Annotated in this window: 58 protein-coding genes (2 of these 58 only partly in view); 26 read left to right on the top strand and 32 right to left on the bottom strand. The window is 56.2% G+C overall.

What is annotated here, in order from left to right; all coding sequences use genetic code 11:
- Positions 1–554 carry the start of a type I secretion system permease/ATPase gene (locus DFP90_RS13885; protein WP_115937092.1) on the bottom strand. 1,609 nt of this gene lie to the left of the window's left edge, so the window shows 554 of its 2,163 coding nt (coding positions 1–554); the start codon lies at positions 552–554; its stop codon lies off the left edge, out of view.
- 329 nt (positions 555–883) lie between these two features.
- Between DFP90_RS13885 and glmU the strand changes: the two genes are divergently transcribed.
- From glmU to DFP90_RS13870, 3 genes are all read left to right on the top strand, one after another.
- Positions 884–2,233, top strand: coding sequence for a bifunctional UDP-N-acetylglucosamine diphosphorylase/glucosamine-1-phosphate N-acetyltransferase GlmU (glmU, locus tag DFP90_RS13880; RefSeq protein WP_115937224.1), 1,350 nt, complete (start codon positions 884–886; stop codon positions 2,231–2,233).
- A gap of 64 nt (positions 2,234–2,297) precedes the next feature.
- Positions 2,298–4,127, top strand: a complete 1,830-nt coding sequence (gene glmS / locus DFP90_RS13875) for a glutamine--fructose-6-phosphate transaminase (isomerizing) (protein ID WP_115937091.1) — start codon at positions 2,298–2,300, stop codon at positions 4,125–4,127.
- Positions 4,128–4,255: 128 nt separating this feature from the next.
- The gene (locus DFP90_RS13870; protein WP_147301012.1) at positions 4,256–5,215 is read left to right on the top strand and encodes a lysylphosphatidylglycerol synthase transmembrane domain-containing protein; all 960 of its coding nucleotides are present in this window, start codon (positions 4,256–4,258) and stop codon (positions 5,213–5,215) included.
- A gap of 6 nt (positions 5,216–5,221) precedes the next feature.
- On the opposite strand, the gene DFP90_RS13865 is transcribed toward DFP90_RS13870, so the two are convergent.
- Positions 5,222–6,022 carry a DeoR/GlpR family DNA-binding transcription regulator gene (locus tag DFP90_RS13865; protein WP_115937089.1) on the bottom strand — a complete coding sequence of 267 codons (801 nt, stop codon included), beginning with the start codon at positions 6,020–6,022 and terminating at the stop codon, positions 5,222–5,224.
- A 189-nt stretch (positions 6,023–6,211) separates the two neighbouring features.
- On the opposite strand from DFP90_RS13865, the gene betI reads away from it, so the two are divergent.
- The 4 genes from betI to DFP90_RS13850 all read left to right on the top strand — a co-directional run bounded on the left by betI (position 6,212) and on the right by DFP90_RS13850 (position 11,088).
- Positions 6,212–6,814, top strand: coding sequence for a choline-binding transcriptional repressor BetI (gene betI / locus DFP90_RS23210; protein WP_245957078.1), 603 nt, complete (start codon positions 6,212–6,214; stop codon positions 6,812–6,814).
- 6 nt (positions 6,815–6,820) lie between these two features.
- Positions 6,821–8,284, top strand: a complete 1,464-nt coding sequence (betB, locus tag DFP90_RS13860) for a betaine-aldehyde dehydrogenase (protein WP_245957077.1) — start codon at positions 6,821–6,823, stop codon at positions 8,282–8,284.
- 15 nt (positions 8,285–8,299) lie between these two features.
- On the top strand, positions 8,300–9,982 hold the full coding sequence (betA, locus tag DFP90_RS13855) for a choline dehydrogenase (protein WP_115937088.1): 1,683 nt from the start codon (positions 8,300–8,302) through the stop codon (positions 9,980–9,982).
- Positions 9,983–10,170: 188 nt separating this feature from the next.
- Complete coding sequence (locus DFP90_RS13850) at positions 10,171–11,088, top strand: sulfite exporter TauE/SafE family protein (RefSeq protein ID WP_115937223.1); 918 nt, start codon at positions 10,171–10,173, stop codon at positions 11,086–11,088.
- 18 nt (positions 11,089–11,106) lie between these two features.
- Here the strand turns inward: DFP90_RS13850 and DFP90_RS13845 are convergent, their stop codons facing one another.
- The 4 genes from DFP90_RS13845 to DFP90_RS13830 all read right to left on the bottom strand — a co-directional run bounded on the left by DFP90_RS13845 (position 11,107) and on the right by DFP90_RS13830 (position 15,317).
- Positions 11,107–12,882: an HD family phosphohydrolase gene (locus DFP90_RS13845; protein ID WP_342767803.1), complete on the bottom strand. Its 1,776-nt coding sequence runs from the start codon at positions 12,880–12,882 to the stop codon at positions 11,107–11,109.
- 66 nt (positions 12,883–12,948) lie between these two features.
- Positions 12,949–13,773, bottom strand: coding sequence for an MBL fold metallo-hydrolase (locus DFP90_RS13840; protein WP_115937087.1), 825 nt, complete (start codon positions 13,771–13,773; stop codon positions 12,949–12,951).
- 39 nt (positions 13,774–13,812) lie between these two features.
- Complete coding sequence (locus DFP90_RS13835; RefSeq protein ID WP_115937086.1) at positions 13,813–14,502, bottom strand: OmpA/MotB family protein; 690 nt, start codon at positions 14,500–14,502, stop codon at positions 13,813–13,815.
- 20 nt (positions 14,503–14,522) lie between these two features.
- Complete coding sequence (locus DFP90_RS13830) at positions 14,523–15,317, bottom strand: motility protein A (protein WP_115937085.1); 795 nt, start codon at positions 15,315–15,317, stop codon at positions 14,523–14,525.
- 117 nt (positions 15,318–15,434) lie between these two features.
- On the opposite strand from DFP90_RS13830, the gene DFP90_RS13825 reads away from it, so the two are divergent.
- Positions 15,435–16,730 carry a class I SAM-dependent RNA methyltransferase gene (locus tag DFP90_RS13825; RefSeq protein WP_115937084.1) on the top strand — a complete coding sequence of 432 codons (1,296 nt, stop codon included), beginning with the start codon at positions 15,435–15,437 and terminating at the stop codon, positions 16,728–16,730.
- On the opposite strand, the gene DFP90_RS13820 is transcribed toward DFP90_RS13825, so the two are convergent.
- Positions 16,727–18,070 (bottom strand): MATE family efflux transporter, encoded by a 1,344-nt coding sequence (locus DFP90_RS13820; RefSeq protein WP_245957076.1) that lies wholly within the window; start codon positions 18,068–18,070, stop codon positions 16,727–16,729. The genes DFP90_RS13825 and DFP90_RS13820 overlap by 4 nt on opposite strands.
- A 112-nt stretch (positions 18,071–18,182) precedes the next feature.
- On the opposite strand from DFP90_RS13820, the gene DFP90_RS13815 reads away from it, so the two are divergent.
- Positions 18,183–18,362 carry a hypothetical protein gene (locus DFP90_RS13815; RefSeq protein ID WP_115937082.1) on the top strand — a complete coding sequence of 60 codons (180 nt, stop codon included), beginning with the start codon at positions 18,183–18,185 and terminating at the stop codon, positions 18,360–18,362.
- A 15-nt stretch (positions 18,363–18,377) separates the two neighbouring features.
- On the opposite strand, the gene DFP90_RS13810 is transcribed toward DFP90_RS13815, so the two are convergent.
- A complete protein-coding gene (locus DFP90_RS13810) occupies positions 18,378–18,659 on the bottom strand; it encodes a DUF3572 domain-containing protein (RefSeq protein WP_115937081.1) in 282 nt (93 codons plus the stop codon).
- 44 nt (positions 18,660–18,703) lie between these two features.
- Here DFP90_RS13810 and DFP90_RS13805 point away from each other — a divergent pair, with 44 nt between their 5' ends.
- The 5 genes from DFP90_RS13805 to DFP90_RS13785 all read left to right on the top strand — a co-directional run bounded on the left by DFP90_RS13805 (position 18,704) and on the right by DFP90_RS13785 (position 23,033).
- Positions 18,704–19,468 carry a methyltransferase domain-containing protein gene (locus DFP90_RS13805; protein WP_115937080.1) on the top strand — a complete coding sequence of 255 codons (765 nt, stop codon included), beginning with the start codon at positions 18,704–18,706 and terminating at the stop codon, positions 19,466–19,468.
- Between the two features lie 8 nt (positions 19,469–19,476).
- Positions 19,477–20,472: an Ntn hydrolase family protein gene (locus DFP90_RS13800; protein WP_115937079.1), complete on the top strand. Its 996-nt coding sequence runs from the start codon at positions 19,477–19,479 to the stop codon at positions 20,470–20,472.
- A 97-nt stretch (positions 20,473–20,569) separates the two neighbouring features.
- A complete protein-coding gene (locus DFP90_RS13795) occupies positions 20,570–22,030 on the top strand; it encodes an NAD-dependent succinate-semialdehyde dehydrogenase (protein ID WP_218044676.1) in 1,461 nt (486 codons plus the stop codon).
- Positions 22,031–22,050: 20 nt separating this feature from the next.
- Complete coding sequence (locus DFP90_RS13790) at positions 22,051–22,707, top strand: hypothetical protein (RefSeq protein WP_147301011.1); 657 nt, start codon at positions 22,051–22,053, stop codon at positions 22,705–22,707.
- A complete protein-coding gene (locus DFP90_RS13785; RefSeq protein ID WP_115937076.1) occupies positions 22,707–23,033 on the top strand; it encodes an HNH endonuclease in 327 nt (108 codons plus the stop codon). Before DFP90_RS13790 ends, DFP90_RS13785 begins: the two co-directional genes overlap by 1 nt.
- 71 nt (positions 23,034–23,104) lie before the next feature.
- Here the strand turns inward: DFP90_RS13785 and DFP90_RS13780 are convergent, their stop codons facing one another.
- The gene (locus tag DFP90_RS13780) at positions 23,105–23,728 is read right to left on the bottom strand and encodes a LysE family translocator (RefSeq protein ID WP_115937075.1); all 624 of its coding nucleotides are present in this window, start codon (positions 23,726–23,728) and stop codon (positions 23,105–23,107) included.
- Between the two features lie 206 nt (positions 23,729–23,934).
- Here DFP90_RS13780 and DFP90_RS13775 point away from each other — a divergent pair, with 206 nt between their 5' ends.
- Complete coding sequence (locus DFP90_RS13775) at positions 23,935–25,044, top strand: caspase family protein (RefSeq protein ID WP_181905353.1); 1,110 nt, start codon at positions 23,935–23,937, stop codon at positions 25,042–25,044.
- Positions 25,045–25,059: 15 nt separating this feature from the next.
- Here the strand turns inward: DFP90_RS13775 and DFP90_RS13770 are convergent, their stop codons facing one another.
- On the bottom strand, positions 25,060–25,404 hold the full coding sequence (locus DFP90_RS13770; RefSeq protein ID WP_115937073.1) for an ArsC family reductase: 345 nt from the start codon (positions 25,402–25,404) through the stop codon (positions 25,060–25,062).
- 109 nt (positions 25,405–25,513) lie between these two features.
- Here DFP90_RS13770 and yaaA point away from each other — a divergent pair, with 109 nt between their 5' ends.
- Complete coding sequence (yaaA, locus tag DFP90_RS13765; RefSeq protein ID WP_115937072.1) at positions 25,514–26,293, top strand: peroxide stress protein YaaA; 780 nt, start codon at positions 25,514–25,516, stop codon at positions 26,291–26,293.
- 112 nt (positions 26,294–26,405) lie between these two features.
- Here yaaA and DFP90_RS13760 read toward each other — a convergent pair whose 3' ends face one another.
- Together DFP90_RS13760 and DFP90_RS13755 are read right to left on the bottom strand one after the other, a co-directional pair.
- On the bottom strand, positions 26,406–27,068 hold the full coding sequence (locus DFP90_RS13760; protein WP_115937071.1) for a DNA alkylation repair protein: 663 nt from the start codon (positions 27,066–27,068) through the stop codon (positions 26,406–26,408).
- Positions 27,065–27,949: an N-formylglutamate amidohydrolase gene (locus DFP90_RS13755; protein WP_245957075.1), complete on the bottom strand. Its 885-nt coding sequence runs from the start codon at positions 27,947–27,949 to the stop codon at positions 27,065–27,067. Before DFP90_RS13755 ends, DFP90_RS13760 begins: the two co-directional genes overlap by 4 nt.
- Before the next feature lie 224 nt (positions 27,950–28,173).
- Between DFP90_RS13755 and DFP90_RS13750 the strand changes: the two genes are divergently transcribed.
- The gene (locus DFP90_RS13750; RefSeq protein WP_115937070.1) at positions 28,174–28,638 is read left to right on the top strand and encodes a RidA family protein; all 465 of its coding nucleotides are present in this window, start codon (positions 28,174–28,176) and stop codon (positions 28,636–28,638) included.
- A 272-nt stretch (positions 28,639–28,910) separates the two neighbouring features.
- Positions 28,911–29,120, top strand: a complete 210-nt coding sequence (locus DFP90_RS13745; RefSeq protein ID WP_115937069.1) for a cold-shock protein — start codon at positions 28,911–28,913, stop codon at positions 29,118–29,120.
- Between the two features lie 113 nt (positions 29,121–29,233).
- On the opposite strand, the gene DFP90_RS13740 is transcribed toward DFP90_RS13745, so the two are convergent.
- From DFP90_RS13740 to DFP90_RS13730, 3 genes are all read right to left on the bottom strand, one after another.
- A complete protein-coding gene (locus DFP90_RS13740) occupies positions 29,234–29,533 on the bottom strand; it encodes a P-II family nitrogen regulator (protein WP_115937068.1) in 300 nt (99 codons plus the stop codon).
- A gap of 12 nt (positions 29,534–29,545) precedes the next feature.
- On the bottom strand, positions 29,546–30,529 hold the full coding sequence (locus DFP90_RS13735; RefSeq protein WP_115937067.1) for a sodium-dependent bicarbonate transport family permease: 984 nt from the start codon (positions 30,527–30,529) through the stop codon (positions 29,546–29,548).
- A gap of 87 nt (positions 30,530–30,616) precedes the next feature.
- Positions 30,617–32,227 (bottom strand): phytoene desaturase family protein, encoded by a 1,611-nt coding sequence (locus DFP90_RS13730; RefSeq protein WP_115937066.1) that lies wholly within the window; start codon positions 32,225–32,227, stop codon positions 30,617–30,619.
- 80 nt (positions 32,228–32,307) lie between these two features.
- Here DFP90_RS13730 and DFP90_RS13725 point away from each other — a divergent pair, with 80 nt between their 5' ends.
- From DFP90_RS13725 to DFP90_RS13715, 3 genes are all read left to right on the top strand, one after another.
- Entirely contained in the window at positions 32,308–33,504 is a 1,197-nt protein-coding gene (locus DFP90_RS13725) for a GNAT family N-acetyltransferase (RefSeq protein ID WP_342767802.1), read from the top strand.
- A gap of 113 nt (positions 33,505–33,617) precedes the next feature.
- Positions 33,618–34,019, top strand: coding sequence for a cupin domain-containing protein (locus tag DFP90_RS13720; RefSeq protein ID WP_218044675.1), 402 nt, complete (start codon positions 33,618–33,620; stop codon positions 34,017–34,019).
- A gap of 18 nt (positions 34,020–34,037) precedes the next feature.
- A complete protein-coding gene (locus DFP90_RS13715) occupies positions 34,038–34,319 on the top strand; it encodes a putative quinol monooxygenase (protein WP_115937064.1) in 282 nt (93 codons plus the stop codon).
- Positions 34,320–34,323: 4 nt separating this feature from the next.
- Here DFP90_RS13715 and DFP90_RS13710 read toward each other — a convergent pair whose 3' ends face one another.
- A complete protein-coding gene (locus DFP90_RS13710; protein WP_115937063.1) occupies positions 34,324–35,553 on the bottom strand; it encodes a cation:proton antiporter in 1,230 nt (409 codons plus the stop codon).
- A gap of 187 nt (positions 35,554–35,740) precedes the next feature.
- Between DFP90_RS13710 and DFP90_RS13705 the strand changes: the two genes are divergently transcribed.
- Entirely contained in the window at positions 35,741–36,514 is a 774-nt protein-coding gene (locus tag DFP90_RS13705) for a class II glutamine amidotransferase (protein WP_115937062.1), read from the top strand.
- 60 nt (positions 36,515–36,574) lie between these two features.
- Here DFP90_RS13705 and DFP90_RS13700 read toward each other — a convergent pair whose 3' ends face one another.
- From DFP90_RS13700 to amrS, 8 genes are all read right to left on the bottom strand, one after another.
- Entirely contained in the window at positions 36,575–37,279 is a 705-nt protein-coding gene (locus tag DFP90_RS13700; RefSeq protein ID WP_115937061.1) for an HAD family hydrolase, read from the bottom strand.
- A 38-nt stretch (positions 37,280–37,317) separates the two neighbouring features.
- Positions 37,318–38,535: a choline ABC transporter ATP-binding protein gene (gene choV / locus DFP90_RS13695; RefSeq protein ID WP_115937060.1), complete on the bottom strand. Its 1,218-nt coding sequence runs from the start codon at positions 38,533–38,535 to the stop codon at positions 37,318–37,320.
- 3 nt (positions 38,536–38,538) lie between these two features.
- Positions 38,539–39,381: a choline ABC transporter permease subunit gene (gene choW, locus DFP90_RS13690; protein ID WP_115937059.1), complete on the bottom strand. Its 843-nt coding sequence runs from the start codon at positions 39,379–39,381 to the stop codon at positions 38,539–38,541.
- Positions 39,382–39,507: 126 nt separating this feature from the next.
- The gene (locus DFP90_RS13685) at positions 39,508–40,461 is read right to left on the bottom strand and encodes a choline ABC transporter substrate-binding protein (protein WP_115937058.1); all 954 of its coding nucleotides are present in this window, start codon (positions 40,459–40,461) and stop codon (positions 39,508–39,510) included.
- A 220-nt stretch (positions 40,462–40,681) separates the two neighbouring features.
- A complete protein-coding gene (gene pgmG / locus DFP90_RS13680; protein ID WP_115937057.1) occupies positions 40,682–42,073 on the bottom strand; it encodes a phosphoglucomutase/phosphomannomutase PgmG in 1,392 nt (463 codons plus the stop codon).
- Between the two features lie 65 nt (positions 42,074–42,138).
- On the bottom strand, positions 42,139–43,440 hold the full coding sequence (locus DFP90_RS13675; protein WP_115937056.1) for a UDP-glucose dehydrogenase family protein: 1,302 nt from the start codon (positions 43,438–43,440) through the stop codon (positions 42,139–42,141).
- A gap of 71 nt (positions 43,441–43,511) precedes the next feature.
- A complete protein-coding gene (gene galU, locus DFP90_RS13670; RefSeq protein ID WP_115937055.1) occupies positions 43,512–44,387 on the bottom strand; it encodes a UTP--glucose-1-phosphate uridylyltransferase GalU in 876 nt (291 codons plus the stop codon).
- 174 nt (positions 44,388–44,561) lie between these two features.
- Entirely contained in the window at positions 44,562–45,692 is a 1,131-nt protein-coding gene (gene amrS / locus DFP90_RS13665) for an AmmeMemoRadiSam system radical SAM enzyme (protein ID WP_115937054.1), read from the bottom strand.
- 67 nt (positions 45,693–45,759) lie between these two features.
- Between amrS and amrB the strand changes: the two genes are divergently transcribed.
- Positions 45,760–47,196, top strand: coding sequence for an AmmeMemoRadiSam system protein B (gene amrB / locus DFP90_RS13660; protein WP_181905352.1), 1,437 nt, complete (start codon positions 45,760–45,762; stop codon positions 47,194–47,196).
- 78 nt (positions 47,197–47,274) lie between these two features.
- The gene (cysQ, locus tag DFP90_RS13655; protein ID WP_115937052.1) at positions 47,275–48,066 is read left to right on the top strand and encodes a 3'(2'),5'-bisphosphate nucleotidase CysQ; all 792 of its coding nucleotides are present in this window, start codon (positions 47,275–47,277) and stop codon (positions 48,064–48,066) included.
- Positions 48,067–48,119: 53 nt separating this feature from the next.
- On the opposite strand, the gene DFP90_RS13650 is transcribed toward cysQ, so the two are convergent.
- From DFP90_RS13650 to DFP90_RS22905, 6 genes are all read right to left on the bottom strand, one after another.
- Positions 48,120–48,752, bottom strand: a complete 633-nt coding sequence (locus tag DFP90_RS13650) for an outer membrane protein (protein WP_115937051.1) — start codon at positions 48,750–48,752, stop codon at positions 48,120–48,122.
- 511 nt (positions 48,753–49,263) lie between these two features.
- A complete protein-coding gene (locus DFP90_RS13645) occupies positions 49,264–50,100 on the bottom strand; it encodes a methylated-DNA--[protein]-cysteine S-methyltransferase (RefSeq protein WP_115937050.1) in 837 nt (278 codons plus the stop codon).
- A gap of 67 nt (positions 50,101–50,167) precedes the next feature.
- The gene (locus DFP90_RS13640) at positions 50,168–50,959 is read right to left on the bottom strand and encodes a PhzF family phenazine biosynthesis protein (RefSeq protein ID WP_115937049.1); all 792 of its coding nucleotides are present in this window, start codon (positions 50,957–50,959) and stop codon (positions 50,168–50,170) included.
- Positions 50,960–50,970: 11 nt separating this feature from the next.
- The gene (locus DFP90_RS13635; RefSeq protein ID WP_115937048.1) at positions 50,971–52,383 is read right to left on the bottom strand and encodes a pyridoxal phosphate-dependent decarboxylase family protein; all 1,413 of its coding nucleotides are present in this window, start codon (positions 52,381–52,383) and stop codon (positions 50,971–50,973) included.
- A 2-nt stretch (positions 52,384–52,385) separates the two neighbouring features.
- A complete protein-coding gene (locus tag DFP90_RS13630) occupies positions 52,386–53,348 on the bottom strand; it encodes a threonine dehydratase (RefSeq protein ID WP_115937047.1) in 963 nt (320 codons plus the stop codon).
- Positions 53,349–53,490: 142 nt separating this feature from the next.
- Positions 53,491–53,628, bottom strand: a complete 138-nt coding sequence (locus DFP90_RS22905; protein WP_181905351.1) for a DUF1127 domain-containing protein — start codon at positions 53,626–53,628, stop codon at positions 53,491–53,493.
- Positions 53,629–53,839: 211 nt separating this feature from the next.
- Between DFP90_RS22905 and DFP90_RS13620 the strand changes: the two genes are divergently transcribed.
- The gene (locus tag DFP90_RS13620) at positions 53,840–55,297 is read left to right on the top strand and encodes an aminotransferase-like domain-containing protein (protein WP_115937045.1); all 1,458 of its coding nucleotides are present in this window, start codon (positions 53,840–53,842) and stop codon (positions 55,295–55,297) included.
- 17 nt (positions 55,298–55,314) lie between these two features.
- Here DFP90_RS13620 and glmM read toward each other — a convergent pair whose 3' ends face one another.
- Both glmM and DFP90_RS22685 read right to left on the bottom strand, forming a co-directional pair.
- The gene (gene glmM, locus DFP90_RS13615; protein ID WP_115937219.1) at positions 55,315–56,658 is read right to left on the bottom strand and encodes a phosphoglucosamine mutase; all 1,344 of its coding nucleotides are present in this window, start codon (positions 56,656–56,658) and stop codon (positions 55,315–55,317) included.
- Between the two features lie 82 nt (positions 56,659–56,740).
- A complete protein-coding gene (locus DFP90_RS22685) occupies positions 56,741–56,977 on the bottom strand; it encodes a hypothetical protein (protein WP_147301010.1) in 237 nt (78 codons plus the stop codon).
- Between the two features lie 89 nt (positions 56,978–57,066).
- On the opposite strand from DFP90_RS22685, the gene DFP90_RS13610 reads away from it, so the two are divergent.
- A protein-coding gene (locus tag DFP90_RS13610; RefSeq protein WP_181905350.1) for a LysR substrate-binding domain-containing protein crosses the window boundary here: on the top strand, positions 57,067–57,122 show its 5' end (the start). Its footprint extends 865 nt past the window's final position; the window shows 56 of its 921 coding nt (coding positions 1–56); the start codon lies at positions 57,067–57,069; its stop codon lies beyond the right edge, outside the window.

Raw genomic sequence — 57,122 nt, 5'->3', positions numbered from 1 at the left:
TCTGACGCCTCCATCATCGGCTTATGGGTCGCCTTTTCGTTCAGGACCGCAAAGCCGAACATCACGACGGCACCGCCCGTCGCAATCATGCCAAAAACCGGATGCAGCAGGAAACACACCCCCAGAAAGATCGGCACCAGCGGCGCATCAAGCAGCGCATTGATCCCGCCTCCGCTCAGAAACGATCGGATGATAAAGAGATCCCTGGTCGCGTCACTATGATAGTTTTTCCGCTCCAGGGCTGCGGCTATCGCGGTTTCAAACGCGGTTTTCGAGAGAAATTCCTCAAACCAACTGCCGGTCCGGCTGAGCAGGCGGGAGCGCACAACCTCCATCAGCATCATAATAAAAAGCGCAAAAACCGCGATCGCCGTCAGATAGATCAGCGTGTCCATGCTGGAACTGGGCAGGACGCGATCAAACATCTGCATCATATAGATGGGGATCACGAACTGGAACATATTGATAAACAGGCCAAAAACAAACGCAATGACCAAAGTGCGCTTACAGCGGCCTATGGCATAGCGATAGGTGCTTTCAAGCTCAGTCCACATTAACCCACCCTCACGGAATCATCATCCAGTGTACCAACGCACATAACATTAGCAGCCTCAACTATACAATGTTATGGAGCCTGCACCAGAATAGCTTCAATTTTTCTAAAAATTAATCTATGAACCCATTGCCTCTTGTTTTCTTTTTTTCCGCCGGAAGGTCAATGGCGAACTGCAGCGAAGGAATACAGCCTTTCGGGGTTTTTAATAAACTGAAACAAAGTGCATTTATTTGAAATGCGATGTGACTTGGCGGAATGGCCAGGATATGGCAGTTTGCCTCCCCGGAAGGGCAGCATGACGAAGATCTTAGAGAAAGTGTGATAAAAATGACTGGTGAACCGCGGGCTGTGGTTGTTTTGGGTGCGGGCAAAGGCACAAGGATGAAATCCGCCCTGCCGAAAGTTCTACATAAAATTGCCGGACGAACGATGATTTCCCATGCCTTGGATGCGGCTTCAGTTCTCAAGCCCGAACGCACCGTCGTCGTGGTCGGCCCCGGCATGGACAATGTGGCGGCGGAAGTCGCACCATTCGACACCGCTATCCAGCATGGCCAGTCTGGTACCGCAGACGCGTTGAAAGCCGCCGTGCCAAGTCTGAAAGGCTTTGACCAGGGAACCGTCATTGTGCTGTTCGGCGACAGTCCATTCATTACCGCCGAAACCCTCGCAAATATGGTCGCCGCACGTGAAGCGGGCGCTTCCGCCGTTGTGCTCGGCTTTGAACCCGCTGACCCGACCGGCTATGGCCGCCTTGTGCTGGATGACGCCGACAACCTCACGGCCATTGTCGAACATAAAGAATGCACGCAAGACCAGCTCCGGATCGGCCTGTGCAATTCCGGTTTCATGGCATTGGATGCCGCCACCGCCTTGCCCCTGCTCAATGCGATCACCAATGACAATGCCAAGGGTGAATATTATCTAACGGATATTGTCAGCCTTTGCGTTGAAGCCGGTCACAAATGCTCCGTTATCAAGGCATCAGAAGACGAATTGCTGGGCGTGAACAGCCGTGCGGATTTGGCCCGTGCAGAAAAAATCTGGCAGGATAAACGCCGCCTTGAGGCCATGGATAACGGCGTGACCCTGACCTCGCCGGAAAGTGTGTTTTTTGCCTATGACACCCAGCTTGGTACCGATGTCATCATCGAACCCCATGTGGTGTTTGGCCCCAATGTCACCGTGGGCAACAATGTCACCATCAAGGCATTTTCCCATCTGGAAGGGGCCCAGGTTGGCGATGGTGCAGATATCGGCCCCTACGCCCGCCTGCGTGAAGGCAGTGTGATCGGTAAAGGTGCTCGTGTGGGCAACTTTGTCGAAACCAAGAAATGCACCCTTGGCGATGGCGCGAAAGCCAACCATCTCAGCTATTTGGGGGATGCGGAGATCGGCGCGCGTGCCAATATCGGCGCCGGCACCATCACCTGTAACTATGACGGTTTCCTAAAATCCAAGACTTGGGTCGGCGAAGCGGCCTTTATCGGCTCCAACACCTCTTTGGTGGCACCGGTATCGATCGGCGACGGCGCGATCACCGGCGCCGGCAGCGTCATCACCCGCGATGTGTCTCCCGATGCCATTGCGGTCGAGCGCGGGGAACAAAAAATGCGGCCGGGTGCCGCCACCGAATACCGGGCCGCGAAGAAGGCCCTCCGGGACGCCCAGTCCTGACCTGCAACCATACGATTGATTAAGAACTCATAGATCGGGCGTCCCGCCCAAGGGGAAAAACAATATGTGCGGCATTATTGGCATCATTGGCATCCAGGATGTTTCCGACCGACTGGTGGACGGGCTGAAGCGGTTGGAATATCGCGGTTATGACTCTGCCGGCATCGCCACCCTGGTGGACAGCGGCATCGACCGCCGCCGGGCTGAAGGCAAGCTGGTCAATCTGGAAAATGTGCTGAGCGACAGCCCATTGGCCGGCATCACCGGGATCGGTCATACCCGCTGGGCAACCCATGGGGTGCCGTCGGAAAACAACGCCCATCCGCATATGACCGACGAAACCGCGATCGTCCATAACGGCATCATCGAAAACTTCCAGGAATTGCGGGACGAATTGGCCAAGAAAGGCCGGACTTTCGATTCCGACACAGATACCGAAGTGGTTGCCCATCTGGTTCATGCCTACCTGGATGAGGGCCTCTCGCCGGAAGAAGCCGTCGCCAAAATGCTGCCAAAGGTCGAAGGCGCATTTGCCTTTGTGATGATCTTCCGCGGTCAGCATGACTTGATGATCGGCGCCCGGCGCGGCAGCCCGCTGGCCATCGGTTATGGCGAAGGTGAGATGTATTTCGGATCGGACGCCATGGCCCTGGCCCCGTTGACCCGCAAGATTTGCTATATGGAAGAAGGCGATTGGGCCGTACTGACCCGTGAGGGCGCCAAGGTCATGGACACCGCAGGCAATGTTGTCGACCGCCCAGTGGTCCAGACCGCGGTGAGCGGTGCCGTGATCGGCAAGGGCAATTACCGCCATTTCATGCTCAAAGAGATTTACGAACAGCCAACCGTGATCGGCGACACCCTTTCCACCATGCTGCATCCGGCCCAGCAAACCATCACGCTGCCGGACCTGCCGGTTGATCTGAAAGATGTACCCAAGGTCACCATCAATGCCTGCGGCACCGCCTTTTATGCGGGCATGGTCACCAAATACTGGCTGGAACAATTGGCCAGGGTACCGGTGGAGGTGGATATGGCCTCTGAATTCCGTTATCGCAACCCGCCGCTGCCGAAAGACGGCCTTGCCATGTTTGTCAGCCAATCAGGTGAAACCATGGACACCCTTGAAGCGCTGCGCCTGTGCAAACGGGAAGGCCAGCATATTCTTTCCGTTCTAAACATGCCCGAAAGCACCATGGACCGCGAAAGTGACGCTGTGCTGATGACCCATGCGGGTCCTGAGATCGGCGTTGCTTCCACCAAGGCATTCACCACCCAGTTGACCGTGTTGGCATGCTTTGCCATAGGCATGGCCAAGGCCCGGGGCCATTTGACCCGGGAACGCGAGGCTCAGCTGGCAAGCGCACTTGCCGAAGTGCCGGGCCGGGTGGCGGAGATTCTCAACCATGATGATCATATCGCCGAAATCGCCCAAAAAGTGGCCGAAGCACGCGATGTTCTCTATCTGGGCCGCGGCCCCAGTTTCCCGATTGCCCTGGAAGGGGCATTGAAGCTGAAGGAGATTTCCTACATCCATGCGGAAGGCTATGCGTCAGGCGAAATGAAGCATGGTCCGATCGCCCTGCTGGATGAGGATGTGCCCGTGGTGGTTATCGCCCCCAGCGACGAGCTTTATGAAAAAACGGCGTCCAACGTCCAGGAAGCAATAGCGCGTGGTGCCAAGGTCATCTTCATTTCCGACAAGGAAGGCATCGAGAAGATGAAACGCCACTCGAACCCGATGGCAACCATCGAGCTTCCCAAGGTGGATCCTTTTGTCGCGCCGATCCTTTATACCATTCCGGTGCAGTTGTTGAGTTATCATACAGCTGTCCTGAAAGGCACGGATGTTGACCAGCCCCGCAATTTGGCAAAATCTGTGACGGTGGAATAATTGGCTTCAGGCTGTTTTCAGCTTACCTCAGTGTACTTGACTTTGCGCACATGCATCTTTAACGACGCTGAGATAAGGGACAACAGCCTGACCCTAATGCTTCGGCATCATCACGGAAATCTGGTTACGTGACTTCATTCGCTGACACACAAAGAAAAAGATCCAAAATATTGCGGATCGGCCTTCAGGCTCTGTTCTCCATTGCCTCAATGGCCTTGCTCATCTGGTTTCTGGCCAATGATGATTTTTACGAAAAAGTCACCAAAATCCATTGGTCGACCATTGTCGGCGCCTTTGCCCTGACCATGTTCCAAGCCGCGGCGACGGCTCTGCGTTGGGATTTGATCCTGAAGAATTACAGTATCCATTTCCCACTTGTGACCGTTTTCCGTGTCCAGTTGGCCTCGCTGTTTGCTTCGCTCTTCCTGCCCAGCAGTGTCGGCACCGGAGTTGGGAAACTTATCTTACTGGTAAAGGCCGCCTCTCCGGTCAAAATTTTGGAAAGTGTTATTCTCGACAAAGTTTTTGCCCTGCTGGCGCTGGCGCTGCTGTGCACCATCTCCATCGGGTATATCTTCATTACCCATCCGGAAAGCACTGCCATCTTCTATCAGCAATGGATCATCGCTGTGATTCTTGTCGGCCTGGTTCTGGGGGTTATCCTGTGGCGTAAAGGTCAGCGCTATCTCAGCGGCATGGCCCGGATTTTCAACGTAATCCCGACACTCAGCCTGCCCGCATTGCTGCATATCTCTTTGATCAGCCTGCTGGCACCTTTGCTCACCATCTGTGTCTACATTCTGGTGGCCAGTCATCTGGCTCCTGAACTGCAACCCTGGAAATTCCTGCTATTGCTGCCAACCGTCATGATGGTTTCCGCCCTGCCAATTTCCTTTAATGGCTGGGGCGTGCGCGAAGCGGCATCCGTGGTGGTTTTCGGTTTAATTGGCATGGATGAACCCCAGGCCCTGGCCATTTCCGTCCAGGTCGGTGTCCTGTCGATCATTCCGTCCCTGGTGGGGGCTTTCTGCTGGTACAAACTGCCGGCCCGCCCAGATGGCAGCAGTGGCAATCCGGCCACAGATTAACCTCCCTTATTCCAATTCCAGGTCGTTCTCCAACCCGATCTCCCGGACCGCTTCACGCAGTTCAACCCCGGCGTCATCGAGCATGCGTCGCCAGTTTCCCTCCGGAAGGGCATCGGTATAGAGGATGTTGATGTCACTGAGATGCCCCAACCGCACCATGGCACGCCGGCCGAATTTTGACCGGTCAGCGCATAAAATGACCCGTCGGGAGTTCCGGATGATCGCCTGTGCGACACGCACTTCCCGATAATCGAAATCCAGCAAACTGCCATCGGTATCGATACCGGAAATGCCGATAATGCCAACATCGACCTTGAATTGGTCCATGAAGTCGATGGTGGCCTCCCCGATAACACCGAGGTCTCGGGCGCGCACAACACCGCCCGCAATGATCACCTCAAATTCAGGATTAGTGGCGCAGATTGTCGCCACATTCAGATTGTTGGTGATAACGCGCAGGTTCCGATGATCATTGAGCGCCTTGGCAACCTGTTCGGTTGTTGTACCGATATTGATGAAAAGAGAAGATCCGTCATCAATATCGCGCGCTACCAGTTGGCCGATCTCGCGCTTGCCTTCATGGCCGATTTTTTGCCGCATGCCATAAGACAGATTTTCCGTGCTCGTCGCCCAGCCAGCCCCGCCATGATAGCGCTCCAACGTGCCTTCATTGGCCATTTCATTGATGTCGCGCCGGATCGTCTGGGGCGTGACATTGAACTTCTTCGCCAACGCCTCAATCGTTACATAACCGCTTTGCTGGACAAGTTTACGGATGTCTTCCCGTCTTTGATTGATCTTTGCCATGGCCCTGCTGTTTTTTTTCGAAATTTGTTTCGAAACTATAAACAGTATTGATCAATAAGGAAAATATTGTGTGCCTGACGGTCTGATAATTTCTTCTTCAATTCTTATTGGGGCTTAGAGCGGTTTTTTATTGATTGACCGTTCAATAAAAAAAACCTATTTTGGCCAGATATAACAGGGGAGCCGCAAATGCCAAAAGTAGGAATGGAACCGATACGGCGTCGACAATTGATCGAGGCAACAATCGAGTCCATTAACGAAATGGGCTTTGGCGACACCACCGTCAAACAAATCAGCGCCCGTGCCGGTGTGTCAACCGGGATTATCCACCATTATTTCGGCGGCAAAGAAGATCTGCTGGAAGCAACCATGCGCAAGCTTCTGACCGATCTGCGGGAAGAAAACGTTAATCGGCTGTCGCAATGTACCGATCCCAAGGAACGGGTCGAGGCCGTGATCGACGCCAATTTTTCCGATCGCCTGTTCGACATCGCGCCCGTAACGGCCTGGCTTGCTTTCTGGGCCCAGGTGCCCCATTCGAAACGTCTGCGCCGTCTCCAGCAAATTAACAAGTCCAGGCTGCATTCCAGCCTTCGGCACGCGCTCCGGCAGCTTGTATCCGAAGAGGATGCGAGGAAGATTGCCTTTGGCATCGATTCCATCATGGACGGCCTATGGGTCAGCTGTGCGGTGAATGGCGGCACGCCCACCCCAGCCCAGTCCCGGGAATTAACCAGAGATTATTTCTATACCCAGTTGGACGCGATCAAGCGTCGTAAAGAGAGAGACTAAGTATCCATGACCACGTTACCCGTACAAAAGCTTTATATCGGTGGTGAATATGTCGACGCCACGTCCGGCGAGACGTTCCAGACCGTCAATCCGGCGACCGGTGAGGTCATTTGCGAGATACAGATCGCCAGTGAAGCCGATGTAGACCGGGCCGTGGAAAGCGCACGCGCAGGCCAGAAAATCTGGGCAGCCATGACCGGCGCGGAACGGGGACGGATCCTGAACAAGGCGGTTGCCCTGTTGCGCGAACATAATGATGAACTGGCAAAATTGGAAGTCCTGGATACCGGCAAGCCGATCCAGGAAGCGGATTGTGTTGATGTTGTTTCCGGTGCCGATTGCATCGAATATTTCGCCGGTGTCGCCGCCTCCATCCATGGCGATCATTATGACCTGGGCAGTGCTTTTGCCTACACCCGGCGCGAGCCGCTGGGTGTCTGTGCCGGTATCGGTGCCTGGAACTATCCGATCCAGATTGCCTGCTGGAAATCCGGGCCGGCGCTGGCCTGCGGTAATGCCATGGTTTACAAACCGTCCGAAATGACCCCGCTGACCGCGCTCAAACTGGCAGAGATTTACACCGAGGCCGGTGTGCCGGCGGGTGTCTTCAACGTGGTCAACGGGTTCGGCCCGGTCGGTGCCGCCATGACCATGCATAAGGATATTGAAAAGGTTTCGCTTACCGGCTCTGTGCCGACGGGCAAGAAAATCATCCAGGGCGCGGCTGAGACGCTCAAGCATGTCACCCTGGAGCTGGGCGGCAAATCGCCCCTGATCATCTTTGCCGATTCCAATCTCGACAATGCGGTTTCCGCAGCCTTGATGGCCAATTTCTATACCCAGGGCGAGATCTGCTCCAACGGGACGCGCGTCTTTGTCGAGGAAAGCATCAAGGACGCCTTCCTCGACAAGCTGGTCAGCCGGACCAAAGCTATGAAGATTGGCGATCCGATGGATCCTGAAACCCATGTGGGCTCGCTCATCTCCGCCGATCACATGGACAAAGTCCTGGGTTACATCGAAGCCGGCAAAGCCGAAGGCGCCACATTGGTGACCGGGGGCGGCCGTTATCTGGAAAACGACTGTGACAAAGGATCCTTCGTGGAGCCGACCATCTTCACCGACTGCCGTGAAGGCATGAAAATTGTTGAAGAGGAAATTTTCGGCCCCGTCATGTCAGTCCTAACCTTCACATCCGAAGAGGAAGTCATAAAGCGCGCCAATGATACCGAAATGGGTTTGGCTGCCGGTGTCTTCACTAAGGATATCCAGCGTGGTCACCGGGTCGTAGCCCAGTTGCAGGCCGGCACATGCTGGATCAACAACTACAATATCACGCCGATCGAAATGCCTTTCGGCGGGTATAAACAGTCCGGTATCGGCCGTGAAAACAGCCTTGCCGCCATTGAACATTACACCCAGATCAAATCCGTTTATGTGGAACTGGGTGACGTAGAAGCCCCCTATTGATAAGGAACGGGATTCATGTCTGACGAACGTTTCGACTATATCATTGTTGGTGCCGGTTCAGCCGGTTGTGTCTTGGCAAACCGCCTGACAGAAGATCCCAGCACCCGGGTACTGCTGCTGGAATATGGCGGCTCCGACAAATCCATCTTCATTCAGATGCCGACCGCGCTGTCGATTCCGATGAATATGGACAAGTTCAACTGGCATTTTGAATCCGAACCCGAACCTTATCTGGATAACCGGCGCATGCATTGTCCGCGCGGCAAGGTTCTGGGCGGTTCTTCCTCCATCAATGGCATGGTCTATGTCCGCGGGCATGCCTGTGACTTTGATGAGTGGGAAGAGCATGGCGCGAAACATTGGAGCTACAAGGACGTTTTGCCTTATTTCCGCAAGGCGGAAACATCTTCCTTCGGCGGGGATGAATATCGCGGTGCCAACGGCCCTTTGCATACCTGCAACGGCAATGAGATGAAAAACCCGCTCTACAAAGCCTTCATCAAGGCTGGCGAAGAAGCGGGTTATGGCTATACCGAGGATTATAACGGCTATCGGCAGGAAGGCTTTGGCCGCATGGATATGACGGTCAAGGATGGCGTGCGCTGGTCGACAGCCAATGCCTACTTGAAACCGATCAAGAACCGTCCAAACCTAACGCTGGTCACTCGCGCAATGACCCATAAGGTCATCCTGGAGGGTAAAAAGGCGGTCGGCGTGGAATATTCCGTCAAAGGCAACCTGAAGCAGGCCTATGCCAACCGGGAGGTCGTCTTATCCGCCGGTTCCATCGGCTCACCGCAAATCCTGCAAATGTCCGGGATCGGCCCGGCTGCTGTTCTGAAAGCCGCTGGCATTGATGTTGTGCATGACCTGCCGGGTGTTGGCGAAAACCTGCAAGACCATTTGGAGATCTATTTCCAATTCAAGTGCAAGAAGCCGATCACCCTGAACAGCCAGTTGGACATGTTCCACAAGGGCCTGATCGGTGCGCGCTGGATCCTGTTCAAGGATGGTCTTGGCGGGACCAACCATTTTGAGAGTGCGGCTTTCATCCGTTCAAAGGCCGGTCTGAAATGGCCGGATATCCAGTATCATTTCCTGCCCGCCGCCATGCGCTATGACGGCAATGCCGCCTTTGACGGCCATGGGTTCCAGGTCCATGTCGGCCCGAACAAGCCAAAAAGCCGCGGTCATGTGCGGGTTCGGTCCGGTGACCCCATGGATAAACCGGAAATCCTGTTCAATTATATGAAGCATGAAGATGACCGCGAGGCTTTCCGTGCCTGTGTGCGCCTGACCCGCGAAATCATCCACCAGCAGGCAATGGACGACTATCGTGGTGAAGAAATCGCGCCAGGCAACCATATCAGCAGCGACGAAGATATTGACGCCTTCCTGCGCCAGAATGTGGAAAGCGCCTATCACCCGTCCTGCACCTGTAAAATGGGTGAAGATGCCATGGCCGTCGTCGATAGTGAAACCCGTGTTCACGGTATTGAAAACCTGCGCGTGGCCGACAGCTCCATCTTCCCGACCATCCCCAACGGCAACCTCAATGCGCCTTCCATCATGGTCGGTGAAAAGGCCGCGGATCATATCAAAGGTGTGCAGATGCTGCCCCCGAGCAATGCCCCGGTCTGGATTGCCGAAAATTGGGAAACACAGCAGCGAGAAGGCAAACCGGCCCGCTCTGTCTAAGGCGAACGATTTCCTAGCACTGCAGAGTTAACTCTGCAGTCTCCCAACTAAAGCCGCCTTATTTGGCGGCTTTTTTTTAAACGGACGACCGATTAAAATTATTCAAACAGATGGCTTTCTTTCTGGTTGCTGAGGCTTTAATCAGAAAACGATGGTCCGGATTGGGCCTGTCGGAGACACAGAAACACATGAACGTATATCTGCCGATTGCAGAAATCTCGGTCAATATCGTCACCATCCTGGCCCTGGGTGGCGGGGTCGGCCTGCTGTCCGGCATTTATGGTGTGGGCGGCGGCTTTTTGATCACGCCCTTATTGATCTTCCTGGGTGTCCCCTCCCCCGTCGCGGTGGCCACCGGCGCCAACCAGATTGTGGCCTCTTCCGTATCCGGCGTGTTGGCCCATTGGCGGCGCGGCAATGTGGACCTGGTCATGGGGGCCGTTTTATTGGTTGGCGGCATCATCGGATCAACGGTTGGGGTCTGGCTGTTTGCCTGGCTGCGCTCTCTGGGCCAGATTGACCTGATCATCAAGCTTTCCTACGTGGTTTTTCTCGGCATCGTGGGCACGCTCATGATGGTGGAATCGGTCAGCGCCCTGATCAAATCCAAAAGATCAGGCGGCAACTCGGCCAGCAGCCGCAAACATAACAGGCTGCATCATTTGCCCCTGAAGATGCGATTTCGCAAGTCCAAGCTTTATATCAGTGCCCTCTTGCCTTTGGGCATTGGCTTCCTGGTTGGGATCTTGAGCGCCATCATGGGCGTTGGCGGCGGTTTCATCATGGTACCGGCGATGATCTATCTCCTGGGCATGCCGACCGCCGTGGTAATCGGCACGTCACTTTTCCAAATCATTTTCGTCGCGGCCAATGCCACATTCCTGCAGGCCCTGCTCAACCAGACGGTGGATGTGGTTTTGGCGCTGCTTTTGCTGGTCGGTGGGGTGATCGGAGCCCAGATCGGCACTCGGATCGGGGCCAAATTGAAGGCGGAACAGTTGCGTGGTTTGCTGGCCGCCATGGTCCTGGCGGTTTGCGGCAAGATCCTGATCGATCTGATGGTGCCGCCAGACCTTATTTATTCCCTCGATATTCTGAATAAATGATCTGATTGCCCGTTAGAATCAACGGTCTGATAAAAGGGCCGGATCCGGCAGATAATCTTCGATTTTGACCTCATCAATCTGGGTCGATAACAGGAACTGCTCCGCATAGCTTTTCCAGACTTCTGAGCGCAGGAACAACTCAAACAGATCCGGGTCTATATGATGATCCCGGCACATGAAGGACATGATACGCAGGGATTCCGATATGGTCTTGGCCTTCTTGTAGGGGCGGTCTGCCGCCGTCAGGGCCTCAAAAATATCGGCAATCGCCATGACACGGGCCGGAATGGACATTTCATCGCGCTTCAAACCGCGCGGGTAACCGGTGCCATCCATTTTTTCATGATGGCCCCCCGCGATTTCCGGAACATTTTTCATCTTCCTCGGGAAAGGCAGCGATTCAAGCATTTTGATCGTCACTGAGATATGATCATTAATCGTATCCCGTTCTTCCGCCGTCAGGGTACCGCGCCGGATGGACAGATTATAGAGCTCGCCCCGGTTATATTTACCAACCTGATGCTCGACCAAATCACCAAGCAACGGTTCCTCCACCGGTGGTCTTGCCGCCGGGTTGGCTTTTGCCGCCAGGGCCTCCACCGGGCTGAGGCCCAGTTGTTTATCAAAATGGCGGGTCCATTTCCGTTCACCGATCTGATGCAGGCGCTCCACATCCGCATCTTCCATGAATTCGCCACCAACATTGGCAGTGGCAACGAAGGCGAACTCCTCTTCCAGCAGGGCCAATTCTTCCTCAAATTCCGCCTTGGCGACGGCTTCATCCGCACCATCCAGGCAGCGTTTCAAATATTTGATCTCCGCATCACGCCGCACCACTTCAAAGCGCGTACGCACCTCATGAATGCGGTTATAGATGGTTTCCAGCTTCGAAGCCTTGTCGACCACATATTCAGGCGTTGTGACTTTACCGCAATCATGCAGCCAGGCCGCCACATGCAGCTCATACCACTGGTCGTCAGACAGATCGAAATCTGCAAAGATGCCATATTCCGCCTTGCAGGCCTCGCCAACCAGCATCTTGGTGATTTCCGGCACACGTTGGCAATGGCCGCCGGTGTAGGGTGACTTATCATCGATTGATGAAGCCAGCATCTGGATCAACGCATCCCACAATTCCTTTTGCGCCGCGATCAACTGCTGATTTTCCAGGCTGACCGCCGCCTGGCTGGTCAGCGCTTCGATAATCGGCTGTAGGGACACCGGGAAGGAATGCACCTCATCGGCATCATCGCGGGCATTGATCAATTGCAAGACCCCAATCACCTCGCGGTCCTTATTGATCATCGGCACGGTCAAAAAAGATTTCGACCGGTAACCGGTATTGGCGTCAAAGGATTTGGTGCCGCTGAAATCAAAACTCTGTTCTTCATAGGCATCCGCGATATTCACAACCTTCTGATTGTGAAAAACCGCAGAGGCCACATTATTCAAATTGGGCTGGCCTTCATGAAAAAGCGGGAGCGGCGGAAAGGGGATTTCCTTATTGGTCGTCCCACCCATGGCGATATCCAGACTGTCATTGCGCATGATCTGGAAAGAAAGGCCCTGATGGTCTTCAGTAACCAGATACAGCGTGCCGCCATCCGCATTGCAGATATCTTTGGCTTCCAGCAGGATCATTTCCAACAGCTTGGAGATGTTTTGTTCGGATGATAGTGCGATCCCCAATTCAACCAGGCGATGCAGCATGCGCTCACCGGCCCGGCGACCGAAAACAGATTCCCGCCGTTCTTCATCCACCGGGGTATCGGGTTGGAATCGTTGCGAAACCACAGGCTGCCCTACTCTCCGTTTCAATGCGCCCCAAAGGCTGCACTCTCCATATTTAACCTAATTCCTTCACATTAGGTTAATACTCATATTTTCCCGGGCCACGAAACATTTCTCCCAGCGTTGCCGAGCCTCCTGCTCCAATGCTTCCATGAAATCGTCTTCATGGGTCGGGTCGTGATGGAAAATCGCCAGCGAGCCGACATTGGCCGACTGGCAAAGTCGCATTCCCTCTTCCCAGGTGGAATGCCCCCACCCTACCTTTTCTACAAATTCTTCTTCCGTATAGGTACTGTCATATATGACAAGATCGGCATCTTGGATAAGATTAAGGATGTTTTTATCCGCTTTTCCCGGCACATGCTCAGTATCAGTCACATAACACATGGACTTGCCCTGGTATTCCACCCGGTAACCCGTCGCGCCATTGGGATGGTTCAGGGCCGCCGTACGGATCCGGATATCCGGCGCCAGGTCGAAACTGTCGCCGGCTTCGAAATCCTGAAAGCTCAGCTTGCCGCGCATGGCTTCCATGGGAATAGGAAAAAACGGCTGGGACATTTGCCCGCTCATCACCCGCTCTATTCCGCCTTGGTCCTGACTTTGCCCCGCCATGATACAGAGCGACATGGTTGGCATGAAGGCCGGTACGAAAAAGGGAAAGCCGTTAATATGATCCCAGTGGGTATGGGACAGCATCAAGGTCGCCCGGTCCAGGCCGCGCTCCATCAAACTGTTGCCCAGATTGCGTATACCGGTTCCGGCATCAAAGATGATAACCTCACCGCCCACATCGACCTCAACACAGCTGGTATTGCCGCCAAAGCCGATATGGCGCGGGGATGGACAAGCAACCGATCCGCGCACCCCCCAGAATTTCACCTCGAACGTCATTTACGCCTCATCTGTGGATTGCCCCTCCCAGATAATAAATTATAGGGCGATATCCTGCGGCTTCGGATAAAGCCGGATCGATACCCGCCGGTTCTTCTTTTTATTCTCAGGCAATGGATTGCCCAGAACGTCCTCGTTAGGGAATTTCGGTCGGGTCTCCGCGAAGCCAGACGCCTTCAACCGATCGCTCGGGGCACCCAGGTCAATCAAATACCGCACCACCGTTGCCGCCCGGCCTGCGGACAATTCCCAATTTGAGGGAAAACGCGGGGTATTGACCGGATCGTTATCCGTGTGGCCCTCAACATCGATTTCAAACAGATCATAGGGGGGCTCTTCCAACTCCCGCTTGATGCGCCCCAAAACTTTGGTGGCGGCTTCGGTCAATTCCGCCGTGCCAGGTTTAAAGAAAGAACCGCTGCCAAAATCAATCACCACGCCATTATCATCAAACCCAACATCCACATCCTCCGGCGGGATGTCAGGTGTTGCATCCATGATTTGTGAAATATTGGCCTGAAGGGTGAAAATCGGGCGTTCAGAATCCACATTGCCGCCAATGGCCTCTTCAATCCCGGCCTGGACCTCTTCAAAAACTTTCAGATCCACCTTGGAAAAAGAAACCAGCATGACAAAAAAAGCCATCAGAAGGGTGATGGCGTCCGCATAGGTCGTCATCCAGTCTTCTGAATCGTCACTGCCGCTTTCTTCCTTACGCCTGCGTGCCATTGATCTGGTCCTGTCTCAGGCTATTTCTTCAACTGTTTGTCGATGTCGTAATGGATCGACGGATCCAGGAAGCTGTTCATGCGGTCCTGGATATAGCGCGGGTTCTTACGGTCGGCCAACATTGCCATGCCTTCGGCCAGCAACTCCATCCGAAACCGGTTGATCTGATGCCGCTGGATCAGTTTTGTGGCCGCCGGCATGAAAATCATCCGGGCCAGGATCACGCCGTAAAGCGTGGTGTTGAGCGCAACCGCCAGGCCCCTGCCCAACTCGCTTGCATCATTGCCCATGCTGTCCAGCATCACGATCAGACCGATCAGGGTGCCTATCATGCCAAAGGCCGGGGCCGTGCCCGCCATGGCTTTCAGGATTTCAGCAGGAACGGTGTTGCGCTCATAGGTGCTATCCACCATGCGATAAAGGTTATCACGCACATCCTCGCCGGCATAGCCGCTCAGGATCATCTCCATCCCGAAAGCCAGGAACGGATCCTTGGAGATCTTTTTCAACTCCTCATCCAGCGCGACGACACCGTCTTTTTGCGCCTTATAGCCCCAAGTGATCACCCGGCCGACTTCCTTATTCATCACATTGCGGCCAATCCGCTGCGGCAGGAAGATGGAACCGACCGCCTTCAGGCCGATCACCACATAGCGGGCTTCCTGGCCGAGGAAGGTGGCCGCCAAGGTGCCCCCCACCACCAGGATGAAGCTGGACGCACTGACAAATACCATAAAGTTGTCAGTGCTGAGCGCGATCGACCAGATGAAGAGGCCGAAGGCCGCGATGAAACCAATAAAGCTATTGATGGACATTTTCTGTTATCTTTGGCAAAGAGCGATCCCAAGGGCAGCCAACTGAAATATTCATGTAATAATGCCCAAGCTACCAATTTGAATGCAACAAGCAATTAAGAAACATTATTTTATATTATGAAATCAAAAGCTGCAAAAAAGGCATTTTCCCCTGTCACAGTGACCATAGAGCATCTGGGCGCGCAAGGGGATGGCATCGCCCGGGATGAGGACGGCAAAAAATACTATGTGCCGCTCACCCTCCCAGGTGAAGAGGCTGAAATCCGCCCGCTGCAAAAACGCGGCGATGGTTTTTCCGCCAAACTTCTCCAGCTCCGCAAACCAAGCCCGGAACGCATCTCCCCCGCCTGCCGCCATTTCGGCCGCTGTGGCGGCTGCAGCCTGCAGCATGCGGATGAGAGGAGCCTGGCGCGCTTCAAACAGGAACAATTGTCTGCCACTCTGGCCCATCGGGGTTTCCGCGATCTTGCCATCGGGGAAACCCTTTCCACCGGTGCCGGAAAACGGCGCCGGGCGCGCTTTGCCGCCGTCCGGACCAAGGACCGGATGATCCTGGGCTTCAACGAGCGACTGAACAAGACCGTGCTGGATCTGGAAGAATGCCCGTTAATGACCCCGGCGCTGGAGGCCGTTCTGCCGCCCTTACGCGGCCTGCTTCAGTCTCTGCCCAGCCTGGGCAAGGCTGCGGACATCCAGATCACAGAGGCCGAAACCGGGTTGGAGGTGGTTTTTTATCCCGCCAAGGAGGCTGACCCGGCCCTGAAAGAGCGCGAGGCCCTTCTGGAATTTGCAGAACAACAGGATATTGCCCGCATTGCCTGGCAAAGCGGCGGGTTCCTGGAACCCATTGCCGCCCGCCGCCCGGTCCGGGTGAATTTCGCCGATGTCCCGGTAGAACTGCCGGCGGGTTCTTTCCTGCAACCCAGCCGCACCGGTGAGCATCATCTGGCAAAGCTGGTTCAAGATGGCGTTGGAACGGCAAAGCGGATCGCCGATCTTTATTGCGGCTGCGGCAGCCTGACCTTCCCGGCAGCCAAATTGCCTCATAACCCGGTTATTCATGCAGTCGATGGGTCCGAAGCCCAGATCGGTGCCCTGCGCAAAGCGGCACACGGCATGCGAATCACGGCGGAAATCCGGGATCTTGCCCGTGATCCCCTGACCAGCAGCGAACTGAACCGCTATGATGCCGTGGTTTTTGACCCACCCCGCGCCGGAGCCCGGGAACAGGCAGAGGAACTGGCCGGATCAACGGTCAAGAAACTGGTGGCGGTTTCCTGCAACCCTGGCACCATGGCCCGGGATCTCAGGATCCTGGTGGATAGCGGTTATCGGATAACCCGTATGGTGCCGGTTGATCAATTTACCTGGTCGCCGCATCTGGAGGCCGTTGCCTGGCTGGAACGGGATTAAGCCTCGGCTGGTTTTCCCGCATTGTCCAGCAATGCGGGAAAACGCCGCCAAAGCGTTAGCCCCCGCAAGACCATGAGCACACAAAGCGCCAGCCATAAACCGTGATTGCCGATCAGCGGCAACAGAAGATGCAGCGCCGCCAGATAGCCAATCAGGCTGATCACCATCCCGTTGCGCAAATCCTGGGACCGTGTCGCCCCCAAAAACACGCCGTCATAAACAAAGCACCAGACCGACAGGATGGGCAGAACAGCCAGCCAGATCATGTAGTCGGACGCCAATTCCGCAACAGCCGTGATATCCGTGAACAAACCGATCAACGGGGCACTGGCCAACCAGTAAAAAACCCCGACCACCAGCGACATGATCACGCCCAGCCGAAGCGCCGCCCGAACTGCAGCCCTGATTTCGCCCGCTTTGCCCCGGCCTACGGCCTTGCCGACCAGGGCTTCTGTGGCATGGGCGAACCCATCAAGGCCAAAAGCCGTGAAAGATTGAAAGGTCATCAACACCGCATTTGCCGCCAGCACCGTGTCCCCCAGTTGCGCACCTTGTGCGGTGAAATAGGCGAAGGCAAACACCAGGCAAAGCGTTCGGATCAGGATATCCCGGTTGACCAGCATCATTTTCTTGAGCGGTGCCATCTCAAGGATTGCGCAAAAAGATATGCCAACATCCGGCCAGGAGGCTCTATGTTTCAGAATATAGTATATCCCCAACGCCAGGCCGCAATATTCCGCGATCACCGTGGCCGCCGCCACTCCATCCACGGTCATGCCAAGCCCCATGACGAACCACAGATCCAGCGCCACATTCAACAGATTGACCACCACCTGTAGGATCATCGGAATGCGGGCATTCTGAGCCCCCAGGAACCAGCCGATGATCACATAGTTCGCCAGGGTAGCCGGTGCGCCCCAGATACGGATCGCGTAATAATCCCAGGCGAGAGTTTCCACCCCCTCACTGGCGGCGACCAGACTGAAAGACAGCAAGCCGATCAGGTTTTGCAGGATCAGCAGGCTGACGGAAAACACAGCTGCGAGCAACAGGCCGCGCAATAAAACAAGCCAGAAATCCTGGTGTTTTTCCGCACCCCAGGCTTGGGCCGCCGGCCCCGTGGTTCCCATGCGCAGGAAACCGAAGCCCCAATAAATGAAAGAAAAGATCATCGCGCTCACCGCGACAGCACCGATATAGACCTCTTCATCCAGATGCCCCAAAACGGCGGTATCAACCGCCCCCGGCAACGGCACGAACAGGTTGGACAGGATAATCGGCAGCGACAGCCGCCAAACCTCCCGGTCCCATGATCTTTCCTGCATTCCCTGTACGCTCACCCCGTCCTCATCCTTCACTTGATCCGGCGGGCCGTTTTTTTCTAGCCCTGCCTTCCGATTACTCTTTTTTAACAACCAGCCGCTACTCTAAAGCCCACCAATGGAGGACGGGATGATGGCGACAATCAACTATGATGACTATGTTCAATGCCAACTCAGATGGGTTCGGAGCCTGTTGGCCACCTCGAAAATTCGGCCGGATCTGGCGGGCGGCAAGGCCGAGGAATATACCGATTGCGCCTTGCGAGCCTTCAACCGGCTTGCCGTCCTGCCCAAGGGGAACAGCGAATAACCGCCCCCTTTAGGCTCAGCTATCCAGATGCTCACTGCCCGGCAGGCTGCGCCTGGCCATCTTCGGGAACGTGGGTTCAACACCGGCAAATTCGACAAATTCCAAAAGATCCGGCTCATGCGCCAGCAGGAAATCCAGCAAACCGCCCATGAAAGCAGGATCATTGATCCGGCCCCGTATCTCGGACGGCCCGATCCCGGTCATGGCCAGAAACCGGCCCAACCGGTCCGGATCCTGCGCAATGAAACTCAGCGCGCTTGCAGCCAGAAGCTCCGCTTGTTCCTGGGTCACTTTCATGATTCACTCCTCCGATCCCTGATTTCTCCGGAGCCTCTTTAATCATGTCCTGGGACCCGAGCCAATATCTGAGTTTTTCAGACCACCGTCTTCGCCCTGCCCTGGACCTGCTCGCCCGGATCCCGCTCACCGCCCCGCAATCCATCATTGACTTGGGATGCGGCCCGGGAAACGTGACACCATATCTGGCCCGGCGCTGGCCAGACGCCCAAATTACCGGCATCGACAGCTCCCCGGAGATGCTGGACCGCGCGCGTGCTTCCTTGCCCTATCTCACCTGGCGCGAGGCCGATGCCGGCCAATGGCGGGCGGCACAACCGGTCGACTTGATCTTTTCCAATGCCTGTCTGCATTGGTTGCCGGATCATGCCCGTCTGTTTCCCGCCCTGATGGACAATCTGAAACCGGGCGGTGTGCTGGCGATCCAGATCCCGCGCAATTTTTCCCGCCCAACCCACAGTCTGGTCCTGGGCGCTGCCGAGCAGGCCGGCGTAACAGAGCAATTGACTGGCCTTTTTGCACCGCCCCCCACCCAGGAACCGCAATTTTATTATGATTGCTTGGCGCCGGTTTCCACCGGCTTAGAGATCTGGGAAAGCGATTATCTGCAAGTTCTGGAAGGAGATAATCCCGTGGCCGACTGGACCAAAGGCACATGGTTGCGACCGTTTTTGGCCGCCCTGGAGGAACCGGATAAAAGCCGGTTTGAAGAAAGCTATCGCGCGCTGATCAAAAAGGCCTACCCTAAACAGGGGGATGGTAAAACGCTTCTGCCCTTCCTACGTCTCTTCCTGGTGGCAACAAAATAGGACCCAGGATGGATCAGAAAAGCTTACCCGAAATCCCCTTGATTGAGCTGGGCGATGGCCTTTGGGATCTGACCGACCCGGCCCTGCGCTCCCGGGCCTATGACCTATTGGTGGAAGGGCGGCGTCTGGTCGGCAAAACGCGCCTACGCATGCTGGACCGGTTTTCCCGGGCCTGGGCAGAACGGACCGATAACCCCCATTGCGCCGATATCCGCCGCATGGCGCTGGACCTGCCGCTGGGCCTCTGGTTCATGAATTTTTGTTACGAATGGGGCTGTACGACGCGGGTATCCACCCATCCGGAAACCGGGCAACCTTCCTTGATGCGCACCCTGGACTGGCCTTTCGTCGGCATCGGCCGCAACCTGGTGATTGGACATCACAGTGATCAGGCAGGCTTTGATTTCTATAATCTGGCCTGGCCCGGCTATACCGGGGTGATCACCGGGATGGCACCGGGGCGCTTTGCCATTGCCATCAACCAGGCCCCGATGCGCAAACCCACCCCGGTCCTGGTGCTCAACTGGCTGCTGGCCAGGCCCCGCATCTGGAATACAAAGGCGCTGCCGCCCGCCCATCTGCTGCGCCAGGTCTTTGACCAATGCCCGGATTATAATGCCGCCGTCATAATGCTGAGTGAAACCCCGCTGGCCCTGCCCGTAATCTTTTCCGTGGCCGGGGTTCGGCCCGGCGAAACCTGCATCATTGAGCGGCTGGAAAATGACCATCAGCATCTGGCCGGCGACAATGCCACCGGCAATCATTGGCAGCGCTATGACCTGCCCGCCATCCCGCGCGGCGAAGACAGTCATGAACGCCGGGATCAACTGGCCCGGGAAGAATGGCAACGGATGGCGGAATTCCATTGGGTCCGCCCGCCGGTGCTCAACCCCTTCACCCGGCTGGCGGTTGAAACCTGCCCGGCCAACGGCCATCTGAGGGTTCAGGGTTACGAACAGGACGGCCCCGCAACAAGTGAATTCCTGCTGTCACAGAAAATGTGATCAAATTTCATCTTTTCGCGGGCCTGCCGCTCCTCTAAGCTATCTTATGGATAACGAATGAATGCCGGTTCACGGTCGAGTCTTACGTCTAGGGAGCATGAAAATGCAGTTGAATGATCAGGGTCTTTTGAAAAACAAGGCCTATATCGATGGCAAATGGGTCGATTCCGACAGCGGCGCCACCTTTGCGGTTGTGAACCCGGCCACCGGTGAAACCATTGCCGAAGTGGCCAAATGCGGCCAGGCGGAAACCCGCCGCGCCATCGAGGCTGCGGAAAAGGCACAAAAATCCTGGGCTGCGAAAACCGCAAAAGAACGTTCGGCCGTGCTGCGCAAATGGTTCGACCTGATGATCGCACATCAGGAAGACCTGGCCACCATCATGACAGTGGAACAGGGCAAGCCATTGGCCGAATCCCGTGGTGAGATCATGTATGCCGCGTCTTTCCTGGAATGGTTCGCGGAAGAAGGCAAACGCCTTTATGGCGACACCATCCCGACCCATCGCGGCGATACCCGCCTGGTCACCATCAAACAGCCGATTGGCGTTACCGCCGCCATCACGCCCTGGAACTTCCCCTCGGCGATGATCACGCGCAAGGCGGGCCCGGCGCTCGCATCCGGTTGTACCCAGGTGTTGAAACCCGCCGAAGCGACCCCATTGAGCGCGCTGGCCCTGGTCGAACTGGCGGAACGTGCCGGTGTGCCGGCCGGTGTCTTGTCCGTCGTCACCGGCGACCGTGATGACAGCCAGGCAATCGGTCATGAAATGACCACCAGCCATATCGTGCGCAAAATCAGCTTCACCGGCTCCACTGCGGTCGGCAAGCTGCTGATGCAACAGGCGGCGGGCACCGTTAAGAAGGTTGGGATGGAGCTTGGCGGCAACGCGCCTTTCATCGTGTTTGACGATGCGGATCTCGACAAAGCAATCGAAGGCGCGATTGCCTGTAAATTCCGCAATGCCGGCCAGACCTGTGTCTGCGCCAACCGCATTCTGGTCCAGGATGGCATTTTTGATGCCTTCTCCGCCAGGCTGGCCGAAGCAGTCGACAGTTTCAAAGTTGGCAACGGCATGGAAGATGGCGTCGTGATCGGTCCGTTGATCAATGATTCAGCCGTCTCCAAGGTCCACCGCCTGGTCAAGGCCGCCAAAGCCAGCGGTGCAAAAGCCATCGCCGGCGGCGAGAAGATGGATGGCAATTTTTATGACCCGACCCTGTTGGTGGATGTAACCCGTGACATGGATATCGCCAATGAGGAAATCTTCGGCCCCGTCGCAACCCTGATGCGTTTCTCCACCGAGGAAGAAGCCATCGATATCGCCAATGACACGCCCTTCGGCCTCGCCGCCTATTTCTACAGCCGGGATATCGGCCGCTGCTGGCGGGTGTCCGAAGGCCTGGAATATGGCATGGTCGGCGTCAACTCCGGCATTCTCTCCACCGAACTGGCCCCCTTTGGCGGCGTGAAAGAATCCGGGATTGGCCGCGAAGGTTCCTATCAGGGGATTGAAGATTGGGTCGAGGTCAAATATCTCTGCATGGGTGATATCTAACCAACAAGAAGCAGAGACCCGTGTCGACCTATCGATTTACCCTTCATGAAGACAGCATCAGCCCCGGGGGCTGGATGCATATCCTGACCGGCGGCGCCAACCGGGCCCTTATCTGCCTGATGGGCTCCGCCGGGCTGGAAGCCCAGGAACCGCTCTTTAAGGAACAGGCCACCTGCGCCACGGGGGCCAGCATGGTCACCACCGGCCATGACGGCGCACTGATCCTGCGCTGGGAACTGGCCCTGGCCGAGGATGAAGAAGAAATTGAATCCGCCGGGGTTACCTCGCGTATTCTCTCCAGCGTTGAAATCGATCTGGAAGAGGGTGAGGATTATATTTTCCGGGTTGAGAGCTTGGGCCTGCCGCCCAAGGATTGGATCGCCGACCAGGAACAGGTGGGCGACGCAATCAATGCCTGCCTGCAGGGCAAATTCCTGTTGATCAGCGGGGATACGGAAGAAACCGAACAAAAGCAGGCTGAGGCCTGGTTTGAAGCCGACGGCGCAAAATTCAGCCTGAAGGCCAACGAAGAAGAACCCAGCCTGCTGGTCCGTGCTGTTGTCATTGCCCCCGACCGCCTGGATGATATCGCCGCCATACCGGTTTCCGCCAATGAAAATGGTGACGAGCCCAAACGGTTCGACAAAATGCTGGCCGAAGGCGTCGCGGCACTCTGATGACAATCAAGCGGCAAGGGAGATCAGAGGCTGAGGCAACCCGCCTTGGCCCCTGCCCCATCTGCGGCCGCGACATGGTGGAAGGTCCCTCTGTCGATCGCCACCACTGGGTCCCCCGGCGTGAAGGCGGCACCGGCTGGGATTATCTGCACCGGATCTGCCATAAGAAACTGCACAGCCTGTTTGATGAACGCACGCTGGCCAATATTATCAATACCGCCGAGGCCGCCAGATCCCACCCCGACATGGAAAGCTTCATCAAATGGGTGCGCAAACAGCCCATAGAACTGATCGGGCGTCATGAAAAGCCGAAGGGGCGGCGGTGAATGGAAGATCTACGTGAATATGACGGAAGCCATCCTAAACAAATGAGCCGACGGATCGACCGATTGAGGCTTCAACGCCCACTGGCGGTTGCTAGCCCCGCACCAATGCCAATGAAACTCGCCCCCGTCACTCGCTTAAACCATTTGCCGACCGACGCTTTGGCCAGCCAGGGGCGCAGCCGGTGCGCGAGCGCCGCCAGCGCCAGTTCCAGGAAAAACTCGATCGAGGCGAAGGTCGCCGCCAGGATCAGGAATTGCAGGAAAGCCGGGCGGGCCGGATCATAAAACTGCGGCAGGAAAGCCACAAAGAAGAGAATGCCCTTGGGGTTGGTGGCCGCCGCCAGAAAGCCTTGCGCAAAATGGCTGCGGCGGCGCAGGCCCTTGGCCGCAACATCAGCCCCCAAAACAAAGGCAGGGCGGCGCAAGCTCTGAATGCCGAGCCAGATCAGATAGGCCGCACCCACCAGCTTGATCACCAGGAAAGCGGTGGCAGACGCCGCCAGCAGCGCGCCCAGCCCCGCCAGACAGACCGCGATCACCGCCGCAAAACCCAAAGCGCCACCGGCACTGGTGAAGATGGTGCGCTTAAAGCCATAGCTCGCCCCGTGGCTGAGCGCCAGCAGGCTGTTCGGTCCCGGCGTGAAACAAAGCGCCGCACAAGCGAACAGATAAATCACCCAAGTGCCGAATTCCATGGCGATATCCTTAGCAAAACAATCTGAAACCGCGAGACTGTAACGCTTGGCCTGCCCGACAATCAATCCAAGAAACGGTGGCTTTCTCGCTTTTTGGCAAAACTCCCCCAACCGTCTCATAGTAGACTAGGAGAACGGCAGGCTTTAGAAAGGAATGGATGGGGACCCGGCCAAATGCCGGTGCCGCGCCATCCAAGGGGAGAGTTGTGTTGGTTCGTTTGTTGCTTTGCCTGTTCTGCCTGAGCCTTACGGCGGCTGCCGCCCGTGCCGAGGGCGGCCATGGCAGCCCCGATGTGGCGGTCATCATCGGTAACAAAACCTATGGCCCTGATGTGCCCGAGGTTTCCTTCGCCCATCGCGACGCCAGAGCGTTCCGCCGCTTCGCGCGGGATGTTCTGATGATCCCGGATCACAATATTCTCTATTTCGAAGATGCAAAACAGGCCGAGATCCTGTCCGTCTTCGGCAATGACCGCAGCCACCAGGGCAAGCTGTGGCAATATATCGATCCCAATGGCAGCTCCAACATCGTGGTCTATTATTCCGGCCATGGGGTGCCCGGCCCGTCCGACGGCACCAGCTATCTACTGCCCAGTGACGCAAATCCTGGCCTGGCGGCAATTAACGGTTATCCCCTGGAACAGATGTATCGAAACCTTGCCAAATTGGAGGCCAACAGCATCACGGTATATCTGGACGCCTGCTTCACCGGTCAAAGCCCGGCCGGCCCCCTTTTCCAGGCGGCATCCCCGGTTTTTGCTCAACCGGCCTTGCCCGCCGTGCCGGACGGTATGACCGTCCTAAGCGCTGCCGGACCCGACCAATTGGCCAGTTGGGATGAAACATCCGGCCACGGCCTTTTCACCAAACATCTTCTTCTGGGGCTGGCCGGTGGGGCTGACCAGGATGGCAACGGGCAAATTACCGCGCAGGAAATCAAAAGCCACCTGGACAGCGACATGACCCGCCAGGCCCGGCGTGAGCTGGCCCGGGATCAATGGGCCAGCCTGCATGGCCGCTATAACACCGTGCTGGCCGACCTTGGCGCGGCTGGCCTGGATCTGGCCGCCCTCCCGTCGGATTACCCGTTGGAGAGCAACAGCGCCGTCGCGACCCTGCCCGAAAATGAGCCCGAATTTCCGGAAGAAGGCAGTCTCGCGGATTTTGGCGATTGGCAACCTAACGAGAATGGTCAAAGGGCCGGACGCTCGCTGGTGATTATCCAGCCGCCCGCCCGGGTGAACCGCAAGGCTCCGCCACGCGGGCTAACGAGGGCCAGGCCACGCAGGCCTGGTGGCCGACCGCCGCCGCGATAACCCGTTCGCCAGCCATTAGCCCTGGACGGTTTTCTGCAAAGCTGGGAAACCAAGACCAAGAGTCCCGTTGATGTCGAATACCGGACGTTTGATCAGGGCCGGATGCTCGGTCATCAGGTCGATGGCGATCGCTTCATCAACACCCGCTTTTACATCCTCAGACAAACCGCGCCAGGTGGTGCCGCGCCGGTTCAACAGCGCCCCCCAGCCAAGCGCGCCCGCCCAGGCTGCCACCGTTGCCCGGTCCAGGCCGTCGGCTCGCACATCATGGAACTGGTGGTCAATGCCTTCCGCATCCAACCATTTGCGGGCCTTGCGGCAAGTGTCACAGTTTTTCAGGCCATAGAGGGTGGTGCTCATGATCACGTCTTCTTTGCTGTTATGCCTTGGTATCGGGGCTTGAATCGGCTAGACAGGATGCCGACATAGATTGGAACCATTCTAAATCGGATTCGGAAAGGAATAGCAAATGCTGGCGCTGATCTCACCGGCCAAGAAACTCAGCTTTGAAGAAACGGCCCCTTTTGAGACCCACAGCCAGCCGGCCTTCCTGGACGATTGCGCGAAACTGGCGAACGAGGCGCGCAGCCTTACCCGCGCGGACCTGTCGCGTTTGATGAAAATCTCTGACAGCCTGGCCGATCTCAACTATCAACGGTTCCAGGATTTCTCCACGCCCTTCACACTGGCCAATGCCAAGCAGGCGGCCCTGATGTTCAATGGCGATACCTATGTGGGCCTGGATGCGCCGAGCTTGAGCGAGGCCGATTTCGCCTATGCCCAGGATCATCTGCGCATCCTGTCGGGCCTATACGGCCTGCTGCGGCCGCTGGACCTGATGCAGCCCTACCGACTGGAAATGGGCACCCGTTTTAAGAACAGCCGCGGCAATGATCTTTATGCCTGGTGGGGCGACAGCCTGACCCGCGCCATCAACGACATCACCGCCAGCCATAAAGACGGCACCGTGATCAATTGCGCTTCCAACGAATATTTCAAGGCGGTGAAGACCAAGGAACTGAAAACCCGTCTGATCACCCCGGTCTTCAAGGAAATCAAAGCCGGGCAGGCCAAGGTGGTCGGTTTTTCCGCCAAACGCGCCCGCGGGATGATGGCCCGCTTCATCATCCAGAACCGGATCGAGGCCCCTGAAAGCATCAAGGATTTCAAGGAAGGCGGCTATCAGTTCCGCCCTGATCTTTCCAACGATAATGACTGGGTTTTCACAAGAGACCATGACGCGGCGTGAGGGGCCTATTTCGCTAGATTGCCGGGTCATGCCCGGCAATGACAAGCATCTATTTCAGCCCCTAAAGACAGAAACAGTCATCCCCGGACCTGATCCGGGGATCTGGTCACAATCAAGCAAGGTATTTCGTTGCCTCCCGCCGGGCCACCGCCATCAACTGGTCGCCATGGGCATCCAGGAATTCTTCCACCCGCGCCGGGTTATGTTTGGATAAGGTGCGCAGCCACCAGCCAATCGCTTTCTGGATAAACCACTCCCGGTCAGAAACATAACCTGCCGCCCAACCCAGTATGCGTTCCGGATCACGCCCTCTGGCCGCGAATGGAAGGGTCAGGACCAAGGCCGCCCGCCGCATCCAAAAGGATGGCTCCCTTGTCCACTCCTCAACCTCGTCCAGTAATCCGGGATCGGCCAGCAGGCATTTTCCCGCGGCCTTGGCATGGATATCCATCACCGCCCAGCCGGTCATCTCCGGCAGATGCCGGGTCAGATACTTCCAGAGCGCATCTGACGCTTTAACCCTGGGCAGGGCCAGCAGCTTTCCCGCCGCAATCCGGCAATCCCAGACCGGCGGCTGCCACAGCGCTTCTGCAAGGGTCAGTATCTCCTCCCGGGAAAGGAGCTTTGCCTGCGCACGCACACATTTGTCCAGGTCAGGCTGTTTGACGCCCCAATGGTCCAGATCCGATTTATGATATTGCCGGTCCCAATCCGCCCGCTCCGCCGTGCCCTGTGCCTGCAGGGCCGCACAAAGCGCCTGCAGAGCCTCACTCATTCCGCTGCCATGCGGGTCGAGGCGGAAAGTGCAAAGACAGAGATCGCGCCGACCAGATGGGACAGGTCACGTTGCAGGCTCTCGAAATGGCGGTTCGGCTCCAGCGTTTTTTCATCGATATAGAGCGCGCGGTTAATCTCGATCTGAAGGCTGTGGCGGTTATGATCCGGGCGGCCGCACAGGCGCACCAGCTCCGCACCCTTATACGGATTATTGACCCGCACCCGGTAGCCCCGGTTCACGAACCAGTCGCGGACAAACTCGGTAAAGCCCGGATCACAGCTGCGCCCGTCGCGGTCGCCCAGCACAATGTCGGCGCGCCGGCCGCCCACCGCGCCCGGCATGAAGGGGCTGCTGGCCGACGGCATGGAATGACAGTTAATGTGCCAGATCGCCCCAAACAGGCTGAACAGGCGGGACATTTCCCCTTCCAGCGCCTGATGATAGGGCCGCCAGTAATGTTCGATCCGGTTGGAAACCTCGCTGACTGAGAGCAGCCGGTCATACATGGGCCGGTCGCCCGGGCAGGTGCGCCAGATCAACCCATGGCCCAACCTGGTTTTTTCCGTGGGGTTGATCGCACCCGGCCAACGGTCTGCTATCAACCGCCAGTCCAGGTCATCCACTCCCCGGTTGGGATCGATATAAGATCGCGGAAATTCCGCGCACAGCAGTGACGCCCCTTGCGCGGGGGCGCGCTCGTAAAGCTGGTCGACCTTGGAATCCTCCATCCGACGCAGAAAATCCATAGGGACAGCGCTTTGAAAATCGATCGGATAGATCGTGCCGCTATGGGGGGAGTCCAGCAAAACCGGTGTTTCCACCGCGCCTACATCCCCGGGCCGGGTCAATGTCAAAACGGATGGAATGCGTTCAACCAAGTTTCACAAACTCCTGCTCATGGGCCATGCGCGAACCTTTATTCTAGGAAATTCAGCCGTCTGCACAATCTGAAATAATCGGACCGGAATTTGACACCGGGGAACAGCATTTTCGCCAATTTCCCATCCTTTTCCAATTGGACGGCTAAGGTTGCGGGCGTTATAGTCCGCGCCGGAAAATCAATCCGACTTCAACAAGTCACTTTATTTACAGGGAGGGCCCAATGGCCGGACAAATCGAAGCACGCATTCAGGAACTGGGGCTGGAACTGCCCGAAGCCCCGAAACCGGCGGGCTCTTACATTCAGCATTATCAGAGCGGCAATCTGATTTTCGTCGCCGGCCAGATCCCTTTCTGGAACGGTGAAGTGAAATTCCAGGGCAAGGTCGGACCGGATTTCTCCCTCGAGGAAGGCCAGGAAGCAGCCCGGGTCTGCGCACTCAACATCCTGGCCCAGGCCAAGGACGCGCTGGGCGATCTCGATAAAATCAAGCGGATCGTGAAACTGAGCGGCTTTGTGAACTGCCCGACCGATTTCGATGCCCACCCCAAGGTGATCAACGGCGCATCCGATCTGATGGGTGAGATTTTCGGTGAAAAAGGCAAACATACCCGCATCGCGCTGGGTGCCGGTTCGCTGCCGCTCAACGTGGCGGTTGAAATCGACGCGATCATCGAGGTTGAATAAGCAATGAGGCCAGATTAGGCCCAAATCAACGGTCCCGGCACCTTTCCGGGACCGTTTTTTTATGTAAGTTCCGTTAAAAATGCAGATTCAAGGGCCTTGTTCACAAAGCTATCATTGACTCTGGTTCGTTTCCACCGGATAACTTGTACTTGGCGGTCCCGCTGATCTTTAGGGCGTGTCGTCGATTTACTAAGAGAAGGCAGGTCCTCTTCTGTTGTCCTACTTAAGATCAGAAACAGGGGCAGGAACTGTTGATACCAGGAGAAAGCTTAATGGCTACAGGTACCGTAAAATGGTTCAACCCGACCAAAGGTTTTGGTTTCATTGAACCGAGCGAAGGGGGTGCCGACGCATTCGTTCATATTTCTGCTGTTGAGAAGGCTGGTCTGACCACCCTCAAAGACGGCCAGAAGGTCGAGTATGAAATGGTTGAAGGCCGTAACGGTCGCTCTGCCGCTGAGAACCTGTCCATTATCGACTAAGAGACAGATGCTCGTTTTCGACGGGTATCAAGAGACGCCCTAAGAAAAGCAAAAACCCCCACGCATTCGTGGGGGTTTTGTTTTTTGGCGGCACTCTTAACGACTGCCGCCGTTCAATCCGGCAGATAAACCGCTGCGTCTGTCAGGCTGATCAGGGCAATGCGGTTGCCCAGTTTTTCCGCTGCCCGCTGGGCAATTTTCTCGGCCAGCCCCGCTTCCGCAAATGACACAACGATAATTTGACGACCGGCATCGGTCACCATGCCTTCCCGGGTCCAGGGATCCTGGCGGCCACGCCCCGCCTTGGCCGGTATGACTGTGTAACCAGGCGTCTCCATCTCATCCAGAAGGGCGATCAGCCGCTCCAGGAAGGGTTTTTCGAGGATGAACTCAATCCGTTTACGCATTTCCATGATATCTGCCCCTTATAGGACGCGGCTGGCCACCGTAACATAGAGCGGAATGCCAATCGTCAGGTTGAACGGGAAGGTGATGCCAAGCGACAGCGCCAGCGGGATGGCAGGCTGCGAATCCGGCAGCGCCATGCGCATGGCGGCAGGCACCGCGATATAAGAAGCACTGGCGCCCAGGATCATAAAGAGAACCGTGCCGCCCAGGCTCAGCCCCAGCGCCCAGCCGCAAAACAGGCCCAAGCCCGCACCCAGCACCGGCATATAGATGCCGAAGATCAACAGGCCAGGTTTTAGATATTTCCAGCTGGTGCGCAGGCCCCGCCCAGCCACCAGCCCCATATCCAGCAGGAACAGGCACAAGACCCCCTTGAACGGATCCACGATAAAGGCCGAAACGGTTGCCATGCCTTTTTCCCCGGTCACCACACCAATCAGGAAAGCGCCGGTCAGCAAGACAATAGACCCGTTGAGCAATACTTCGCGCATCAGGGAGTTATCCATGCCGCCGATCGAGGATTTGTCAGTCACCGCTCGTGCGGCAATCCAGAGCCCAGACAGGATCGCCGGCACCTCCATCACAGCAGCGACCGCCACCATATAGCCTTCCGCCTCATGGCCTAACAGCTTGAGAACCTCGGTTCCGGCCAGGAATGTCACAATACTGATCGAGCCGTAATGGGCCGCAATTGAGGCCGCGTCGACCGTCGGCAGCCGGGTCGTGACTTTTAGCATGGCAAAGGCCAGGAACGGCACGGCAAAACTCAACAGCATGCCAGCCAGCAATGACAGGAACAGGCCGAGATCAATCCCGGCTTTGGAGACCTGATAGCCGCCCTTGAAGCCAATCGCCATCACCAGATAGATCGACAGCGCCTTGGCGATGGCTTCCGGGATGGTCAGGCTGGACCGAGTTAGGGCGGCAAAGACGCCCAGGACAAAGAAAAGAACAGTAGGGGAGAGAAGATTCTCCAAGGTGAGATGCAACAGTGAATCCATGGGGCCTTCCTGGGTCAAATGGACTTTCGTTTGGCCCTGTATAAAGGAAAAGGGCCACCTCCCATAGCCCTTTCCCAAATTTCTGCATCAAACCCGCTTCTTACGGAAATCCTTGATCAATTCCCGTGCCGCATTCATGCCCGGCAAACCGGAGACACCGCCGCCCGGATGGGTACCGGACCCGCACATATAAAGCCCTTTGATCGGCGCGCGGTAATCCGCATGGCCGGCAGCCGGGCGCATGGAATAGATCTGGTCCAGATGCAAGGCACCGTGGAAAATATCACCGCCCAACATGCCTAGCTTGCGCTCGATATCCAGCGGAGAATTGATCTGGCGACCGACAATGCTGGCCTTGAAATTGGGTGCCACATCATTGACCGTGTCGATGATCAGATCCGCCACCCCTTCCTTCACATCATCCCAGCTTTTGCCATCCGGCAGGTCCGGGTTGAAATGCTGGCAAAACAGCGAGGCCACATGATGGCCTTCCGGTGCCAGGCTATCATCCAACAGGGAGGGAATGCACATAGAGACCACCGGTTTGCGCGCCCAACCCAGGCGGCTGGCGTCATCGAAGGCATCCTGAAGATAGGAAAGCGACGGCGAGACATTCACCGTGCCATTGAGGAACCTTTCCGGATCCGCCTCCCCCTTCAGCGCCGACAATTGCGGCAGTTCGGACAAGGCCACATTCATCCGGAAGGTGCCGGATTTCGATCGCCAGTTTTTCATGCGCCGGTTAAACCCATCCGGCAGCAGGGCCTCATCCACCATGCGGGTGAACAGCAGTTTCGGATTGAGGTTTGAAGAGACCGCGCGCGCCCGGATCACCCGGCCATCACGTAAGACCACGCCCACCGCGCGGCCTTTTTCGGTCAAAACTTCTTCAACCAGCGCCTCGGTTTCAATATCAACCCCGCGGGATTGTGCTGATTTGGCCATGGCCTGGGTGATCGCCCCCATACCGCCCTTAGCATGGCCCCAGGCCCCGGTGCGGCCATTGACCTCGCCAAAGACGTGATGCAACAGCACATAAGCGCTGCCCGCCTGATAAGGGCTGACCATATTGCCGATCACCCCTTCAAAACCCAGGTCGCCCTTGACCGCCTCGCCCTCGAACCACTGATCCAGATAATCGCCGATCGACATGGTCATCAGTTCCGCCAGAGTCGCCTGCAGATCGGGCGAGAGCTTGCGCAGCCGATTACCGGACTTCAACGCTCCAATCAAATCTCCCCAGCCGCCGCCGATATTGGGTGGGGTTTCCAGGGCCAGGTCGCGCAGCAATTCCCCGATCACCGTGATCTTATCGTCAAATTCATCCCAGACGGCGGCATCCTGCTTGGAAAACTTCGCCAGCTGCTGTTTGACGATATTGTGGTCGCGGCTCATCCACAAATAATCTTCGCCGCCCGGCAGGGCGGAAAAACTGCCGGCGGTGCGGTCGATGATGGAAAGCCCGTGGCGTTCCAGCTCCAGATCCCGGATGACCCGCGGATTGAGCAGGCTGACCACATAGGAAAAGACTGAGTTGCGATAGCCGGGATGGAATTCTTCGGTAATCGCCGCCCCACCAACAATATCGCGGGCCTCGACCACCTTCACCTTCAGGCCCGCTTTCGCCAGATAGCCCGCATGGGTCAGCCCGTTATGGCCCGCCCCGATGATCACCACATCAAAATCCGTCCCAGACATGTTCAAAACCCTTGTTTTACATTTGTATAATTGTGATCACATGTAGCCCAGACCTTGACCCTTGTCAATGAAAACGCCACATGATGGGGCGTAACCAGACGAGACAGGACAGGGATATGCCCGACGGCGGCGACAGCTTCACCATTGCCACCCATGCCTCCATCGCGGAGATTGATCCGGCGGATTGGGATGCCTGTGCGGGCGCGGACAATCCCTTTGTCAGCCATGCTTTCCTAAAGGCGCTTGAGGAATCCGGGTCGGTCCGGCCGGATACTGGCTGGGGACCGCATCACCTGAGCCTGCGCGGCCCGGATCAACGCATCCTCGCCGTCGCCCCGCTTTATCTGAAGGGCCATTCCCATGGCGAATATGTGTTCGACTGGGGCTGGGCCGACGCCTATGAGCGCGCCGGCGGGCAATATTACCCCAAGCTCCTGTCCGCAGTCCCGTTTACCCCCGTGACCGGCCCGCGCCTAATGGTCCGGCACGATGGCGAAACGGGTCTGGCTAAAAAGGCATTGGCCAGTGGCATGATGCAACTGTCAGAACGCTATGGCCTCTCCTCCATCCATATCAATTTCCTTGAAGATCAGGATATGGACCTGCTGGAGGAACTGGGTTTCCTGCGCCGCACCGGCATGCAGTTTCATTGGCACAATGATGGCTATGAAAGCTTTGATGATTTTTTGGATGCCCTTGCCAGCCGCAAACGCAAATCCATCCGCAAGGAACGGGATAAGGTGAAAGCCGCCGGGATCGAGATGAAGCGCCTCACCGGCGATGAACTCAAGCCCCATCATTGGGACCATTTCTATCAATTCTATATCGATACCTATGACCGGAAATGGGGCGCGCCCTACCTGACCCGGGCGTTTTTCGATATTCTGCAAGCCCGCATGGCGGATAAAACCCTATTGGTCATGGCCTACCGGGATGACCACCCCATTGCCGGTGCCCTGAACCTGATCGGGTCGGACACGCTTTATGGCCGCAACTGGGGCTGTGACGGCAATTACAAATTCCTGCATTTCGAGGCCTGTTATTACCAGGCGATCGATTTTGCCATCGAGCGCGGGTTAAAACGGGTCGAGGCCGGCACCCAGGGCCAGCATAAATTGCAGCGCGGCTATCTGCCCACCCCCACCTGGTCCGCTCATTGGTGCCCCGACCCCAGCTTCACCCGCGCCATCGAACGCTTCCTGATCCAGGAGCGGCGTGAACAGGATTATCTGATCAAGGCGCTTTCCGAACAGTCTCCTTTTAAACGGGAGAACTGAACTCACCCTCCTGACACCACCTTGTCAGCAGTTAACTGCCCAACAGCTTTCGCACCATCTGGCCCCTTGCTATAGTCCCCTGGAACAAACCAGAAACACGAAGGATTGGTGTTGTGAAGAAAGCACAGGTTGTTTCCATTGAGAAAATCCTCCAGGGCGTGACGTTCCTCCCTGATCGCAAGCCAGGGATGACCGGCAAAGGAGTCGAAGGGGCCTTTGCCACGCTTGGTGAATATCGCGATGGTGGGATCTTTGTCGGCCATTATGCGGGCTTGAGCGAATGGGAGCGCCATCCCGCTGACGAGATTGTGATGGTTTTGGAAGGTCAGACCACGCTGTTCATCCTTGAAGGCGAAGATGAAAAACCCAACATCCTCAACGAGAAAGAGATGATCGTCGTGCCGGAAGGCACTTGGCATCGCTTTGAAACGCCAAAGGGTGTTAAGATCCTGTCCGTGACACCGCAGCCGACCGATCACCGGATCAGCCATCCGCTGGATCCCGCGGCCGATTAATAGACCAAGGGGAAGAATATGCCTGTCACTCGTATCACAGAGTTCAAGGCCGCCGAGCGAAAGGCCGGGGATCTGCACGATTTCCTGCTGGGATTGGTGCCGTATATTTCCGGGTCGGCAGGATGCCATTCGGTCGAGGTGCTCAAGAAAGGCAGCGACACCTCCAGTTTCCTGGTGCTGGAAAGATGGGATTCGGCCGAAAGCCACATGGCGTCGGTCTCCGGTTTCCCTAGGGAAGACATGGAAGCGATCATGCCCCTGTTGGCGCAGCCACCCAAGGGTGACTATTACACGGCCTGAACTGTCAGCGCCGCCGATCGTGAAAAACCAGCCTCAGAATAATGGGACTGATCACCGTCGTAATGATCGCCATCACAACAACGGCGGAAAACATATTGTCGATAATCGGTGAGCTCTGCCCCTGCATGTCAAATAGACCGGCCTTCAGAGCAATCCCGGCAATGACCAGTTCCATTTCGCCGCGCGGCGTCATGCCAATACCGACAATCAGCGCATCCTGCCGGTCAAAACCGTTCAATCTTGCCGCCAGCCCCGCCCCCAGCATCTTACCCACCAATGCCACCGCCACCAGGGCGGCGACAAACAGCGGCACCTCCGCCAGGGCCTGCAGGCTGAAATGCAGGCCGATGGAGGCAAAGAATATCGGTGCCAGAAAGCCGAATGTCATGCCCGACAGAGTATTGCGGATCCGGCTGAATCTGACTTCGCCAAAGGTCTGACGGCCAAAAAACACCCCGGCCATGAAAGCGCCCACAATGAAATGCAGCCCCATCAATTCGGCCAAGATGGCAAAGGCGAACGCCGCGCCCAGAACCAGGCTGATTTCAACTTCATGTTCCTTGAAATGATCAAGGTTGCGGGCCAGCCAGGGAAACAGGAAACGACCGGCAAAAGAGGTGATCAGGAAAAACAGCACGACTTTGCCGATCAAGAGCGCAAGACCCAGGCCCCCCGGCATCTCCCCCATGGCCAGCATGCCGCTCATCCAGGCCAGCAACAGCAGGCTCAGGATATCGTCAAAGACAGCAGCCGAAACAATGGTCTGCCCGACATCCGTTTCCAGCCAGCCCATATCCATCAGAACACGAATGGTCGCCGGCACGGCCGTGATTGCAACCGCAGTGCCCAGGAACACACATTGGGCAACAAATAACTCGCTGTCTGGCAGAAACAGCCAGCCAAGCCCAACCCCCATGACAAGCGGCACGACCATCCCGCCAATGGCGACCACGAACGCGCCACCAGATGCTTTCAGGATCTTTTGCGGCTGCATCTCAATCCCGGCATAAAGCATCAGGAACAGCATGCCCAAATCGGTCAGTGCGGTAAAAATCTCATTCCCATTGATATGGCCAAGGGCTGGAAACTGGTCAGGAAAAGCCCCGACAATTGCCCCCAATGTGACACCTGCCAGCAACTCCCCAACCAGGGACGGCTGGCCCAGACGCTCCGACAGTTCACCAAAACCACGGGTCATCAGCAACAAAATCAGGAGGATATAGAGCAGATCCATTGGGCGTTACCGGGCCATATCACCAAGAAATGAGAAATTATAGTTTTTCTTCAATGACTTGTCAGTGACAAATCAGCGACATTTTAACGCCCGCCATCCATTGCATCGATACAATGGATGGATTGACAGCGATCAGCTTTAGGCGCATGAGTCTCCCACTCATTCTACGAAATCGAGGTGTTGTATCATGTGCCGATGGCTGAGCTATCGCGGTCCTGCCATTTACCTGGAAGAACTTCTTTATGAACCCAAACACAGCCTGATTGACCAGAGCCTGCATGCGCTGGAAGCCAAAACACCAACCAACGGGGATGGTTTCGGGGTAGGCTGGTTCGGAGCCCGGAAGACGCCTGGTACCTATCACGAAATCCTGCCCGCCTGGAATGATGCCAATCTGAAAAGCCTGGCCCACCAGATCCAGTCGACCAACTTCTTCGCCCATGTGCGTGCCTCCACCGGCACTGCCACCAGCCGCGCCAATTGCCATCCTTTCAGCTACCGCAACTGGATGTTCATGCATAACGGCCAGGTTGGTGAATATCACAAGCTGCGCCGGGCCCTGGAATCCCGCATCCCCGATGAGCTCTATATCGAACGCAAGGGTACCACCGACAGCGAGGCAATCTTTTTCATGATGCTGGGCAACGGCCTGGAGGATGACCCGGTGCGTGCCGCCAACAAAACACTTGGTCAGGTGGTCGATATGATGGAAGCCGCCGGAATTACAGCACCATTTCGCATGACTTCGGTCTTTTCCGATGGCGAGCGCTATTATGCCTTGCGATTTTCCACCGATGACCGACCGCCCAGCCTCTATTATTGCGACGAAAAAGAACGGTTGATCCTGGTTTCAGAACCGCTGGATTCCGAAACCAGCAGTTGGAAGACCGTACCGCCTTCGACCATGCTGATGGTGGATGAAGCAGGCAAGGTGGAATTGCAACCGCTGACATTACAGTAAGAATACTAAGTCCCCGGACCTATCCGGGGACTGTCTTTGCAGGAAAACCCCGCAGCGATATCAATTCAGCAATTGCGGCAGATCAGCGATGGACGCCAGCACATGATCCGCATGGGGGGCCAGGTCTTCCACCAGGCTGGTGCCGGTCAGAACCCCTACGACCATGCCAGCCCCGGCGGAACGGCCCATATCGATATCATGCAGGTTATCACCAACAACCATGATTTCTGACGGATCCAGGTCCATATGTTTGGCAAAGCCTAAAACCATGCCCGGCCCCGGCTTGCTGCCATGGCCGGAATCATACCCGACGACAAAATCGAATCGGTCCCGCACGCCAAAGCTTTCCAATGAAACATGGGCGCCGCGTTCAGAATCCATGGTTGCAACTCCGACCCGGACGTCCATGGCATGCAAGCGATCGATCAGAACCGCCAAATCGGTCACCGGTTCGGCATGTTTGACACATTCCTCGACAAAGATGCGCTCCACCTCTGCCAGCAGGGCCGCCCTATTCGGCTTTTTCTCCGCAGCCTGTTCCAGCCAGAGATCGACAATCTCTTCGTTATTGCCAGCCGCCAGGACAGAACCTGACCCCATACGCTCGGTTGCAAAATCATAGCCGCCCACTTCGAGCAGGTGGCGGGCAAGCGCCTCATCACCATCGGCAAAGAAACGCGCGGCCATCCAACAGGGCGGCATCCAGGTTTTGTGGAAATCCACCAGGGTGCCGTCCTTGTCGAACAGAATGGCCTTGATTGTCATGCCCGCTTGATCCTTCAAAATAGGTGGCTGAGGCCAGCTTATTCGCTGGCCGCCGCCTTCAGGTTGGTCTGACGCAGGATACCGCCATAAATCTCGTCATCTCCGACGACACCGACCAGGCTGCCATTCTCCACCATCAGGACCGGCCAGCCGGTATGATGGCGAATTTCGATATTCCAGCGCATTTTCATGGAGGATGGTGCCTTCACCAACACATCATCGCCCAGATCATGCACGGCTGTATCATCATCGCAAGCAACAATGCGGGCGGTCTCGCCGTCAAATGTTGCACCGACCGGTTCGTTATTGCCGTTGAGCTGGACCTTGAAATGGCCCTTGGCATCCAGGATCACCTCATCCCCATCCCGTTTCAGATCCGCCAGCGGGGTCATGAAGCTGGCCCCCTGGAGAACATTCAGCGGGTTCATATGGGCGACAAATTCCGCCACATATTCATTGGCCGGATTAAGGACGATATCTTCCGGCTCGCCATATTGCACAATCCGGCCTTCTTCCATGATCGCGATATGGTTGCCGATCTTCAAAGCCTCATCCAGATCATGGGAAACAAAGATGATCGTCTTTTTCAGGTTTTTCTGCAGATCCAGCAGGAAATCCTGCAGATGGTTGCGGATCAGGGGATCGAGCGCTGAAAAGGGCTCGTCCATCAGCAGGATATCGGCGTCGGTGGCAAAGGCACGGGCCAGGCCCACGCGCTGCTGCATGCCGCCCGACAATTCATGGGCGTATTTGTCCTTCCACTGGGCGAGACCGACCAGTTCCAGTTTCTCCGCCACACGCTCGGCCCGTTCCTTCTTCTCCATGCCGCGCAATTCCAGGCCCAGCCCGACATTTTCCTCAACCGTGCGCCAGGGCAGCAGGCCAAACTGTTGGAACACCATGGCAACCCGGTTCATACGCATGGACCGGAGGGTCTCTGAATTGCAGGAAGCCATGTCGATCATCTGATCGCCGTCCCGCACCAGAAGCTCGCCACGCGCCACATCATTCAGACCGTTCACCGCCCGCAACAGGGTCGATTTCCCTGACCCCGACAGCCCCATCAGCACACAGATCTCACCTTCGTGAATATCGATGCTGGCATCAGCCGCCCCAAGAACAGAGCCGGTTTCTTTCAGGATCGAGGCACGGGTGCCACCGGCATCCAAAGCTTCAAGGGCCTCTTTTTGTTTGTCGCCGAACATGATGTCGACATTGCGGAAGGAAACCGCCACAGGATTATTGGTCACTGACATGGCTTATTCCTCCTTCGAACCAGGCTTGCGGCAAATCCGTTCCATGATGATCGCAACAAGGGCAATCACCAGGCCAGCCTCAAAGCCCTTGGGCGCATTCACCTGGTTGATGGAGCGCAGGATATCCACACCTAAACCCGGTGCTGCCACCATGGAGGCAATCACCACCATGGACAGGGTCAGCATGATGGTCTGGGTCAGGCCTGCCATGATCGACGGCATGGCATAAGGAATCTCAACCTTCCACAAAAGCTGGCTCTTGGTCGCGCCAAAGCTCTCCGCCGCTTCCAGGAGATTTTTGGGCGTGGAGGAAACCCCAAGATAGGAAAGACGGATCGGTGCGGGCAGAACAAAGATAATCGTTGCCATCAGGCCCGGTGTCGCACCAAGGCCGAACATGGCCAGCGCCGGGATCAGGTACACAAAAACCGGTACGGTCTGCATCATGTCCAGGACCGGGCGCATGGCCAGCCAGAGTTTCGGGCGATGAGCCGCCGCAATCCCGATCGGAACCCCCATGATCATACAAAGAACCGTCGCCCAGATCACCAGAGCCAGGGTTTCCATGGTCGCTTCCCAATAACCCAGGTTGATCATCATCAATTGTGCGAAAATCACAAAGGCCACCAGTTTCCAGGACCGGCGCACATACCATGCGACACCCGCAATTATCGCGATGAATAAAAACCAAGGCGTTGCCAACATGACATCTGTGGTCGCATCAAAAATCACATTCAACACAAGGTCGATGCCGTCAAACAGCCAACCAAGATGCAGAATTAAGAAATCCAGAGCATCACTGAGCCACTGCCCGATCGGGATTTTATTTTCTTCTAGCCATTCCATAGGGTCTCTCCCATAGCCGCGCCCATCCCGCGGCTCCTGACCTGATTTATTCTTCTAGATACCGGAACTCAAAAAAAACCGGCCGGATCATACCATATGATCCGGCCGGTTTCTCAGCATAATCGCTTAAAGGCCCAGATGGCCTTTGACAGCGGCCGCACCGTCACCACCATCCATGGTGGTCACGCCTGCGAGCCAACCGTCCAGCACACCGGAATTGGCTTTCAGCCAAGCGGTTGCCGCAGCGTTCGGATCTTCACCCTCATCCAGGATAGATTTCATAATCTGGTTTTCCATATCCAAGGAAAATTCCAGATTGGTCAGCAGCTTGCCAACGTTCGGGCATTCAGACACATAGCCTTTGCGCACGTTGGTATAGACATTCGCGCCGCCATAGTTCGGACCAAAGAAATCATCACCGCCAGACAGGTAGGTCAGATCAAAATTGGCATTCATCGGATGCGGTGCCCAGCCCAGGAATACAACCGGCTTATTCCGTTTTACGGAACGCTGAACCTGCGCCAGCATGCCCTGCTCTGAGCTTTCAACAACCTCAAAACCTTCCAGACCAAAGGCGTTTTTGTCGATCATGTCCTGGATCAGGCGGTTACCGTCGTTACCCGGTTCGATACCGAAGATTTTGCCATCCAGCGCATCTTTGTTGGCGGCGATGTCCGCGAAATCCTTGATGCCCATGTCGGCAGCGACCTTGTTGACCGCCAGGGTGTATTTCGCGCCAACCAGGTTGGCTTTTTCCAGGACTTCCACGGTGCCCTTGTCACGGTAGGGCGCAAGATCCGCCTCCATGGTCGGCATCCAGTTGCCGAGGAACACATCAATATCGCCGGTTTCCAGGCTCTTATAAGTTACCGGTACAGACAGAACCTTCGCTTCGGGCGCATAACCCAGGCCCTGCAGAATGACGCTGGTGGCAGCGGTGGTTGCGGTGATGTCGGTCCAGCCCACATCCGCAAAATTAACGGCTTTACAGCTTTCCGGGTCCGCTGCTTTTGCAGCGCCCGAAAGAGCCATTGCGGCCACACCGGCCAATGCCAACGTCTTCATAGAAACTTTAATCATGTTTATTTTGCTCCCTGCTCGCGTTCGATGAGGCCGAAGTCATTAAAGGCCTCACCATCAACTGTGAGAAGTATAATCTTTTTTAACGACACGTCCAATTAAAAAAAATGTCACAAAAATTACCCTTAGGTTACAATTAGTTGACAGAATATCAGCAAAAAGCCCCGCCTTTTTCCAGGCGGGGCTTCAAGAATTTCCCAGGTTTTACCGAGATCGGGATTCAGCCCAGTTCCTCAACCTGGATCCCAACACCGCTTGCGGTCAATTGCTGAACCGCCCGCTGCTTAAGCTGTGCCAGCTCGGCGTCATTTTCCGCCTCACAGCGCAAAACAAGTGCATTTTGCGTGTTGGATGCCCGGATCAACCACCAGCCGCTACCTTCATTCACCCGGACACCATCGATATCATTGACATCGGCCCCTTCCGCAGCCAGCCGCTCCTTCACTTCCGAGACAATGTCAAACTTGCGCTCCTCACTTACATCCACCCGGATCTCCGGCGTATTCACCATGGAAGGCAATTCCTGGCGCAACTCCGACAAGGATTTGCTCTGGCTGCCCAGATAACCGATCAGACGAACTGCCGCATAGAGCGCATCATCAAAACCGAAATAGCGGTCAGCAAAGAACACATGGCCACTCATCTCGCCAGCCAGCGGCGCACCGGTTTCGGCCATCTTGCTCTTGATGATGGAATGGCCGGTCGGGCTCATGACCGGTTTGCCGCCCAGGCGCTCAATCTCGTTAAACAGAACCTGGCTTGCCTTCACATCGGCAAGGACCGGTGCGCCGGGTATATTTGCCAGGACATCCCTGGCCAAGATCGCCAGCAATTGATCGCCCCAGATCACGGTTCCTTCGTTATCGACCACACCAATGCGGTCGCCGTCACCGTCAAAAGCAACACCAAGATCGCATTTTTCTTCCAGAACCGTCTGTTTCAACTGTTCCAGGTTTTCCTCAACCGTCGGATCCGGATGGTGATTCGGGAAGGTGCCGTCAATTTTCTCGTTAATGACCACATGATCACCCGGCAGGCCTCGGGCCAAGCGCAAGGTCGCCTCACCGGCCGCACCGTTGCCCGGGTCCCAGGCGACTTTCAGCTGACGGCCGCGTTTATGATCTTTCAGAAGCCGCGCCACATAAGCGGACATGGAATCAGACTGGATCACACCGCCCGGACGATTGATCCAGACACCGCGATAGGCCAGATCCTGCAATTGCTGAATTTCCTGACCAAAGAATGGCCGGTTATTCATCACAATCTTGAAACCATTATATTCCGGCGGATTGTGAGAGCCGGTGATCATCACCCCGACAGCCGCATCCAGAACCTTGGAGGTAAAATAAAGCGCCGGGGTCGGCACCAGGCCGATCCGGATAACATACAGCCCGCAAGCCGCAAGCCCCCGACACATTTCTTCTTCCAGAACCGGTGAAGAGGTCCGGCCATCATAGCCAACCACGGCAATACGTCCGTTCTTGGCCGCCGCAATGGTGCCAAGGGTCCGCCCCAGCGCCAGCGCATCCGACGGGGTCAGTGTGGAACCGACAACACCGCGAATGTCATATTCCCGCAGAATGGTCGGGTTAAACCGATGACCGATTGTCATTTCATACTCACTTTCCCCCTCCCCCCACCGGGAGGCTGTTTTCGATAGTTCTGTAACCAGGTCTGTTAGCGGCCAACGCTGTGATAGGTGATCCCCGCAGCGCTAATCTGTTCAGGATCATAAAGATTCCGCAAATCAACGACAACCGGACGTGCCATACTGTCCCGCACCCGAGAGCGGTCCAACTGGCGGAAAATGTTCCACTCGGTCAGGATCACCGCAACATCCGCATCTTCCATTGCCGCATAGGCATCATCCTGCCATTCCACATCATCAAGCAGCTTGGCAGCCTCTTCCATGCCTTTCGGGTCAAAACCCTTGATGCGGGCTCCCTGTTTCTGCAGGGCCGGCACAATATCCAACGCCGGGCTGTCACGCATATCATCGGTTTCCGCCTTGAAGGTGAAACCCAGGATGGCGACGGTTTTGCCCTCAACGCTGCCATCGCAGGCCGCAACGACACGGTCCGCCATGGATTTCTTCCGGCGGTCGTTTGAATCCACAACCGCTTCGACAATCCTGACCGGTGCGCCGCATTCCTGACCAGTGCGCATCAAAGCCAGCGTATCTTTCGGGAAACAGGATCCGCCGTAGCCAGGGCCGGGCTGCAGGAAGCGGCTACCGATGCGCGCGTCCAGGCCCATCCCCTGGGCCACATCCATAATGTCACCGCCCACTTTTTCGCACAAATCGGCCAACTCGTTCACAAAACCAATTTTAACTGCCAGGAAGGCATTGGAGGCATATTTGATCAACTCGGCCGTTTCCAGACCCGTGATCATCAGAGGCACACGGTTTGCCACAATCGGTTGATAGAGACGTTCCATACATTGTTTCGCACGCTCGGTTTCCGCGCCGATCACCACCCGATCCGGTTTGGTGAAATCGGAAATTGCCGCCCCTTCGCGCAGGAACTCAGGATTGGAGACAACATCGAAATCGGCATCAGGATTGGTCTTGCGGATGATGTCCGCCACTTGGCGCGCGGTTCCCACCGGCACAGTGGATTTATCCACGATCACCGTATAGCCGGTGATATGTTTCGCAATCTCTTCCGCAGCCGCATAAACATAAGAAAGATCCGCATGGCCATCACCATGACGCGTCGGCGTCCCGACCGCAATGAAGACCGCATCAACATCACTTACCCCTTCGGCAAGCGAGGTGGTGAATTTCAAACGGCCAGCCGCAGCATTCTCATGCACCATCTGCTCGAGGCCCGGCTCATAAATTGGCACCTCGCCGTTTTTCAGGCGGCTGATCTTATTTTCATCAAGATCCACACATGTGACGTCGATCCCAAATTGCGAGAAACAGGTGCCCGAAACCAGCCCCACATACCCCGTGCCAATCATGGCAATGCGCATTCGCCTATCTCCTTAAACCTATGACCATCACGGTCCCATGGACGGGATACCCGCAGTCACTTCCAATCCTGTCAATTTTCACTAAAGCGCCGAACAATCCCGCGGACACCTTCGCCCAGATCTTCGCGCTTCAGGCCGTATGCGATATTCGCAGCCAGCCACCCCAATTTGTCACCACAGTCAAACCGTTCACCGGAAAAACGCAGTCCGTGGAACGGATAGTCCCCGATCATCTTGGCCATCGCATCGGTCAACTGAATCTCACCGCCAGCCCCTCGCTCTTTCCGGCCCAGCGCTTCAAACACATCCGGCAACAACACATAGCGGCCGATGATCGACAGGGTGGAAGGCGCGTCTTCCGGAGCCGGTTTTTCCACCAAACCACGGACTTCCGCAAGATCTTTGTCGCCGTCCGGCGTGTCCAGAATACCGTATTTATTCGTCTGATCTCGCGGCACGTCTTCAACAGCGACCACATTGCCACCTGTTTCACCGTAGGCGTCAATCAATTGCCCGATACAGGGACGATCAGACAGTACCAAATCGTCGGGTGAAATGATTGCAAAAGGTTCATCCCCAATCATGTCCCGGGCACACCAGACCGCATGGCCGAGGCCGAGTGGCTCCATCTGGCGTACATATTTAATGCGACCAGGTTCCTGCAGGAAATCCGAAACAGCCTCCAGCGCCGCTGTTTTCCCGCGCGCTTCCAGGCTGGCCTTCAACTCAAAGGAGATATCGAAATGATCTTCAATCGCTTGTTTATTGCGTCCGGTGACAAAGATGATTTCTTCAATACCGGCTGCAATGGCTTCTTCAACACCGTATTGAATCAATGGCTTATCAACGACACACAGCATTTCCTTGGGCACAGATTTCGTTGCCGGCAAAAACCGTGTGCCGAACCCCGCGACCGGAAAGACCGCTTTCCTGATTTTTTTTTGCATTGGTGCGCTACCCGAACAGTGACTTGCTAATCCGCCAAGGCTATTTCCGCCAGGCCGGTTGTAACGGATTGCTGCCCCCTGCAAAACCCCGGAACTCTGGAAATTTCCCGACGGTTTTGTGCCACAGCTCGCCCGGTGCGGCAAGCGCGTGAATCATGGCAGCCCATGAATCTTTCATGAAGAAACCGGCCCCTGGACCGGATCCGGGTGCATCCGGTCAGCCAAGGGGCCTAACCGCAGAGGCTGGCGCCGACGCCCCCAGGTCCCGGGCCTCTCTTCAAACACCCCCGGTATATCCATACCGCATTGCGAACAGCACCCACCTTGGGTCAGCCCCCAATGGGAAAGTTCGTGCCAATCACGTTCCATCACGCAAGTCCCGCATCCTGGGCAATAGCTGGATCCGGTCTGCGGATGATGAATATTGCCGGTATAGGGAAAACGGACCCCGTTCTTCCGGGCGATCCGATAGGCCCGGAACAAGGTTTCCGGCGGCGTGCGGGGCTTGTCCAGCATCCGGAAATCCGGATGGAAGGCCGTAAAATGAACCGGAACATCCCCGCCCAAATGCTCCACCACCCATTGGGTCAGCCGCTCCAGCTCAGCCTCACCATCATTCTCGCCTGGAATCAGCAGCACGGTCAGTTCGAACCAGACATTTGTCTCATATTTCAGATAGAGGCAGGTTTCCAGAACCGGTTCCAGGTGAGCCGAGCATAACGAATGATAAAAGGAATCCGTGAAGGCTTTGAGGTCAACATTGGCTGCATCCATATGCGTAAAAAACTCTTCACGCGCCGCCTGTTTCAGGTAACCTGCCGTGACCGCAACGTTGCGGATCCCCCGTTCGTGACAGGCCTGGGCAACATCCACCGCATATTCCAAAAAGATCACAGGATCATTATAGGTATAGGCGACCGACCGACATCCGCCTTTCACAGCGGCCTCCGCAATCACATCCGGCGGCGCATGATCCATCAAGGCATCCATCTGGCGCGCCTTTGAAATATCATGGTTCTGGCAGAATTTGCAGGTGAGATTGCACCCTGCCGTCCCAAAGCTGAGCACCGATGTTCCCGGCAGGAAATGGTTGAGCGGTTTTTTCTCTATCGGATCGATGCAAAAACCGCTGGACCGGCCATAGGTGGTCAGGACAAGCCCCTCCCCTTTCCTGGCGCGCACAAAGCAAAGACCGCGCTGGCCTTCCTGCAATTTGCATTCACGCGGGCAAAGATCGCACTGGATGCGCCCATCCGGCAATGTCTGCCAATAGCGCCCGGGTATGCCTTCAATCACATCATCCATCTGCCATGCCCGCTGTAATTCGAGATACTAATATAGCATGCTTCACGCTAAGATAGGGGTAAGAGCAATGAAAAGCGTTGAAACCATGTCTTCCATCAGACCTGCCGCGCTTGCCGGTCATTTTTATCCGGCAACGCCGGAGAAATTGAGCGCACAGCTGGATCAATTCCTTGCGTCCGATCCGACCATGCGGGAACCAGCCCCCCCACCCGGCCCACCCAAGGCCCTGATCGTGCCCCATGCCGGTTATATCTACTCGGGTGCCTGTGCGGGCAGGGCCTATCAGGCCCTGCTGGAAGGATCAGAACGGATCCGCCGTGTCGTCCTTCTGGGACCCTGCCACCGGGTGCCGATCACAGGGCTTGCCATAACCTCGGCGGATGTTTGGCAGACCCCGCTTGGCCCAGTGCCGATCGACCAGGATGCCAGGAACCAGGCTCTGGAGCTGTCTCAAGTCAGTGTGAATGACCTGGCTCATGAAGAGGAGCATAGCCTGGAGGTGCACCTTCCCTTCCTGCAAAAGGCACTTTCGAATTTCAGCCTGGTTCCCCTGGCGGTCGGTGCTGCGGATAATGAGGCTGTTGCCCAGCTGCTGGATACATTATGGGGCGGGCCGGAAACCCTGATCGTGATCAGCACCGATCTCAGCCATTTCCTGAGCTATGAGGATGCCCAAGCCCTGGACAGACAGACGGCCGAAGCCATCGAAAAGCTGAACTGGCAGTCTATAGGCCGCGATCAGGCCTGTGGCAGGATCCCCGTTTCCGGCATGCTGAGTTGTGCCAAACGGCGCGGCATGAGCATTGCCCGGACAGGACTTTGCAATTCAGGGGATACCGCCGGAACAAAAGACCGGGTTGTCGGCTATGGCAGTTGGTCCCTGTTTGAACCACAAATAACAAACAATCCTGCGAGCCTTGTTGACGTTCATACGCATGAAATTTCAAAAAGCGTGATCCGGTCGATCCTGTCCGGCCTGAAAAACGGCAAACCTCCCAAGGTGGATGTATCTAGCTTTCACGCTGACCTGCAGCAGACTGCTGCAAGTTTTGTGACATTGGAAACGGACGGTCGATTACGCGGCTGCATTGGCAGTGTGACACCCCATCGCCCCCTGATCATCGACATCGTGGAAAATGCCTATGCCGCAGCCTTCAATGACCATCGCTTTCCGCCACTGGAAGCACCGGAACTGACCAGGCTCTCCTTTGCGGTTTCCGTCCTATCCCCCATGAAAGCCATGAAATTCAAAAATGAAGAAGATCTGCTCTCGCAGCTTATTCCCGGGGAAACCGGCCTGATGATACAGGATTTCGGACGGCGATCGGTTTTTCTGCCCCAGGTTTGGGAGAGCCTGCCTGAACCTGCCGAATTTCTCACGCGGCTTAAAATCAAGGCCGGCCTGGCCGAGGACCATTGGTCAGACAGTTTCCAGGCTTGGCAGTATCGGGTGGAAAAAACCGCCCCTCAGAGGTTCCCGGCGCAAACAGACCTGCATGAGTGACCGCATTCAACGCTTGAAGGCCAAATAACAGGAGCCTATACATCCATCCGTTCCGAATTCGACGAGAAAGAACCCAACATGACTGCCAGCCAGCCCAACATCCATATGATCATGAACCGCATCCTTGAGATCATCGAGGAGGCTGGCGAGACAGTCATGGAGATCTATCGCACGGATTTTGAAGCCCGGACCAAAAGTGACTCTTCTCCTGTCACGGAAGCTGACCTTGCCGCAGAGGCTATCATAACACCGGCTTTGGAAGCCTTGCTGCCCAATGTTCCAGTGGTCGCAGAAGAAGCCGCCGCGGAAGGCAGAATTCCCGAAGTCTCCGATGGATACTTTTGGCTGGTTGACCCGGTTGACGGCACCAAAGAGTTTCTCAACCGCAATGACGAGTTCACGGTGAATATCGCCCTGCTACATAATCGCCAACCGGTCTTGGGGGCTGTGCTCGCCCCCGCACTCGACACACTTTATTGGGGGATCGTTGACGAAAAGGCATGGAAGAGAACCGGCCAGAATCCGCCCGAGGAGATTTCCGTTCGATCCGAACAGCCGGAAGGCATTACCCTGGCCGCCAGCCGGCGCCACGGCGACCCAGCCTTGCTGGAAAAATTCCTGGCCGGCCGCCCCCTCAAAGAGGTTCGCAACGCCGGAAGTTCGCTCAAATTCTGCCTGGTTGCCTGTGGTGAAGCGGATCTCTACCCACGCTTTGGCCCGACCTGCGAATGGGACACTGCAGCAGGACATGCCGTACTGCAAGCCGCGGGCGGTCGCATTACCTTGGAAGATGGGAAAACGCCTTTCACCTACGCCAAGCGTAAGGATTTCCTGAATCCGCATTTCATTGCCTGGGGCGGCATCAAGTAATAAAAAACCCCGCAGGAGATTGCGGGGCTTTTGTTTGAGATGCAGCAATCGGATCAGAAGTTGTAATTCAGCCCGATCATAAGGCTGTGCATCATGATGGTGTCATCTTCGCCTGTCTCGTCCTGCGGCGCCATCAACAGGCTGTAGCCGCCAACGACATCGACGTCTTCATTCATTTCATAGGCAACGCCCAGGCCGATTTGACCCGCCGGTGCCACCCCGTAAAAATTCTTATCCTCAACGGTCGACCCATCGGAAGAGGTATAGGAAATATTCCCTTCCACAATGCCAACCCCCAGTCCAAGCATTACGTATGGTGTGTAAGCCGTGCCAGTATCAAAATCATAGGCCCCGTTCACCATTACGGAGTAGAAATCTGCATCTCCCGATGGATTCGTGCCGGTGCTGACCGAGTCCACGTCAAAACTCCGATAGCCAATTTCCAGTTCTGCCCGGATATCACCATAATCGTAGCCGCCCCTTAACGCAGCCGCAAAACTGCCATCAAAGTCAGCCGTCTTGGTTGTTGCATTGCTGCCGCTCTCTTTGAAATCAACGTCGTCCAGAATGGCATATCCCAGGGAGCCGCCAGCGTAAAAATTGCCGCCCCCGCCATGTCCATCTGCAAGCACCATGGCCGGCATTCCCATAATCGCGATCGCTGCCAAGCTCGAAACAATTCTCATGAGAGAGTCCCCATTTTTTTTACACGTCCAAAAACCGCCAACGGATTAATGATCAACCTGTGCGGACGCCGAATGATACACTAAAAACGAGCATTGAAAAGAATCAAAACAGTTAACATATGTTAATAACTGCGAAAATATTAACATATTCACTATCTATAAGGGAATTTCAGATTCTCTATGGAGCTGTTGTTGGCCGGTTGAAATACACGCCCGTTTATCGGAGTTATCCGGTATCCATAAAACTCTCATATCAACGTACCACCAGGCAAGATGGCAACTAACCTCATAAAATAGAAAGGCTTATCTGAAACAATCTAGTAGGAATTCGTGAGCGAAAGGCAGCAGCGCAAATCTTGCAAAAGGACAGCCCCTGCCAATTTCCAAGTTTAAAGATCAGTTATAAAAGATGCCTGTTGCCTTTACGCAACAGACATTGATAAAGGCAGTTTGGACGCAAAGTCGCACAAACCATCGCATTTCTGGGCCTATTGTCTATTCAAAGACTAGATCACGAAGCCTCCATACCCAGCATGGCTAGTTTACGGGGCAGTCCCCAGCGATAACCGCCCAGCGCACCGCTGCTGCGGATCACCCTATGACAGGGGATCAGCCAGGCAATCGGATTGGCCCCAACCGCGCTGCCAATCGCCCGTGCACCGCCCGTGCCCCCGCTCACCATTTTCGCCAGATTGCCATAAGTGGTCATGCTGCCCTGGGGCAGTGTCATCAATGCCTCCCAAACCTTGACCTGATATTCCGTGCCTTTCAGCACGAGGCGCAAGGCCCCTTCCTGCGGATCATCCTTCAAGGTCTCGGGATGAAAGATACGATTCATATAGCGTTTGGTCTCCACCATATCTTCACGTAAAAAAGCCCCCGGCCAGCGTTCCGCCATTTCCGCAAAACAACCGTCCCGGCCCCGCTCATCCTCAAAGGCCAAGCCACAAAGGCCACGATCCGTCACCATCAGCAACGTCGCGCCGAACGGGCCTTCGTGCCAACCATAGCGAATGACCAGCCCATCGCCCTGGCGTTTGTATTCACCGGGTGTCATCGCCTCGTAAGTTACGAAAAGATCATGAAGCCGCCCCGGGCCGGACAGGCCGCTGCCCAAGGCAGCATCCAGGATACTCTCATTGGCTTCCAGCCGCCGCCTGGCCTGATCCAGGGTCAACTGACTCAGGAATTTCTTGGGGCTGATGCCGGCCCATTTCGTGAACAGCCGCTGCAGATGATATTCGCTCATGCCCACATGATCGGCGAGATCCGACAATTCCGGCTGATCTTCCCAATGATCGGAAAGATAATTGAGGGCGCGTTCGATGAGTGTGTATGTATCAGTCATATATTCTGGATAAACCAGATATCAAAAACATCCCACCCGATAATTGCGCCCGCAACAAATTGCGCCGTCAGATCAGGATTTTGCCTTTCATGTAAAGACAAGCATCCCCCGCCATCAGGACTCGATCACCTTCCTGGTGACAGTAGAGATCACCGCCACGCTTTGATACCTGCCTGGCATGCAACTCCCTCTTCCCCAACCGTTCCACCCAATAGGGTACGACCGTGCAATGGGCCGAGCCCGTGACCGGATCTTCCGCGATCCCCGCGTGGGGCGCGAAATAGCGGGAAACACAATCCACCTCGCGCCCGGGCGCGGTCACGACCAATCCATCGCCTTCCATCCCGGCAATGAAATCAAGATCAGGATCGATTGCCAGGATATCCTCCTCGCCATCAAAAACCGCCAGATTTTTCATGGCTCGCAAAAAGGTCTTTGGTTCGCGCCCAAGAGCAGCCGTCAGCCCCGCGGGCATCTCCACCGGCTTTGCCGGCCTGGAGGGAAAATCCAGGACGAACCGTTCTCCCTCACGGCTGACGGTCAGTGCGCCGGCAAACCGAGTGACAAATCGAATGACCGGTTGATCCCAGCGCAGATGCCGAAAAATCACTGCAGAAGCGGCCAGAGTCGCATGCCCACAAAGGTCTACTTCCATAACCGGTGTGAACCAGCGGATTTCAAAATCCGCCTCTTCCGTCAGAACCGGTACAAAAAACGCCGTTTCTGACAGGTTGTTTTCGCGGGCGATATTCAGCATCACCTCATCGCTTAGCCATCTCTGCAACGGCACCACCGCCGCCGGATTGCCAGAAAAGCGTTCTGCGGTGAAGGCATCAATCTGATAGAGATCAAGTTCCATGCGCCCTCCCCCTAATATGCCGCTGTCAAAGTGGCGTGCACCTCGCTCAGGGCGGTAATGGCAATATCCAGATCTGCGTCATCGGTGCGCCAATTGCTGATCGCAGCCCGGATTCCCGACTGGCCATTCATCACGCCTGGCGTGCAAAAAATCCTGCCATCACGATTGATCGCGCGCAGCAAATCCGCGTTCATCCTGTCTTGATCACTGTCAGTGAACCGCCCACGGAAGGTAACCACATTCAGCTTCACCGGACAGAGCAGTTCATACGCATCAGACGCATCAATCCAGGCGCCCAGCTGAGCCGCAAAGGAACAGTTCACACGAACAATATCCTCAACCCCTTTGCGGCCATAGGCCTGCAGCGTCATCCAGGCTGGCAGCGCCCGCAGGCGCTGGGAGTTTTCCACCCCACGATGGCCATAGGTCGGCGCTTCCGCTTCGGTTTTCAAGTAAGCAGCATGAACGCCATGCGCCCGTTCCAACAGATCTATATGGCGGGTGAAGAAGATGCCGCAATCATAAGGCACATTCAGCCATTTATGACCGTCAGCGGTGATCGAGTCCGCCCGTTCCAGCCCCTTGGCCAGCGGCGCCATTTCCGGCAGGCAGCGCGCAAAAATACCGAATGCCGCATCCACATGTAGCCAGGCCCCATTGCGCTCGCATATATCGGCAATCGCCTCCAGATCGTCAAAGTCGTTCGCCGTGACCGTACCGGTGGACGCAACCACGATCTTGTTCGGATTGTCGGAGGCTGCAAGCGCTGCATCAAGCGCTTCCGGATCCATCGCCTCACTCTCACCGATCCGCCCCACCGGCACCCAGGCTTTGCGGCCGATGCCTGAGATCCCCAGCACCTTGATCAGACTGGCATGAGGGCAAGCAGAAAAAACCTGAACCGGCCCAAGGGCGGTCATACCGTCATTGGTGACATCAATACCGGCATTGCGCGCACACCATTCCCGGCCCGTCGTCAAGCCCAGAAGGTTGGCCGCCGTCGCACCGGTGGTCAGAGCGCCGTCAAAGGCCCCCTGCGGCAGATGGAACAGGTCGAGCAGCATTTTCACCGTCTGATCAATCAGGTCGGCCGCAATGGAATCACCGGGCGATGCCGGATTTTGATCTGTTGCACCGGCCAGCCAATCACCGGCCAAAGCCGCCGGGGTTGCTCCCCCGGTTACGAAGCCGAAATAACGCGGGCCAACGCTAGCGGAGAAATGGGGTAAGATCTCTTTTTGAAAGATCCCCAGGGCTGCAGCTGCGCCCGGGCCGGTTTCCGGCAACTGCCAATGATCGATCGATGGCACCTCGACCACCGCCGCTGGACGCTTGGCCGATTCATCCCAGAAATCACAGGCGATTTTTCTGGCAACATCCAAAACAGCCGGAAGGCTGGATAGGTCTGCTTTCATCTGGTCCATGGTTAAATCTCTCCTTTCAGGACGCGGCTGTAGAGTTCCAGATCCAAGTTTCCACCGGTCAGAATGACAGCTGATTTTTTATTCTTCATTTTCTCTTTTTCCTGCATCAGGGCCGCCAGCGCGATCGCGCCAGCCCCCTCCGCCAGATTGTGGGTATCTGTGAAATAGACGCGCATTGCCTCTGCGATCAGGGCTTCAGATACAGTCACCACCCGGTCCGCGCCACGATGGATCATCTCCACCGCTTCCGCCATGGGGGATCGGCATGCAACACCGTCCGCCCAGGTATCCGCTGTTTCGGTCTCAACTGGCCTACCCGCCTCAAAACTGAGTGCATAGGCCGGTGCCTTATCGCAAACCACGCCAACGACTTTGGTTTTCAGGCCCAACGCATCCCGCGCCGCGATCACACCGCATGCGCCGCTGCCCATACCGATCGGCACATAAATCGTGTCTAGGTCCGGCTGCGCCTGCAACAATTCCAACGCATAGGTGCCGACCCCGCGTACCAGCAGCGGATGAAAACTGGGCAGGCGATAAAGATCTTCCCGCCCCGCCAGTTCCGCCGCATGATCGGATGCTGCCTGGAAATCATCGCCAAATTCGATCAGCTTCCCGCCCTGGGCACGCATGGCGTTGTTTTTTTCCACACTGTTACCTTTCGGCACCACGATCGTGACCGGAATGGAATAGCGGGATGCAGCGGTCGCGATACTCTGGCCATGATTGCCGCGCGTGGCGGTGATCATGCCACCGACTTCGCTTTTATCCGCACGGTCTTTCACAAAAACCAGACCACCCCGGATTTTGAAAGCGCCCACCGGGGTGTAATTCTCATGCTTGACCCAGACCTCGCAGCCCAGACGCTCACAAAGAAGCGGCCACCGATATTGCGGCGTACCGGGGAAGAAGGAATGGACAAGCGATTGTGCCTGTTCCAGGTTGGACAATGTGATGGTTTCCATGGGGTACAATCCATTCAATGACAGAAACAACAGGCCGGTTAAAGCGAACCGGTTTGGTTGGAACCGGATGATGCAGGATCACGCCCGACAACCGAGGAAACGGGGCTATCCTGCATCATCACCATAGCAGGCAATAGAGGGCTTATTGCCGCCAGAAGGGTTTGGAGGCTTCAAATTCTGCATCCGCTGCAGAAAGCCCCAGATCTTTGAGCCGGTATTCCGGCATCCCAGCAAGATCCAGGCGCTGTCTCCAGCGGGCATGCCATTCACGGACAGTCATCAGGGCCTTTACCGCCTGGCATTTGATTTGCCCGGTAAAACCCAAATTCTCCGACCCGGAAGGCGACGATCCAAAAATGAATCCAAACCAGCCGGGTAACATCCATATTGTACGCATACAATTACTCCTTAATTACCCGAAATGAGTTGATACAATGATGACAATCATATTGTATTGACACCCTGACCGCGTCAATTTAAACATTGTCACCATGACAATTAGACAAATTTCCTGGCTGCCCGACCTCACCGGCCGGAGTGGCGCAAAATATCAAGTGATCGCGGACTGTCTGGCGGATGACATCGCCAGCGGCAGATTGGCCGTGGGCACAAGACTGCCCACCCATCGCGATCTGGCCTGGGAGCTTAAAGTCACGGTTGGCACTGTCAGCCGTGCCTATCGCGAGGCGGAAAGGCGCGGCCTGATTGCCGGCGAGGTCGGACGTGGCACCTATGTCCAGACCCCGCGCAGCAGTTCGGATAGCCGCAGCCTGCAGATCCCGTCCATGGATACCCACCTCCCCCAAGAGGAACATGACACGGACGATCCCAGCAAACCGATCAACCTCGTCTTCAACTTTCCGCCCCCGGGACTCGCAAAAAAGGTGATCCGGAAGACTCTGGTGGAGCTGGCGGACGATCCTTTGATGGGTGATTATATCGGCTATCAGCCTCATATCGGCATGGAGAGGCACCGGGCGGCAGGGACAAAATGGCTGGCCAAGCGAGGTATCAATGCCGCTCCGGACGATATCATGATCGCGCCAGGCGCCCATTGCGGCGTCCTGATCGCATTATCCTCGCTGACCAATCCGGGGGATCTAGTGATCACCGAACGGCTGAGTTATGCCAGCTTGAAATCCATCGCCCGGACCTTGGGTCTGCGCCTGGAAACGGTTGAAATGGATCATGACGGCATCGACCCGCAATCCCTGGAACAGGTCATTCGGGAAAAACGCCCGGCCGCCCTGGTCTGTGTGCCAACCTTGAGCAACCCCACCAACATCATCACCTCCGTTCCAAGGCGCCACGAGATCGCGGATGTGGTACTGCGCCACGGCCTGCCGGTGGTGGAGGATGACATTTTCGCCCTCCTATTACCGGAAGGGGAAGCGCCGCCGCCGCTCTCGACCCTGATCCCGGATCAGTCGATCTTTGTCACCAGCCTGTCCAAGACAGTTTCACCCGGCCTGCGGATCGGGTATGTGGCCGGACCGACCCGGTACAAACCTGCGATTTCATCGGCGATTCGCGCGACCAATTGGATGGCGTCGCCCCTGACGTCAGAAATTGCCAGCCGTTGGATCCTGGATGGCAATGCAGATATGATCCTGGAATCCCACAAACGGGAAGCAGCCGTTCGAAAAGACATGTTCGATGAGAGGTTTGGCCCGATCGGTGCGGAATATGCCCTGCCGACCGGCGCAATCCATGCCTGGCTTGAGGTGCCGGAGTCGGTGCGCGCGGCCGAATTCATCCGGGCGGCGGAAAAACAGGGCGTCTTGCTCTGCCCCCATGACGCCTTTTCCGTCGGGCGTGCGGAAACACCCCATGCGGTTAGGATATCACTGGGACCACCACGCCAACGCGCGACCCTGGCCAAGGCACTGGATATTCTCTTGGGAATTTACGAATCAGGCCCGGCCATCAATGATTTCGGCTATGTATGATCGGACGATAGCAGCCGTCAGCTGACGGCTTCTATCGCCCCGCAAATCTCGCTCACCACCTGCTGGACCATGGCCTGGTCATCCCCTTCCGCCATCACGCGGATCAAAGGTTCCGTACCCGATTTCCGGATCAGCACGCGGCCCTGGCCCTGCAACGTTTCTTCGCCAGCACGGATCGCTGTTTTCACATCCGAATGATCCAGCGGCAAACCTTTGCCCGCATCAAAACGGACATTCTGCAGCAACTGCGGCACCGGCTCGAACACACGGCCGACCTCGCTCATCGGGCGGCCGTCTTCCACCAGGACCGATAGGACCTGCAGCGCGGCGACAATGCCGTCGCCCGTTGTGGAATGATCACCCATGATGATATGACCCGACTGTTCGCCGCCCAGATTGCAGTTTTTGGCGCGCATGGTTTCCACCACATAGCGGTCCCCGACCGCCGTGCGCAACAGCCCTATGCCCTTTTTATCCAGATAGCGTTCCAGTCCCAGGTTGGACATCACGGTTGCTACCAACGGGCCTTTCAGATTGCCGCGCTTGGCGTAAGAACAGGCGACCAGCGCCATCAGTTGATCCCCGTCCAACACATGGCCGGTTTCGTCACAGATGATCAACCGATCCGCATCGCCATCAAGGGCGATGCCGATATCCGCACCATGGGCCACCACCTGCTCGCACAGGGCTGCGGGCGATGTTGCCCCACATTGATCATTGATATTGGTGCCGTTGGGATGAACCGCGATGGAGATCACCTCGGCCCCCAGTTCATAGAGCACTTCTGGTGCCACCTTGTAGGCAGCCCCATGGGCGCAATCCACCACCACCTTCAAACCGCTCAGGCTAATGCCCGCCGGGAAGGTTCTTTTGACAAATTCGATATAGCGGCCACGGGCATCTTCCAGACGCTGCGCGCGGCCAAGCTTTGACGGATGGGCAAGATCCGCAATCGGCTCATCCATCATGCGCTCAATCTCACTCTCGGTTTCATCCGACAGTTTATAGCCGTCCGGACCAAACAGCTTGATGCCGTTATCCTGATACGGATTATGGGAGGCGGAAATCATCACCCCCAGATCACAGCGCAGCGATTTGGTCAGCATGGCGACCGCCGGTGTCGGCAATGGGCTGACAAGGAAGACATCCATACCCATAGAGGTGAAGCCCGCGGTCAAGGCAGGTTCCAGCATGTAACCTGACAGGCGTGTATCCTTACCGATCACGACTTTATGCCGATGGGTGCCGCGCTGGAAATGACGCCCCGCGGCGAGCGCCAGCCTCAAGATTAAATCCGGCGTAATCGGAGAGATATTGGCAGTGCCTCGCACACCATCAGTACCAAAGTATTTGCGCGTCATCTTGACCGTCACCATTGTTATTTTTACCGCACTCCTTTGGTACTCCGAGTGCCTTTGGCTGGCAAGGTATGATTGCGGAACATCACCGGGATATCGGCAACCAGGGATCCCATTCAACCTCTGCCATTTCCGTGACGGCTTCCTGGCCCTCCACCTCCAGGCCCATATCCTGAAGAAGATGGGGTGACAATCGCGCCAGATATTCCAAATGGGCGTCCAGGCATCGATAGGCCCACCATATTTTCAGACATTGCACCAATCCCGGACGCCGATATTGCTTCGGTAATGGGAAAAACACAGAAAGATTGTAGACAGCCATATTTCATCTCCAGCGGTATTTCCCTATATTTAATCATTATAGCCAATGATCAAACTGAGCATTTCTCTTATTTTAACCGAAATAAACTCATGCAAAACAACACACCCCTGCCGCTGAATGCGCTCCGCGCCTTTGAGATTGCCGC

Origin of the sequence: Aestuariispira insulae (assembly GCF_003385955.1) — a bacterium.
GTDB classification, from domain to species: Bacteria; Pseudomonadota; Alphaproteobacteria; order UBA8366; family Aestuariispiraceae; genus Aestuariispira; species Aestuariispira insulae.
The sequence above is the reverse complement of the archived record's forward strand: the minus strand, read 5'-3'. Positions and strand labels throughout refer to the sequence as shown.

Coding starts and splice junctions, on each gene's coding strand:
- DFP90_RS13630 (WP_115937047.1), bottom strand. CDS start 53,348: ATGGAAACCATCACATTGTCCAACCTGGAACAGGCACAATCGCTTGTC.
- DFP90_RS13865 (WP_115937089.1), bottom strand. CDS start 6,022: ATGGCAAAGATCAATCAAAGACGGGAAGACATCCGTAAACTTGTCCAG.
- DFP90_RS13635 (WP_115937048.1), bottom strand. CDS start 52,383: ATGGACCAGATGAAAGCAGACCTATCCAGCCTTCCGGCTGTTTTGGAT.
- choW (WP_115937059.1), bottom strand. CDS start 39,381: ATGGAATGGCTAGAAGAAAATAAAATCCCGATCGGGCAGTGGCTCAGT.
- DFP90_RS13730 (WP_115937066.1), bottom strand. CDS start 32,227: ATGTCTGGGACGGATTTTGATGTGGTGATCATCGGGGCGGGCCATAAC.
- DFP90_RS22685 (WP_147301010.1), bottom strand. CDS start 56,977: ATGGCTGTCTACAATCTTTCTGTGTTTTTCCCATTACCGAAGCAATAT.
- DFP90_RS13835 (WP_115937086.1), bottom strand. CDS start 14,502: ATGGCACGCAGGCGTAAGGAAGAAAGCGGCAGTGACGATTCAGAAGAC.
- amrB (WP_181905352.1), top strand. CDS start 45,760: ATGAAAAGCGTTGAAACCATGTCTTCCATCAGACCTGCCGCGCTTGCC.
- DFP90_RS13650 (WP_115937051.1), bottom strand. CDS start 48,752: ATGAGAATTGTTTCGAGCTTGGCAGCGATCGCGATTATGGGAATGCCG.
- DFP90_RS13825 (WP_115937084.1), top strand. CDS start 15,435: ATGAAATCAAAAGCTGCAAAAAAGGCATTTTCCCCTGTCACAGTGACC.
- DFP90_RS13710 (WP_115937063.1), bottom strand. CDS start 35,553: ATGGATCTGCTCTATATCCTCCTGATTTTGTTGCTGATGACCCGTGGT.
- DFP90_RS13850 (WP_115937223.1), top strand. CDS start 10,171: ATGAACGTATATCTGCCGATTGCAGAAATCTCGGTCAATATCGTCACC.
- DFP90_RS13815 (WP_115937082.1), top strand. CDS start 18,183: ATGATGGCGACAATCAACTATGATGACTATGTTCAATGCCAACTCAGA.
- DFP90_RS22905 (WP_181905351.1), bottom strand. CDS start 53,628: ATGACTGTCCGTGAATGGCATGCCCGCTGGAGACAGCGCCTGGATCTT.
- galU (WP_115937055.1), bottom strand. CDS start 44,387: ATGCAAAAAAAAATCAGGAAAGCGGTCTTTCCGGTCGCGGGGTTCGGC.
- DFP90_RS13800 (WP_115937079.1), top strand. CDS start 19,477: ATGGATCAGAAAAGCTTACCCGAAATCCCCTTGATTGAGCTGGGCGAT.
- DFP90_RS13675 (WP_115937056.1), bottom strand. CDS start 43,440: ATGCGCATTGCCATGATTGGCACGGGGTATGTGGGGCTGGTTTCGGGC.
- DFP90_RS13770 (WP_115937073.1), bottom strand. CDS start 25,404: ATGAGCACCACCCTCTATGGCCTGAAAAACTGTGACACTTGCCGCAAG.
- glmS (WP_115937091.1), top strand. CDS start 2,298: ATGTGCGGCATTATTGGCATCATTGGCATCCAGGATGTTTCCGACCGA.
- DFP90_RS13725 (WP_342767802.1), top strand. CDS start 32,308: ATGATGGGGCGTAACCAGACGAGACAGGACAGGGATATGCCCGACGGC.
- pgmG (WP_115937057.1), bottom strand. CDS start 42,073: ATGACAATCGGTCATCGGTTTAACCCGACCATTCTGCGGGAATATGAC.
- cysQ (WP_115937052.1), top strand. CDS start 47,275: ATGACTGCCAGCCAGCCCAACATCCATATGATCATGAACCGCATCCTT.
- DFP90_RS13785 (WP_115937076.1), top strand. CDS start 22,707: ATGACAATCAAGCGGCAAGGGAGATCAGAGGCTGAGGCAACCCGCCTT.
- DFP90_RS13705 (WP_115937062.1), top strand. CDS start 35,741: ATGTGCCGATGGCTGAGCTATCGCGGTCCTGCCATTTACCTGGAAGAA.
- yaaA (WP_115937072.1), top strand. CDS start 25,514: ATGCTGGCGCTGATCTCACCGGCCAAGAAACTCAGCTTTGAAGAAACG.
- DFP90_RS13760 (WP_115937071.1), bottom strand. CDS start 27,068: ATGAGTGAGGCTCTGCAGGCGCTTTGTGCGGCCCTGCAGGCACAGGGC.
- DFP90_RS13830 (WP_115937085.1), bottom strand. CDS start 15,317: ATGTCCATCAATAGCTTTATTGGTTTCATCGCGGCCTTCGGCCTCTTC.
- DFP90_RS13740 (WP_115937068.1), bottom strand. CDS start 29,533: ATGGAAATGCGTAAACGGATTGAGTTCATCCTCGAAAAACCCTTCCTG.
- DFP90_RS13700 (WP_115937061.1), bottom strand. CDS start 37,279: ATGACAATCAAGGCCATTCTGTTCGACAAGGACGGCACCCTGGTGGAT.
- DFP90_RS13795 (WP_218044676.1), top strand. CDS start 20,570: ATGAAAATGCAGTTGAATGATCAGGGTCTTTTGAAAAACAAGGCCTAT.
- DFP90_RS13840 (WP_115937087.1), bottom strand. CDS start 13,773: ATGACGTTCGAGGTGAAATTCTGGGGGGTGCGCGGATCGGTTGCTTGT.
- DFP90_RS13715 (WP_115937064.1), top strand. CDS start 34,038: ATGCCTGTCACTCGTATCACAGAGTTCAAGGCCGCCGAGCGAAAGGCC.
- DFP90_RS13810 (WP_115937081.1), bottom strand. CDS start 18,659: ATGAAAGTGACCCAGGAACAAGCGGAGCTTCTGGCTGCAAGCGCGCTG.
- DFP90_RS13640 (WP_115937049.1), bottom strand. CDS start 50,959: ATGGAACTTGATCTCTATCAGATTGATGCCTTCACCGCAGAACGCTTT.
- glmM (WP_115937219.1), bottom strand. CDS start 56,658: ATGACGCGCAAATACTTTGGTACTGATGGTGTGCGAGGCACTGCCAAT.
- DFP90_RS13745 (WP_115937069.1), top strand. CDS start 28,911: ATGGCTACAGGTACCGTAAAATGGTTCAACCCGACCAAAGGTTTTGGT.
- amrS (WP_115937054.1), bottom strand. CDS start 45,692: ATGGATGATGTGATTGAAGGCATACCCGGGCGCTATTGGCAGACATTG.
- DFP90_RS13645 (WP_115937050.1), bottom strand. CDS start 50,100: ATGACTGATACATACACACTCATCGAACGCGCCCTCAATTATCTTTCC.
- DFP90_RS13735 (WP_115937067.1), bottom strand. CDS start 30,529: ATGGATTCACTGTTGCATCTCACCTTGGAGAATCTTCTCTCCCCTACT.
- DFP90_RS13685 (WP_115937058.1), bottom strand. CDS start 40,461: ATGATTAAAGTTTCTATGAAGACGTTGGCATTGGCCGGTGTGGCCGCA.
- DFP90_RS13780 (WP_115937075.1), bottom strand. CDS start 23,728: ATGGAATTCGGCACTTGGGTGATTTATCTGTTCGCTTGTGCGGCGCTT.
- glmU (WP_115937224.1), top strand. CDS start 884: ATGACTGGTGAACCGCGGGCTGTGGTTGTTTTGGGTGCGGGCAAAGGC.
- betB (WP_245957077.1), top strand. CDS start 6,821: ATGACCACGTTACCCGTACAAAAGCTTTATATCGGTGGTGAATATGTC.
- betI (WP_245957078.1), top strand. CDS start 6,212: ATGCCAAAAGTAGGAATGGAACCGATACGGCGTCGACAATTGATCGAG.
- DFP90_RS13750 (WP_115937070.1), top strand. CDS start 28,174: ATGGCCGGACAAATCGAAGCACGCATTCAGGAACTGGGGCTGGAACTG.
- choV (WP_115937060.1), bottom strand. CDS start 38,535: ATGTCAGTGACCAATAATCCTGTGGCGGTTTCCTTCCGCAATGTCGAC.
- DFP90_RS13620 (WP_115937045.1), top strand. CDS start 53,840: ATGACAATTAGACAAATTTCCTGGCTGCCCGACCTCACCGGCCGGAGT.
- DFP90_RS13805 (WP_115937080.1), top strand. CDS start 18,704: ATGTCCTGGGACCCGAGCCAATATCTGAGTTTTTCAGACCACCGTCTT.
- betA (WP_115937088.1), top strand. CDS start 8,300: ATGTCTGACGAACGTTTCGACTATATCATTGTTGGTGCCGGTTCAGCC.